Raw genomic sequence first — 56,236 nt, 5'->3', positions numbered from 1 at the left:
AGGCGGCGGCGCTCCGCCGGCACGGCCAGCAGATCGAGGAGCTTTGCGCCCGAGCCCGGCATGAACGGCTGCACCAGGATGGCGATGGCCCGCAGGGTCTCGGCCACCACGTAGAGGGAGGCGGCCATGCGGGCCGGGTCGGTCTTGCGCAGGACCCAGGGCTTCTGGGCGTCGAAGTAGCGGTCGGAGGCCGTCACCACGGCCCAGATCTCGGCCAGCGCCGTGTGGGGCGCGAGCCGGTCCATGGCGTCGCGCACGGCCCCCGGCAGGGCGTCGGCCAGGGCCAGAAGCGCCCGGTCGTCCTCCGTGAGATCGCCGTGCTCGGGGACCAATCCCGAAAGATTCTTGGCGATCATCGAGAGCGAGCGCTGGGCGAGGTTGCCGAGGCCGTTGGAGAGGTCCGCCGTGGTGCGGGTGACGATGGCCTCGTGGCTGTAATTGCCGTCGCCGCCGAAGGGCACCTCGCGCAACACGAAGTGGCGCAGGGCGTCGACGCCGTAGGTACTGATCAGGTCCATCGGGTCGACGACGTTGCCCAGCGATTTGGACATCTTCTCGCCCTTGGACAGCAGGAAGCCGTGGCCGAAGACGCGCTTGGGCAGGGGCAGTCCGGCCGACATGAGGAAGGCCGGCCAGTACACCGCGTGGAAGCGGACGATGTCCTTGCCGATGACGTGCAGATCCATCGGCCAGAACTTTTTTCGCGCGTCCGCCTCGTCCGGGAAACCCGTGACGGTGAGGTAGTTCGTCAGCGCATCGACCCAGACATACATGACGTGGTCGGGATGCCCCGGCACCGGCACGCCCCAGTCGAAGTTGGTGCGGCTCACCGAAAAGTCCTTGAGGCCGGAGCGCACGAAGCTCGCCACCTCGTTGCGCCGCGTCTCCGGGCCGATGAAGTCGGGCTGGGAGTCGTAGAGGGCGAGCAGCCGGTCCCCATAGGCCGAGAGGCGGAAGAGAAAATTCTCCTCCTCCATCCAGGTCACGGGCGTGCCGGTCTCGCGCGAACGGCGCGCCCCGTCGGGGCCGAGCTCGGTCTCGTCCTCGGCATAGTAGGCCTCGTCGCGCACGGAGTACCAGCCGGTGTATTTCGAGAGGTAGATGTCGCCGTTGGCCTCCATCCGGCGCCAGAGTTCCTGGGCGGCGGCGTAGTGCACCGGCTCGGTGGTGCGGATGAAGCGGTCGTGCGAGCAGTTCAGGGCCTTGACCATGGTCTCGAACAGGCCGGCCATGCTGTCCGCGAGGGCCCGCGGCGACAGCCCGGCCTTGGCGGCGGCCTGCTGGATCTTGAGGCCGTGCTCGTCGGTGCCGGTGGAGAACAGCACCTCGTAGCCGTCGAGGCGCTTGAAGCGCGCGATGGCATCCGTGGCGATCGCCTCGTAGGCGTGGCCGATATGCGGCGCGCCGTTGGGGTAGGAGATCGCGGTGGTGATCCCGAAGGTCTTTTGGGAAGCCGGGTCGGTCACGTCGAAGGTTCCCCGGAGACAGGGTTCAAAAGGATCACAGGACGAAGAATCGTAAAAAATCCGTCCGGCTCAGGCCGCGGCGCGCAGGGCGCCGGCGAGGTCTCCGAACAGGGACAGGACCAGCGGCCGGCGGTCGAGATTGTAGATCGCGGCCTCCCGCGCAGCGCGGGCGATCTTGTCACACACCTCGACCAGGGCCGCAAGGCGGGCCGGGTCCTCGTGGGCGCGCCGGTCGAGCTCGGCCGAGACGAAGCGGAACACCGTGTCGAGACCCGTGGCGAACAGCTCGTCCGAGTCGCGCCCCGAGAGCTTCTCGGCGAGCGCCAGGATGCGGCGCCAGTCCGGGTGGTCGAGGCGGGCGAGCAGGGTCTCGACGTCCGTGACCAGATTGGCGGTCGCCGGATCGAGCATCGCCATCCCCTGCGCCACCGAGCCCTCGGACAGGGCGGCGGCGCGGGCGAGCGCGTCCGCGTCGGGCTGGACGAAGGGCGGGGGAAAGCCCGCCACCACGCGGGCGACCTCGGCCTCGGCGAGCGGCCGCAGGGTCAGCGCCCGGCAGCGCGAGCGGATGGTCGGCAGGAGCCGCCCCGGCGCGTGGCTGACGATGAGGAACAGGCAGCGGGGCGGCGGCTCCTCCACCATCTTCAGGAGGGCGTTGGCGCTGTTGGCGTTGAGGTCCTCGGCGCTGTCGACGATGCAGATGCGGTAGCCGGCCGCCCCCCCGGTGGAGCCGAAGAGCTCCAGGGCGCCCCGCGCCGCATCGACGGAGATCTTCGTCGCCAGGGTTTTCGCCGTCGGCGGCCGGGTCCGCCGCAGGGCCACGAGGTTGGGGTGGGACAGGGCCGCGACCTGCCGCGCCGCCGGATGCCCCGGATCGACGTCGAGGGTTTCGGGGATCGCGTCGAGGCCCGGGTTGGCGATGAGCCAGCGCGCCATGCGGTAGGCCAGCGTCGCCTTGCCGATGCCGCGCGGGCCGCCGATGAGCCAGGCGTGATGCAGGCGCCCGGAGGCGATGCCGCCGATGAGGGCGGCCTCGGCCTCCGCGTGGCCGACGAGGCCGGTCTGCTCGCGGGGGCGGGGGATGTGGGGCAGGTCGCCCGGCTCGACATCCTCGGGCAGGCGTTCAGGCCGCATCATGATCCGCCTCGCCGAGAAGGGTCGGCAACCGCGCGGCGACGATCGCCCGGATCTCCGCCTCCACGGCGTCCGGCGCGGCGCCCGCGTCGACGAGGGCGCAGCGCGCCGGCTCGGCCTCGGCGATGGCCCGGAACGCCGCGCGCAGGCGCGCGTGGAAATCGAGGGTCTCGGCCTCGAAGCGGTCGGGCGCCGCGTCCGAGCGCTTGGCGGCACGGGCGAGGCCGAGCGCCGGGTCGAGGTCGAGGATCAGGGTGAGGGTGGGCCGCGTCGGGCCGACGACGACGCGCTCCAGGCTGGTCAGGAGTTCGGGTTCGAGGCCGCCGGCGGCGCCCTGGTAGGCCCGGGTCGAATCGGCGAAGCGGTCGCACAAAACCGTCTCGCCCCGGGCGAGCGCCGGGCGGATCAGGGTATCGAGGTGGTCGATGCGCGCGGCGGAGAACAGCAAAGCCTCGGCGAAGGCGCCGTACGGTTTGGCGATGCCGGCGAGCAGGGCGGCGCGGATCGCCTCGGCCTTCGGCGACCCGCCGGGCTCGCGCGTCGTCACCACCGGGCGGCCGGTGCGGACGCGCAGGTGCGCGGCGAGGCGCTGGACCTGGGTGGATTTCCCCGCCCCCTCCCCGCCCTCGAAGGTGATGAACGCCCCGGCCGCGATCCCCGTCACGATTGGCCCGTCACGATTTGGCGCCGGCCTTGTCGAAGGCGCGGCGGAACAGGCCGGTGCCGACCTCCAGGGCCGCGTCGAGGGCGCGCTGCGGGATCGAGCCGGCCGGCACGGCGGTCCCGGCATAGAGCGGCTGGTCGAGGGCCTGGGTGTCGCCGCGCATGATCCGCAGGCGGCCCACGGCCCGGCCCTCCTCCACGGGCGCCACGAGGGGGCCGTCATAGACCGCCCTGGCGGTGATCTTGTCGCCGGTGCCGCGCGGCAGCAGCACCCGCACGGGCTTCTTCGCCACCAGGGGCACGCTCCCCTGCGCACCGCCGAAGACCGAGGCCTCGGCCACGGTCTCGCCCGCGGCGAAGACCTGGCGCGGCTCGAAGGCGCGGAACCCCCATTCCACGAGTTTTCGCGATTCGGCGGCCCGGTCGCGGGCGGTCTTCAGGCCGCTCACCACCATGATCAGGCGCTGGCCGTTCTGCACCGCCGAGCCGGTGAGGCCGTAGCCGGATTCCTCGAGGTAGCCGGTTTTCAGCCCGTCGGCGCCGATGTCCAGCGCCAGCAGCGGGTTGCGGTTCTGCTGCTTGATCTTGTTCCAGGTGAATTCGCGCTCGGCGAACATCTTGTAGAGGTCGGGATAGGTCTCGATGATGTGGAGTGCCAGCTTGGCGAGATCGCGCGCGGTCACCTTCTGGTCGGGCGCCGCGTAGCCGGTGGCGTTGCGGAAGGTCGAGCGCTGCAGGCCGATCTCCTTCGCCCGCGCGGTCATCATCCGCCCGAAATTCTCCTCCGAGCCGGCGATGCCCTCGCCGATGGCGATGGCCGCGTCGTTGCCCGACTGCACGATGAGCCCGCGCAGGAGGTCGGAGAGCTTGATCCGGCTGTTGAGCTGCGCGAACATCGACGAGCCGCCGCCCCCGGCCCCGCCCCGGCGCCACGCGTCCTCGGTGATCTGGAACTCCGAGTCCATGGTGAGCCGGCCCTGCCGGATCTCGTTGAACACGATCTCGGTGGTCATCAGCTTGGCCATGCTGGCCGGGGAGAAGAGCTCGTCGGCGCCCTTCTCGAACAGGACCGAGCCGGAATCGGCATCGATGAGGATCGCGTGGGGGGCCGCCGTCTGGAAGGTCTGGGCGCGGGCGCCCCAGGCGGAGGCGGCGAGCATCCCGCAGACCAGGGCCGTCCGGCTCGCGTGGAGAATCGTCGCGCGCATCACTCGCCTCACACCATGCGGTCGGGGATCACCGGTTCCCGCCACCGTACAAGCGTGACGATACAAGGTATTCGGGGGGAGATCGAACCAAAATCCACGCCCCGCCAGCGCATTTCGCACCGCACAAGGACGCAGCGATATCCCCGTCAGCGGGCCTCGGCCACCCGCGCGCGGGCAGGCCCGGGCTTGGCCGCGGCGACGGCGGCCTTGCCGGCGGCGCCCTTCCCCGCCGGAGCCGGTGCGGCCTTGGCGGCCAGCTTCACCGGCGGTGCCGGCACGGGCCCCCTGGAAGCGGCCAGGGCCATCACCGGCGCGATGCCCTTGGCGGGCATCGTCGGTTTGACGAACGCGACGGCGGCGGCGGGCGCGACGGCCTTGGCGGACCCCGACGCGACGGTCCTGGTGGGCGCGCCGGTCCTGGTCGGCGCGCCGGTCCTGGTGGGCGCGCCGGTCTTGGCCGGGATCGCGGCCTGACCCGAAGCGCCAGCGTGTCCGCCGGCCTTCGCTGGCGCCGCCGGGGCGGGCCAGGCGGCGGCAGTCCGCGTCAGGGGCTGCGGCACGGCCGCGACCCGGGTCCGCCCTCCCGCCGTCTGGATTCCCGCCTTTTGGCCTCCTTCGGCCCCGTGCGCCGCCAGCCGCACGGGCGGCGGCGTCAGGGCGAGGGGGGCCGGCGCGAGACGCACGGGCGCGGTGGCCACGGGCCGGAACGCGGTCTCGCGCAAGGCGGTGGGCTGGAGGGCGGCGGGCACGGCGACGCCGGCCGCACTCGCCAGGATGATGGGTGCCGCGCGCGCCGGCCGGGGCGCCTCGCGCGGGGCCTCGTTCGGAATCTCTCGCGACGTCTCTTGCGAAGCCTCCTGCACGGTTTCCTGCGGCGCTTCCTCGGCGGCCGAGCGGAACGCCAGGGCCGAGCGGCCCCTTGCCAGGGGCTCGTCGGGGCCGAGATCGGCCAGCATCACCGGCGACGGGCCCCGGATGGCGGCGGGCACGCCGTCCGTGCGCAGGGTCGCGAGCAGCTTGCGGTCGTCGCTGCCGGAGGTGGAGGCCTTGCCGACATACTCGACCCGCACGCGGGACGTGCCGCTGCGGTGGAATTCCAGGGCCTGGGCCACCTCCTCCGACACGTCCATGACGCGGTCGGCGTGGTACGGCCCGCGATCGTTCACCCGCACGATCATGGAACGGTGGTTGGTGAGGTTGGTGACGCGGGCGTAGCTCGGCAGGGGCAGGGTCGGGTGTGCGGCCGCGATGGAGTGGCGGTCGAACACCTCGCCGTTGGCGGTCATCCGGCCGTGGAAGGCGGCGCCGTACCACGAGGCCAGGCCCTCGCGGACGTAGCCCTTGGCGTCCTCGCGCGGCACGTAGGTGCGGCCCGCCACCACGTAGGGCTTGCCGGAGAAGCGCCGGCCGCCGCCCTTCGGGATCACGTCGCCCTCCTTGTAGAGGCGCGGGCTCGCCTTGACCCCGTATTTCGGATCGAGGGTGGAGCCGGAGGACCCGGCGAGCTTCTGCTGCGGATTCTGGGCGCAGTTGGCCGTGGCGAGCGCCACGGCGCAGGCGCCCAGCAGCCGCCACAGGGGCAGCCCGGCCGGCACACCGAACGACAGGCCGGCCTTCGTCGAACGCGTCATCCCGATGATCCGCCCCGCCGCCTCGTGACGCAACACACACCCGCGACCGAGGACGACGAGGTCCGCCGGGTGCCCGGGGCGACGCACACGAACGCGTCGTCCCGGGATGCCCAGGTTTGTCGCTTCGACGTAAACGAAGGCTGAATGCGGCGGCCGGGATTTTTCGGGAATGGGGCGTGGACCGGCCTTCGCGGCTCGTGCGCCGCATCCGCACCCGGACCGAAGCCCTTGCGGGATCAGGCGAAAGCCGGATCGATCGGGCCAGCCCGGTCGTCGGCCCGGGGCATCGGGCGGCCGCGGCGGGGGTCAGGTTGCGACGCGAGGTCGGGATCGCGCCGCAAGCTCTTCTCAATCCAGCGGTTTTCGCACTCGCGACGACCCGCCTGCCTCAGCGCGGGTCGGTCTCCGTCAGCTGCCGGATGGAGCGGGCGCCGCGCTGCCGGAACAGCAGGTCGAGGGCCTCCAGCATCAGGCCGTGCATCTTGGTCCGCTCGGCATGGGCGATGTCGCGCAGCTGATCGTAGACCGGCGGCTCGAGGTAGACCGACATCTGCCGCGCCCGCTCCTTGAGGGTGGCGGCGGGCCGGGGGCGGGGGGTGCCGACGTCGAGCGTGACGATCTCGGCGGTGGGCTGCGGGCGCCCCGACGAGGCCGCCACGATGGCGGCGAGGCTCGGTTTAGGCGGCTTTGACATGCTTGGAGACCTGCATCCGCTTCTCGATCCAGGTCCAGAGCCGGCGCACTTCGCCCGCCGCCTGCCCCTTCGGATTGAACTCGGTGACGCCCTGGCCGACGCCGATGGCGTCCTGGTGGTCCGTGCGGGCGACGATGTTGACGTCGGGCAGGATGCCCAGGACCGCGAGACCGTCGGCGGCGTCGCGGATGCGGTAGGAGCGCGGCGGGGTCTGGTTCAGGACGAAGGCGAACTTCTTCTCGAGGCGGTAGACGGCGGCCAGCGTCGGCTTGAAGGCGCGCAGGTCCGCCGGGGTCGGCCGGCACGGGATGATGCACAGGTCGGCCGCGCGGATGGCCGAGAGGGTCCCGGTGGAATCGACGCCCGGCGTATCGATGAAGACGTAGTCGTAGGAGGATTCGCGCAGCTGGGCCATGACCGCGTCGATCTGGGTCGCGTCGATCTGGGCGACCTCGGGGCCGTCCACGGTGCGGTGGTCGAGCCAGTCGGAGATCGTCGCCTGCCGGTCCATCTCCAGGATGCAGACGGAGAGGCCACGCTCCTGGGCGGCGACCGCCAGCGAGATGCACAGGGTGCTCTTGCCGCTGCCCCCCTTCTGCGTGACGAACGTGATGGCCTTCATCCTGACGCCCCTTTGCGGCTCTCGATTCGTCCCGGTCACGCAGGCCGGCGCCCGCGCCGGGGCCGTCCTGTGACGCAAGGATGACCTGATCCGGTCTCGCCGATCATGGTTAATCAATCGTTAAGCGTGCGCCTGGGGCCATGACGCGATCGTCAATCTGAGGTTGAGAGATTGCCATAAAAACGCAACCAACCCTCTTCTCGTCAGGCCGATTTCCCTCTAGCGTACGGGAATCGCATCCGGTGAGTCCTGCGATAAAACAAACCTCAGGTAAATCACACCGTCCGTCCGGCGACGGGCGCCACGGCACGGTCGCGGCCCGGTGTCCCCTCCAGGAGAATCATGTCTCGACCCCTGTTCGCGATGTCGGAGAGCGCGGAGGTGCAGGCCGCCCTGGTCGCGTCCGGGGTCGTCGGCCTGTGGACCTACGACATCTGGGCGGACCGGCTCGTGCTCTCGGGCACCCTGGGGGAGGTCCTGGGCCTCGAGCCGGGGCGCACCGCCTCCGGCGTGCCCCTGGGCAGCCTCCTCGACGGGACCCACGGCGAGGATCGCGAGCGGGTGGAGAACGTCGTCCATGCCGCCGTCGCCGGCGGAGCGCCGTTCGATGTCGCCTTCCGCACGGCGTCGGGCGAGCGCAGCCTGTCCCTGCGCGGGCGGATCGAGCGCGACGGGGCGGGCCAGCCCCGGCACGGGCGCGGCATCGCCCTCGACCTCACCCACGAGGGCGGCCTCGACCGGCCGGGCCAGCACGCGGTCAACCGCATGGCCGAGCACGCCATCGCCCTGCACGGCCTCGTCGGCCACCTGCACCACCCGTCCCTCGCCCGACTCCTCGACAGCCTGATGCGGGAGATCGGCCACGAACTCGCCCGCCACCTCCAGGGCAAGGCCGACGCGCGCCGACATTAGGGGGCGGCTATCCGACGCCCGGCACCTCGCCCTGGGGGCCGGTATCGATCCAAATAAGCCGTTCGGGCCGCCACGCGTGCACCTCCGAAGCAGACGAGCATGATCGTCCGAGCCCCCCGGACGGGCGTGATCGTTGACAGGTAACCGCGTGCTGCTTACCCCGACCATGGACGTGTAGAAGTCACAGCCCGGTCGGTAGTCCGGGTGGCTTAGCGCTCGTACATGGCGGCCGCCATAAGCGGTCGACTACCAGCGCGTCCTTTCCGATGAACAGGAGAGGTGTGTCCGATGAAGCTCAACCACATTAATCTCACAAGCATCGACGTCCCGGCTGACGTAGCGATGTTCGAGGTCTACTTCGGGCTGCACACGTCGGTGATGCGTGGGAAGGCACTTGCTGTCATGCACGACGACGACGGTATGCTGCTGGTCCTAAATGACTTCGCGAAAAAACGAGGCCCCTTCGCCTACCCCGAGGATAGTGACGTCCATCACATCGGTTTCATCCAAGACAGCCGGGAGCAGGTTGATGCGCTGAACGCGCGCCTGAAGATCGACGGTTGGGACGTGCCGGAGCCGCGCGATTACCACGGGGCTTGGACATTCTACTTCAAGGCCAAGGGGGGCTATTTCATTGAGGTCGCTACGCAGACCCAACTCCGGCGCGCAGAGCTCGCCATCGTCTGATAGGGCATCGCGGCTCGAACTCAACGACATGTAGCCCAAGGTCCGCTTCTGCCTCGTTGCCCGGTAGAAGCGGACCGTCTTCAAGCCACCCATCCCCGGTCGTTCCGCCCGGCCCCCAGCACCGGTCCCTCCCACGCGCTCACGGCAGGGCGGAGGCCTCGCGGACGGGGCGCCCGGCCCGCTGCATCAGGGCGCGCACCGCCGGGGCCGCCTCGGCCGGGGCTTTCGCCAGGGCGCGGGCGTAGGCGTGGATCTCGGTGGCGCAGGCGCGCGCCGGGACCCCGCTGTCGGGCAGGGGGGCGATCACCGCAACAATCCCCGCCCGCGCCACGAGGGCCGGCACCGCCGCCCCGTCGCCGAGCACCTCCCCGGCCTCGACGAGATCGGCCCCCGCGCCGATCCGCGCGCAGGCTTCGCGGTCCCCGTCGCGGGCCGCCAGCATGGCCCGCAGGAGGAGGCGCCCGGCGTCCAGGACCGTGGACGCGTCGGCCTGCGCGAGCCCGCGGGCGATCCCGGCGGCGGCGCGCCGGCGCAGGCCCGCGACGGATTCGGCCTCCGGCCGGCCGGTGCGGTAGGCCTCGGCGTACCAGGCGGCGAGGTCCGCGACGGCGCCCGGCGCCGAACCCAGGAGCGGCAGGGCGCGCAGGATGGCCGCCCGGGCGCCCGCCGGGCTCGGATCGTCGTCGAGGGTCGAATCGGGGAACCGCCCGGTGTCGACGGTCTCGGTGACGACGCGGGCGGAGAGAAGCCGGCCCGTGTCGGGCACCCACAGGTCGGCGGAGGCGGTGGCCAGGGCCTCGGTCACGAAGGCGGGGTCGAGGCCGGCGGCGAGGTAGGCCGTCCGCTCGGGCACGCCGTCGGCCTGCACGGCCTGCCCGAACAGGCCGGCCTCGTAGGGGGCGTGGAAGCCGAGGCGCCCGCCCTCGACGAGGAAGCGCCGGTGCCCGCGCACGAAGGCGAGGGTGCAGGCCGAGACGCAGTAATCGGGCACGTAGGTGGCGAGATTCCGCGCGGCGACGAGATCGCCGATGGCCTGCCCTTCCGCCACGAGGCCGCCCTCGCTGGTGAGGTGGAGGCGCTCCGCGTGGGGGTTGGCGTCGAGGATCGCGCGCAGGCGCTCCGCCGTCCCCTCCCCCAACTCGCCGGCGAGGCGGATGTCGCGGCCGTGGGGCCCGAGGCCGATGCGGGCCGGCCCGGCGGGCGTCTGGGTGCCGAGGCGCTCCTCCAGGCGCAGCGACAGGGCGGCGGCGGCCGCGCCCACGGCCGGCCGGTCGAGGCAGGCGAGGGCGGCGCCGAGCCCGAGGCAGGCGGCGCCCGCGCCGAGCACCCGTCCGAGGCGCGTCCCGCCCCATCCCGCCGTTCCCGCACGCACCGCCATGAGCCCAAGCCCTCCGGGCGCATCGAAGCGACGCGCCCGGCCGATGATCGCCCCTGGCGGGGCTCCGGCAAATCCCCCGCCGGGGCCCGAATCGGCCGCGCCGGGCGCTGCCACGGCCTGAAGAGACGGTTGCGCCTGCCGATGCCGGCGCGCGCGGATCGATCTCCCGCGCCGGGCGGACGGGTCGACGATTTCGTTCCGCGAAGGCGGTGAATATGTCGCAGATGCAAGGGGTTGAGGGGATCGCTCCGGGGCGGACGAACCCTCGGATCGTGGCTTTTCCGATGCCCGAATGCCGCGCGCGTCGAAGCAGGCCCGGGCTCTCCTCCCCCTTGCGGGGAGGAGTTGGAGGTGGGGGTGGCCGGACGACCCTGAAGGGTCGCGACGGGTTTGCCCGCGCGCGATTTCCATGGGCGGGAGCCTGGCGGAGCCACCCCCACCCCTGACCCCTCCCCGCAGGGGGGAGGGGAACGCGCGGTCGATCACCCCTCCCCGGGCGCACGCAGCAGGTACGTGTCCATGATCCAGCCGTGGCGGGCGCGGGCCTCCCGCCGGGTCCGCGCGATGGTGTCGGCGACGTCGCCGAGGCGGCCGGACAGGATGAGTTCGTCGGCGGTGCCGAGATAGGCGCCCCAGTAGATGGTCAGATCCGGGTCGAGGTGGTCGAAGCGGGGGTTCCCGTCGAGCATCACCACCGTGGTGTCGGCGCCGGGCGGCAGCCCGTCGGCCAGGAGCCGGCCGGTGGTGATGTGGATCGGCGCGCCGATGCGGTTGAGGGCGATGCGGTGGCTCGCCGCCAGGGCCTGGACGCTGCTGATCCCCGGGATCACGTCGTAGGCGAAGGGCACGCGCCCGCGCGCCACGATGCGCTCGATGATCCGCAGGGTGCTGTCGTAGAGGGACGGATCGCCCCAGACGAGGAAGGCGCCGCACTCGTCGGGCCGCAGCTCGCCCTCGATCATCGCCTCGTAGAGGACGGCGCGGGCGGCGTGCCAGGCCTCCACCGTCGCCCCGTAATCGGCGGGGTCGCGGTCGCGCTCGGGGTCCTGGGCCTCGACGAAGCGGTAGGGCCGCTCGGTGATGTAGCGGGCGCAGATCTCGCGCCGCACGGCGACGAGATCGGCCTTCTCGCGGCCCTTGTCGAGGACGAACACCACGTCGACGGTGTTGAGGGCGCGCACCGCCTGGACGGTGATGTGCTCGGGGTTGCCGGTCCCGATGCCGATGACACGGATGGTACGCAACATAGGATGTGCTCTCAGACCCGCCCCCTGGATTAGGCGAGAAAAACCCGTCTGTCGCGGGGGCGGCGCCCGTGCTATGTGGATTGCCAGCATGGCTCACGCACGCAACATGGTACTGTGGCTGGTGGCGGTGATCGTTCTGATCGCCGCTTTCGCCGTGCCGTCGGGCGCCGAGGCGCATGCGGGACACGCCCCTGCGGGCCCGGACCGGGCCGTCGCTTCCGTCACTCCCCTCCCCGCTTCCGTCGCGGCCAAGTCCATCGCGGCGACATCCGTCGCGGCCGTAACCACGTCCATCGCCACCGCCCCGGTGGTCCGGGCGAGCGCGGAGACGGGCCTCGCCCATCCCTGCGACGGGGCCTGCTGCCGGCCGGGCACATCCTGCTGCACCGGCACCGCCCTCGCGCCCGAGACCCATGCGGCCCTGCCCGCGCGGGGCCCCGAAGCGCGGGCCCATGCCCGCGCCCTCCCCGCCCGGACGGACGTCGTCCCGGAAGCGCTCCCCGAACCCCCCAGATCCTTCGCCTGACGCTGTCCCGCGTCCCGCGCGCCGTTGCCCCAGGGCCGGCGCCGGAACGCCGTTCCCTGCTCCGTCGGCGAAAGATGTCTTCATGCCCCTCGTTCCCGCGGCCGCCCTGCGCGCGCTCGCCCTCGCCTGTATGCTGCTCGCCCCCGGCCTCGCCTCGGCGCATGAGGGCCACGACCACGGCGCCGAGGCGCCCCCGGCGCCGGTGGCGGCGGCGCCCCGCGCCGAGGCCGTCTCCGAGCGGTTCGAACTCGTGGCCGTGGTCGCGGGCGACAGCCTCGTGCTCACCCTCGACCGCTTCGTCACCAACGCGCCGGTGCCGGGTGCCGGCATCGCCGTGTCCCTGGCCGGCCAGCCGCGCCGGAAGGCCGTCGAGACGGCGCCCGGCACCTACCGCCTCCCCCTCCCCTGGCCGGCGGGCCAGACCCATAGCGACCTCATGGTGGGGGTCAGCGAGGGCGGCCGAACCGACATCCTGACCCTCGACTTCGACCTGCCGGAAGCGCCCGCCGCCACGGCGAGCACCGGGGACGCGGCCCCGACGCTCGCCGAACGCTTCGCCCGCCAGAACCCCATGGCGACGGCCGCCGGCGGCTTCCTCCTCGGCCTCGCCGCCGTCGCGACCTTGCGCGGTCGCCGGACCGCCCCGGTCCTGGCCCTCCTCGTCCTCGCGACGACCCTTCTGCTCGGCGGCACCGCCTTCGCGCACGAAGGCCACGACGACGCCGGCAAGGCCGCCAACGTCACCCTTCCGGCGGCCCTCACGCCGGGCGCCCTGGAGCGAGCCCGGCGCCTGCCCGACGGCTCGGTGTTCGTGCCGAAAGCCCTGCAGCGCCTGCTGGCGCTCCGCACGGATCTCACCGCCACGGGCAGTGTCGCCCGCACCACGGAACTGCCCGGCCGGATCATCGCCGATCCGAACGCCAGCGGCGTGGTGCAATCCTCCGTCGGCGGCCGCCTCGCCCCGCCCGCCGGGGGCTTTCCCCGCCTCGGCACCCGGGTGCGGCGCGGCGACGTGCTGGCGACAGTGACGCCGCCGGTCCAGGCCGTCGACGTCTCCGACATGCGCCAGCGCCAGGGCGAGCTCGACCAGCAGATCGCCATCCTGGTCCGCCGGGTCACCCGGTTCGAGCGCCTGTCGACCACGGGCGCCGTGGCCCAGACCCAGCTCGACGACGCCCGCTCGGAGCTCGACGGCTTGCGAGACCGCCGCGCCGCCCTCGACGCCATCCGGCGCGAGCCCGAGGCCCTGGTCGCCCCCGTGGACGGCGTCATCGCGGAGACCGCGGCGGTGGCCGGGGCCATGGCGGCCCCCGGCACGGTGGTCTACCGCATCGTCGATCCGGCCAAGCTCTGGGTCGAGGCCCTGAGTTTCGCCGCCCTCGCCGACGGCAGCGCCGCCACGGCGCGGCTCGGCGACGGCACGAGCCTCGCGCTGTCCTATCGCGGCGCGGGTCTCGCCGACCGCAACCAGGCGGTGCCGGTCCAGTTCGCCGTCGTCGGCGACGCCGGCGCCCTGCGGCTCGGCCAGTTCGTGACCGTGCTCGCCCCCACGGGCGGCGAGCGCCAGGGCCTGCCCCTGCCGCGCGGCGGCCTCGTGCGCACGGAGGGCGGCCACCTCGTCTACGAGCACGTCAGCGCCGAGCGCTTCGTCGCCCACGCCGTGCGGGCCGACGCCCTCGACGCCGACCGGGTGCTGGTGGCCGACGGCCTCGCGCCCGGCCGCCGCATCGTCGTCCAGGGCGCCGAACTCCTGGACCAGATCCGCTAGCCCGACCGCGACGGTCGCGACGGGATGCGGTCCAGCGCGGGTCCCCTCTCCTGGAAGGAGAGGGACAGGGTGAGGTGTGGGACCTTTCCGGAGAGCCCACACACCTCACCCCAGCCCTCTCCTTTCAGGAGAGGGAGCCCGTCGAGACCAGCCTGCACCGGCGATCGAACGAAATTCCCCGATCGAACCCATGCCCCGGGAGGCGCTGAAAAAATGTTCGAGACCATCGTCGCGCAGTCCCTGCGCAACCGCCTCCTCGTGCTGGCGCTCGCCGCCGCCCTCGTCCTCACCGGCGTGCTGGCCCTGACCCGCCTGCCCGTGGACGTGCTGCCCGACCTCAACCGCCCCACCGTCACGGTGATGACGGAGGCCGAGGGGCTCGCCCCCACGGAGGTGGAGCAGCGCGTCACCTACCCCATCGAGACCCGGATGAACGGCCTGCCCGGCGTCACCCGCGTGCGCTCGGTCTCGGGGATCGGCCTCTCCATCGTCACCGTCGAGTTCGAGTGGTCGGCCGACCTGTTCCGCGCCCGCCAGTTCGTGGCCGAGCGCCTCGCGCTGGCCCGCTCGGAACTGCCCCTGAACGTCATGCCCCAGATGGGGCCGGTCTCCTCGATCATGGGCGGCATCCTGCTCGTCGCCGTGACGGGCGAGACGGCCACCGCCATGCAGCTGCGCGAGACCGCCGACTTCACCATCCGGCCGCGCCTGCTGTCGATCCCCGGCGTCGCCCAGGTGATCCCCATCGGCGGCGAGGTCCGCCAGTTCCGCGTCGCCCCGAACCCCGCCGCCATGCGGGCGCTCGGCGTCACCAACGACGCCCTGGGAAAAGCGCTGGAAGGCTTCGGCTCCAATGCCGGCGGCGGCTTCACCGATGCGGGCGCCCGCGAAGTGCTGATCCGCGCGGTCGGCCGCACCACCCGCCTGGAGGATCTGAGCAACCTCGTGGTGCCGACGCCCGGCGGCCCGGTCTACCTGCGGCAGGTGGCGGACGTCGCCTTCGCGCCCCGGCCGAAGCGCGGCGACGGCGGCTACATGGGGAAACCCGCAATCATCGTCTCCGTGGAGAAGCAGCCCGGCATCGACACCGTCCGGCTGACGAAGACCGTGGAGGCGGCGCTCGCCGAGATCGCCCCGGCCCTGCCGAAGGGCATCGAGGCCCAAAAGATCCTGTTCCGGCAGGCGGACTTCATCGAGACCTCGCTCCGCAACGTCGTGACGGTGCTCCTCGAGGCCGTGGCGGTGGTGGCCGTGGTGCTGTTCGCCTTCCTGATGAACGCCCGCACGACGCTCATCTCGCTCACCGCGATCCCGGTCTCGATCCTCGCCACGGCGGCGATCTTTTCGGCGCTCGGTCTCTCCATCAACACCATGACGCTGGGCGGCCTCGCCATCGCCATCGGCGAACTCGTGGACGACGCGGTCGTCGACGTGGAGAACATCCTGCGGCGCCTGCGCGAGAACCGGCACGCGGGCGCGCCCCGCTCGGCCTTCGCGGTGATCGTCGCGGCGTCGAACGAGGTCCGGTCGGGCATCGTCTACGCCACCGCCATCATCTGCCTCGTCTTCGTGCCGCTCTTCGCGCTCACGGGCATCGAGGGGCGGTTGTTCGCCCCCCTCGGTCAGGCCTACATCATCGCCATCCTGTCGAGCCTCGTCGTCTCTCTCACGTTGACCCCCGCCCTCGCCTCCTGGCTGCTCCCCGGCTTACACAGCCTGGAGGCGCCGGAGGGCCGGCTGATCCGTTGGCTCAAGGCCGGCAACGCCCGCCTCGTCGGCTTCGCGTTCGGGCATCAGCGGCTCGTGATGATGGGCGCCGTCCTGGGCGTCGGCGCGGCGGTCTACGTCGCCGCCGGCCTGCCGCGCGCGTTCCTGCCGCCGTTCAACGAGGGCTCGTTCACCGTCAACCTCGCCTTCACGCCGGGGATCTCGCTCACCGAGTCGAGCCGCATCGGCGCCATCGCGGAGGGGCTCGTCGCCGACATCCCGGAGGTGGACCGCGTCGGGCGCCGCACGGGCCGGGCCGAGCTCGACGAGCACGCCGAGGGCGTCCACTCCTCGGACCTCGAAATCGGCTTGCGGCCCGGCGGCCGGCCGCGCGAAAGCATCGCCGCCGACATCCGGGCGCGGCTCGGCGTGCTGCCGGTCTCGGTCAATGTCGGCCAGCCGATCTCGCACCGCCTCGACCACATGCTGTCGGGCGTGCGCGCCGAGATCGCCGTAAAACTGTTCGGCGAGGACCTCGACGGTCTGCGTCGCACCGCCGAGGCCCTCAAGGCGGAGTTCGAGAAAATTCCCGGGCTCGCCGACCTCGCCATCGAGAAGCAGGTGCGGATTCCGCAGCTCGACGTCCGCGTCGACGGCGGCCGGGCCGCCCTCTACGGCATCGCCCCCAACGCCGTGGTCGATGCGGTGAGCCGGCTCGCCAACGGCCGCGTGGTCTCGACCCTGGTGGACGGCCTGCGCCGGTTCGACGTGACCCTGCGGCTGCCCGAATCCGGCCGCTCGGTCACGGCGCTCCGCGACCTCCTCATCGAGACCCCCACGGGCTGGGTCCCGGCCCATGCGCTCGCCGACATCACCGAGCGCGACGGCCCCAACCAGATCCTTCGCGAGAACGGGCGGCGGCGGCTCGTCGTCCAGGCCAACACCGAGCCGGGGGCGGACGGCTCGGCCGTGGCCGGCGCCATCGGCAAAGCCCTGGCGCAGGCGAAGCTGCCCGAGGGCGTCAGCGCGAGTCTGGAGGGCGCGTACCAGGCGCAAGGCGAGGCGACGCGGACCATCGGCCTGCTCAGCCTCGTGTCGCTTTCCCTGGTCTTCGCCCTCCTGGCGAGCCGCTACCGCTCGGGCGTCCTCGCCCTCATCGTCATGGGCAACGTGCCGCTCGCCCTCATCGGCAGCGTCGTGGCGCTCACCGTCGCGGGACTGCCCCTGTCGGTGGCCTCGATGATCGGCTTCGTGACGCTCACCGGCATCGTCGCCCGCAACGGCATCCTCAAGATCAGCCACGCCCTCAACCTCGGGCTGACCGAGGGCCTCCCCTTCGGGCCGGCCCTGGTGCTGCGCGCGAGCCAGGAGCGCCTCGTGCCCGTGCTGATGACGGCGCTCGCCGCCGGCATCGCCCTGGTGCCGCTCCTCGTCGACGGCACCGCGCCCGGCAAGGAGATCCTCCACCCCGTCGCCGTGACGATCTTCGGCGGCCTGTTCAGCGCGACGCTGCTGGACGCCGTGCTGACCCCGATCCTGCTCCTGCGCTTCGGCGGCCCGGCCTTCGCCCGGCTGGCCGCCGCCCGAAGCGAGGTTGAACCGGCCCCCGCCGACCATCCCATCGGGGCCGCGCGCCCCGCCCTGTTCTGACCCCGGAGTTCTTCTGATGATCCTCAAGACCACCCTCGCCGCCGCCCTCGTCGTCTTCGCCCTGGGCGCGGTCGCCGCCCCCGACCACGACCACGATCACCCCGGCCACGACCATGCCGGCCACGACCACCCGGCGCCCAAGGCCAAGGCGGGCGCCGAGGCCCCCTCCACCCGCGCCTTCCGCGAGGCCGGCATGCGCATGCACGGCGACATGGACATCGCCTATTCGGGCGACGTCGACCGCGACTTCGCCGCCGGCATGATCCCGCACCACCAGGGCGCCATCGCCATGGCGAAGGTCGCCCTGCAATACTCGAAGGACCCGGAGGTGCGCGCGCTCGCCGAGAGCATCGTCAAGGCGCAGGACGCGGAGATCGCCCAGATGCAGGCGATCCTGAAGCGCACGGGGGCGGCGAAGTAGGCGATTCGGCCCGCCACGCAACAGCCATCCTGCAGGGCGCCATCGCCCTTCGGCGTGAGGCGCTACGCGCTCCCTCTCCTGGAAGGAGAGGGTTGGGGTGAGGTGTGTGAACTCTCAGGAAAGGTCCCACACCTCACCCTGTCCCTCTCCTTTCAGGAGAGGGGACCCCCGCCAAATCCGAAAATTCTTCGGCATCGCAGTCAGCTCAAGACGAACCATCGGACCGCGACCGCCCCGCCCCCCCCCGCTGGTCGGCCCCGGCGATGGCCCTATCTGGACAAGTTCCAGACAAGCCACGCGGAGCCGTCCCGGCATGAGCTTTCCCGAAACCGGCTTTCCCATCACGCTGACCGTGAACGGCGTGTCCCGCAGCCTCGTCCTCGAGGATGCGCGGGTCACGCTCCTCGACGCCTTGCGCGAGCGCCTCGACCTCACCGGCTCGAAGAAGGGCTGCGACCGGGGCCAGTGCGGCGCCTGCACCGTTCTCCTCGACGGGGTGCGGATCAATGCCTGCCTGGCGCTGGCCGTGAGCCACGACGGGGCGTCCATCACCACCATCGAGGGGCTGGCGGACGGGGACGTGCTGCACCCGGTCCAGGCCGCCTTCGTCGATCACGACGGGTACCAGTGCGGCTTCTGCACGCCGGGCCAGATCATGAGCGCGGTGGGCCTGATCCGGGAGGGCCAGGCCGGCGACGATCCCGAGCGGGTGCGCGAGGGCATGAGCGGCAACCTGTGCCGCTGCGGCGCCTATGCGGGGATCACCGAGGCCGTGCTCGCCGCCCACGCGGCGATGAACGCCCCCGATGTCCTGCCCGGCGGCAACCTCAGCGAGGACGCGGCATGAAAAACTTTGACTATGTCCGCGCCGGCAGCGTCGCCGAGGCCGTGGCGGCCCACGGGGCGGGGGCCGCGTATCTGGCGTCGGGCACCAACCTCCTCGACCTGATGAAGGGCGGGATCACCCGGCCCGAACGCCTCGTCGACATTTCGCGTGTGTCCGGCCTCGATGCCGTCGAGACCCTGCCGGATGGCGCGGTCCGCATCGGCGCCCTCGTGCGCAACGCGACCCTCGCCCACGATCCGGCCTTCGCCAAGAGCTATCCGGCCGTGGCCGAGGCCCTGCTGTCGGGCGCCTCGGCGCAGCTGCGCAACGCCGCCACCACCGCCGGCAACGTCCTCCAGCGCACCCGCTGCCAGTATTTCTACGACACCGCGAGCGCCTGCAACAAACGCGACCCCGGCGCCGGCTGCGAGGCCCTCGGCGGGGCGACGCGCACTCACGCCGTGCTGGGCTGGAGCGAGCACTGCATCGCCACCCACCCGTCGGATTTCTGCGTGCCGCTCGCCGCCCTCGACGCGATCGTGGAGATCGAGGGACCGGCCGGGCGCCGCGCAATCCCGCTCGCGGATTTCCACCGCCTGCCCGGCGACACGCCGGAGCGCGAGACCGAGCTGGCGCCGGGCGAGTTGATCGTCGCCGTCCGGCTCCCGCCCGACGCGAAAAAGTTCGCCGCCCATTCGCGCTACCTCAAGGTCCGCGAGCGCACCTCCTACGCCTTCGCGCTGGTCTCGGCCGCCGTCGGCCTCACCCTCGACGGGGATCGCATCGGGCAGGCCCGCATCGCCCTCGGCAGCGTCGCCCTGAAGCCCTGGCGGGCGCGGGAGGCCGAAAGCCTTCTCGCCGATCAGGTGCCGAGCCCGGCGCTGTTCGCGAAGGCCGCCGACGCGGCGCTCGCCGGAGCGACGCCGTCCGGCGACAACGCCGCCAAGATCGAGCTCGCCCGCCGCATCGTCGTGCGGGCCCTGACCCTCGCGCAGGCCGGCACGCCGGCGCGCATCCCCGCCTTGCCCGCCAGCCCCTTCGCCGCCGCCCCTTCCGGAGCCCGACCATGACCGAGCGCATGCGCCACGGCGCCTCCATCGGCCAGCCCCTGACCCGGCGCGACGGCCCCGCCAAGGTCACGGGCGCGGCCCGCTACAGCGCCGACTTCCACCCCGGGGGGATGCTCCACGCCGTCATGGCGGTGAGCGCCATCGCCCGCGGCCGGGTGACCCACCTCGACGTCGCGGCGGCCAAGGCCCATCCGGGCGTCGTCGACGTGATGAGTCCGGAGAACGCGCCGGCACTCGCCAAATCCCCGGACGAGAAGGACAACCCCTTCGCCTTCCGCCTCGACCTCCTGCAGAACGGAAACGTCCGCTACGCCAACCAGCCCATCGCGGTGGTGATCGCCGAGACCCTGGAGGCGGCAACCGAGGGCGCGGCCCTGCTGAATCCCCGCTACGAGGCCGAAACCCCGAGCGTGGAACTCGGCGGCGAGACAATCTTCACGCCCGACAGCGTCGGCGCCGGCTCGCCGACGCAGGAGGGCTCGGGCGACATCGAAGCCGGGTTCGCGTCGGCCGGGACCCGGATGGAGGCCACCTACGAGACGGCGGCGCAGTATCACAACGCGCTCGAACCCCACACCAGCGTGGCGCAGTGGGACGGCGACCGCCTCACCCTCCACACGCCGACCCAGGCCCTGTGGATCGCCAAGGGCCGCCTCGCCGGCCTGTTCGGCATCCCGCAAGAGAACATCCACATCGTCAGCCACTATCTCGGCGGCGGCTTCGGCTCGAAGGGCTTCATCTCATCCCCGCAGATCCTGGGGATCATGGCGGCGAAGCTCGTCGGCCGGCCGGTGAAGCTGGTGACGCGGCGCGAGCAGATGTTCGGCTCCGTCGGCCACCGCGCCGCGACCCGCCAGACCCTCAAGCTCGGCGCGAAAGCCGACGGCACCCTCACGGCCCTGGACCATCACACCCTGACCCTGACGAGCCGCCACGACGACTTCGTCGAGGCCTGCGGCCTCATCGCCCGCCACCTCTACGCCTCCGAGGCCATCGCCACGACCCACGCGGTCTCGCGGGCCGATATCGGCACGCCGATCTTCATGCGCGCGCCCGGCGAGGCCTCGGGCAGCGTCGCGGTGGAATCGGCCCTCGACGAACTCGCCCTCCAGCTCGACATGGACCCCCTGGAGCTGCGGCTGAAGAACTACGCCGAGGTCGAGCCCATCACCCACCGGCCGTTCTCGTCGAAGGCCCTGCGCGAATGCTACGCACAGGGGGCCGAGCGCTTCGGCTGGTCCAAGCGCCCACGCCAACCGCGCCAGATGCGCGACGAGAACGGCCTCCGCGTCGGCTGGGGCATGGGCACCGCCACCTATCCGGCCGGGATGATGCAGGGCGAGGCCCGCGCCACGATCCGGGCCGACGGCACGGCCCTCGTCGAGACCGCCGCCCAGGACATGGGCCAGGGCGCCTGGACCGTGCTCGCCCAGATCGCCGCCGACGGAATCGGCCTCGACGGAGACCGGGTCGAGCTGCGCATCGGCGATTCGGACCTGCCCAACGGCGGGCTGGCCGGCGGCTCCACCGGCACGGCCACGTCGGGCAGCGCCGTGCACGCGGCGACGCAGGGCGCCCTGGCGGCCCTCGAAGACCTCGCGGTGAACGACCGCGCCTCGCCCCTCTACGGCGCCGGCAATGCCGGCACGGTGGCGGAGGGCGGACGTCTGGCGCGGCGCGACGATCCGACCCGCTCGGAAAGCTTTTCGGACATCCTCGCGCGGGCCGGAAAAGACTCCGTCGAGGCCAAGGGCACCGGGGCGGGCGACCCCGCCTCGCGAAAGACCTACGCCATGCACGCGCACGGGGCGGTCTACGCCGAGGTGAAGGTCGATCCCGATCTCGGGCAGATCCGGGTGACGCGGCTGGTGGGCGCCTTCGCCGCCGGGCGCATCGTCAACCCGCGCCTCGTGCGGAGCCAGTATTACGGCGGCATGATCTGGGGCGTGTCCCTGGCGCTGCACGAGCACGCGGTGCTCGACACGCGCTCGGGCCGGGTGATGAACCCCAATCTCGCCGAGTACCACGTGCCGGTGAACGCCGACGTGCCGTCCCTGGAGGCGATCCTGGTGGAGGAGCACGACCCGCACGTGAACCCGCTCGGCATCAAGGGGGTGGGCGAGATCGGCATCACCGGCACGGCGGGCGCCATCGCCAACGCCGTGTGGCACGCCACGGGCACCCGCGTGCGCGACTTCCCCATCACCCTCGACAAACTGCTGGGCTGAGGGCAGCCTCGGGCGGTGTCCCCGTGAGGAAGACGCCGCCCCAGCCTGTCGAAAGGGGGGCCGGCGACCTATCTCCCGGTCTCGCGGAACGACGACGGCAGGAAAGACCCCCCATGGCCACGCCCGGAGACTGGAAGATCCCCACATCCGTGCAGCCCAGGGCCGCCGACTACGCCTTCGACCTCGCGCAGACCCTGACCGCCATCGTCGCCCTCTCGACCCGGGTGCCGGATGAGGCCTTCACGGCGGAGACGCTGGGTACCGAGCGGGCCGGCAACGGCGTCGTCATCGGCGACGACGGCCTCGTGGTCACCATCGGCTACCTCGTCACCGAGGCCGACACCGTCTGGCTCACCACCCATGACGGGCGCTCCGTGCCGGGCCACGTCGTCGGCTACGATGCGGTGACGGGCTTCGGCCTCGTCCAGGCGCTCGGCAGCCTCGGCCTGCCCTCCATGCCGCTCGGGCGTTCGGGCGGCGTGAAGATCGGCGACCGGGCCATCGTCGCCGGCGTCGGCGGGCGCCAGCGCAGCGTCGCCGTGGAGATCGTCGCCCGGCAGGAATTCGCCGGCTACTGGGAATACGTCCTCGACGAGGCCCTGTTCACCGCCCCGGCCCACCCGCATTGGGGCGGCGCCGCCCTCATCGGCGGCAAGGGCGAGCTGCTGGGCATCGGCTCGCTCCAGCTCCAGCAGGGCACGGCGGAGGGCCCGAAGACCATCAACATGATCGTGCCCATCGACCTCCTGACCCCGATCCTCGACGACCTCGTGACGCGGGGCCGGGCCGACCGGGCGCCCCGGCCGTGGCTCGGCCTCTACGCCAGCGACGGCGACGACGCCGTCGTGGTCATGGGGCTCGCCGACGACGGACCGGCGGAGGCGGCGGATCTGCGCCCCGGCGACGTGGTCGCGGCCGTGGCGGGCGAGCCGGTGGCGGACCTTGCCGGCTTCTTCCGGCAGGTCTGGGCGCTGGGCGAGGCCGGCGTGCGGGTGCCCCTCACCATCCGGCGCGACGGCCAGACCATCAAGCTCGCGGTGACCTCGGCCAACCGCGAGCGCTTCCTGGTCTCCCCGCCCCTGCATTGATCCGGCCGGCGCGCGGGTCTATCCCGAGGCGATGACGGACACAGCAATCCACATCGTCGGCGGCGGCCTCGCGGGCTCGGAGGCCGCCTGGCAGATCGCCGAGGCCGGCCATCCGGTGGTGCTCCACGAGATGCGCCCGGTGCGCGGCACCGAGGCCCATCACGGCCAGGATCTGGCCGAGCTCGTCTGCTCGAACTCGTTCCGCTCCGACGACGCCAACGGCAACGCCGTCGGGCTGCTGCACCAGGAGATGCGCACCCTCGGCTCGCTCATTCTCAGAGCCGCCGACGCCCATCAGGTGCCGGCCGGCGGGGCGCTGGCCGTCGACCGCAACGGCTTCGCCGCCGCCGTCACCGCCGCCCTCGAAGCCCATCCGCTGGTGACCATCGTTCGCGAGGAGGTCGAAGGCCTGCCGCCGGAGGCGTGGGGCCGGACCATCGTCGCCACCGGGCCGCTCACCGCCCCGTCCCTGGCGCAAGCCATCCGCGACCTCACGGGTGCGGACGCCCTCGCGTTCTTCGACGCCATCGCGCCCATCGTCCACCGCGACTCCATCGACATGGACAAGGCGTGGTTCCAGTCGCGCTACGACAAGGTCGGCCCCGGCGGCACCGGCGCCGACTACATCAACTGTCCGATGGACCGCGACCAGTACGACGCGTTCATCCAGGCGCTGATCGACGGCGACAAGATCGGGTTCAAGGAGTGGGAGGCCTCGACCCCCTACTTCGACGGCTGCCTGCCCATCGAGGTGATGGCGACACGCGGCCCCGAGACCCTGCGCCACGGACCGATGAAGCCCGTGGGGCTCACGAACCCGCACAACCCGACGGTGAAGGCCTGCGCCATCGTCCAGCTGCGCCAGGACAACGCGCTCGGCACCCTCTACAACATGGTCGGGTTCCAGACGAAGCTGACCTATTCCGAGCAGGTTCGGGTGTTCCGCTCGATTCCGGGCCTCGAGAACGCCGAGTTCGCGCGCCTCGGCGGCCTGCACCGCAACACCTACCTCGACAGCCCCCGCCTCCTCGACGCGACCCTGCGCCTCAAGGCGCGGCCGTCCCTGCGTTTCGCCGGCCAGATCACCGGCTGCGAGGGCTACGTCGAGAGCGCCGCCATCGGCCTCATGGCCGGGCGCTTCGCCGTGGCCGAGGCGCAGGGGCGGACCCTGGCGCCGCTCCCCGCCACCACGGCGCTCGGGGCCCTCATCGGCCACATCACCGGCGGCCACATCGCGGCCGAGGATGCCGGCGCCCCGCGCTCGTTCCAGCCGATGAACGTCAATTTCGGCCTGTTTCCGCCCCTCGAGCACGCGCCGAAGGGCGAGGCCGGCCAGCGCCTGCGCGGGCCGGAAAAGGCGGTCGCCAAGAAGAAGGCCCTGACGGATCGCGGCCGGGCGGATCTGGCGGCGTGGATCGGGGCGGACGGGGCGCGGATGGCGGCGGAATAGGCGGGCGCTTACGCTGCCCTGTCGCGCCAGACTTGTACGATAGGGCGAACATACGCCCAGGGCGCATAACTTCCTTGCATCTTATGAGCCCTGGGCGTAGAAAAACCCATGGACTTCGACTGGCACGACGAGAAGTCGAACCGAAACCTCGTGGAGCGCGGGTTCGGCTTCGACTTCGCCGCCCTGATCTTCCTGGGGCGCACCCTCGTGAAGTCCGACGACCGGCGCGATTACGGCGAGGTTCGCCAGAACGCCCTCGGGGAGATCGACGGCGATCTCTATCACGTCACCTTCACGGATCGCGGCTCCGTGCGGTGGATCATCTCGGCCCGCCGCGCCAACCGCAGGGAGCGCCAAGTATGGCACGCATCGGCCTCGATCAGCTTCGGATGAACCGTCCGCAGGTCAACCGCGAAACGATCGAAGCCACGACCGAGGCCGACATCAGACGCCACACCCGCGAGGACGGGGGCGACCCGGACGCCACGCCGACCGGGTACGTCCTCGCGCTCGCACCGGCCGACATCCGGAAAAAGCTCGGCGTCACGCAGCAGCGTTTCGCCGATGCGCTCGGTGTCCCGGTGACGACCTACCGGAATTGGGAGCAGGGCCGGAAGGTGCCAGACCCGGCCGCGCGCTCGCTCCTCACCATCTTCGACCGGGAGCCGGAAGCCGCCATGCGCGCCTTGGGCATCGATTGGACGAGCCTTGGGAAAGCGGCGGCCGAGACCGATTGATCTCTCCAGATCGAGGGCGCGCGACGGGCTCCTCGATCTCCCAAGATCAATCGGGTTTCGGCTCATACGTAAAAATCCGCCGCCCCGGCCGGTGGCCCTCGTCGCCCGTATCGCGAAAGCCGACCTTGAGGAGCAGGCCGCGCGAGGCGGCGTTCTCCGGGCGGCACTCGGCGACGACGAAGCGGTGGGGAAAGCGCTGGCGCAGGAGGCCGATGGCGGCGGTCACGGCCTCGGCGCCGTAGCCCTGGCCCCGGGCCGCCCCCCCGACCCAGTAGCCGAGCTCGACGGCGTGGTCGCCGCGCAGGTGCAGGCCGACGATGGCCACGAGGTCGCCATCCCGCAGCCCGTCCCCCGCCCCTCCCCGCGCGCGGGCACCGAGGAAGCAGTCGTTTTTGATCTTCGCCGGGCCGATGAGCTGACGCGCCGCCGCCAGGGTGAAGGGGTTAGGCAGGAAATCGATGGCGCCGGTGATGGCCGGATCGTCGGTGAGCGCCCGCACGGCCTCGGCGTCCCCCGGCGCCAGGGGGCCGAGGCGCAGGCGGGCGGACTCCACCGGGGGGAGCTTGGCGAGGGAGTAGCGTGCGGCGAGGTTGAACATGGCGGCGCCATCCTACCAGATCGCGCCGCGCTTACGCGAACCGTTTCGCCCCCGCCACGCACAGGACGACGAGGCCGGCCGCCGCCAGCATGGTCCAGGCGACGGGCTCGTGCAGGAGGAGCCCGGCCAGCGCCAGGCCGAAGAACGGCTGGAGCAGCTGCAGCTGCCCGACGCCCGCGATTCCCCCGAGCGCCAGCCCGCGATACCAGAACACGAAGCCGACGAGCATGCTGAACACCGAGACGTAGGCGAGCCCGGTCCAGGCCGGCCAGCCGATCCCGCGCCACGACGTCGGCAGGGTCGCGAGCGCCAGGGCCGCCATCACCGGCAGGGCGAGGACGAGGGCCCACGAGATGACCTGCCAGCCGCCCAGCCGCCGCGACAGGGTCGCCCCCTCGGCGTAGCCGAGGCCGCAGAGCAGGATGGCGGCGAGCATCAGGAGGTCGCCCACGGACGCATCGCCGCCTTCGAAGGCACCATTCTGGGTGAGGGCGAAGCCCGCCACCGTGGCCGCACCGGCGGCGGAGAACAGCCAGAAGGCCGGGCGCGGCCGCTCGCCGCCGCGCAGGACGCCGAACCCGGCGGTGGCGAGCGGCAGCAGGCCGACGAACACCACCGAATGGGCGGCGGTGACGTGCTGGAGCGCCAGCGCCGTGAACAGCGGGAAGCCGACCACGACCCCGACGGCCACGAGCGCCAGGGCGGCGAGGTCGCTCCGCCCCGGCCGCGTCTGGCGCAGGGCCAGGAGCAGCCCCGCACCGAGGGTCGCGGCGATCACCGCCCGCGCCGCAGTGAGGAACAGGGGCGAAAACCCCCCGACGGCGGCCCGGGTCGCTGGCAGGGAGGCGCTGAAGATGAGGATGCCGAGGAGCCCGCTGCCCCATCCTCGCGTCGTCCGTGGCATCGGGGTCCCTTTCGCATGGAACCCCGGCGATAGCCGCCGCCCCGCCCCCGCGACAGCGACGGCGCCGGACGATCCGGCCACACTGTCCGGGAGCCCGGCCGGACACCGTCCAGGAAAAGACCCGCTCATGAGAAGGCCCGCTCACGAAAAAACCCGCCCCGGCGAACCGGAGCGGGCTGTTTCCCGAGCGCCGGGGCTTCCTTAGGGGTGAATCACCATGGCGGTGAACGGGTAGACGTAGGCCTGGAGCATCACGAGGCAGCCGACGAGGCAGGCGAGCACGATGGAGTGCCAGAACACGAAGCGCAGGATCTTGCCCTCCTGGCCGAAATACCCCGTGGCCGTGGAGGCGACGACGATGGACTGGGCGTCGATCATCTTGCCCATGACGCCGCCCGACGAGTTCGCCGAGGCCATGAGGATGCCCGACAGGCCGAGCTGCTCCGACGTGATTTTTTGGAGTCCGCCGAACAGGACGTTCGACGCGGTGTCGGAGCCCGTCAGGGCCACGCCCAACCAGCCGAGCAGCGTGCCGAAGAACGGGTAGAGGATGCCGGTGCCGGCGAACGCCAGACCGAGCGTCGCGTCGACGCCGGCGTAGCGGGTGAGGACGCCGAGGGCGAGCATCGCCGAGATGGTGATGAGCGAGTAGCGCAGGACCCAGATGGTCTCGATGTAGGCGGTCACGAGGCGCCACGGCGAGAACCGCATGAGCAGGCCCGACAGGATGGCGGCGAACAGCACGCCGGTGCCGGTGTAGGACATGTAGGTGAAGGCGAAGACGGCGGCTTCCGGGTGGGCGGTCGCCACCACCGGCGGCACCTTCATGATGACGTTGTGGAGGCCCGGAACCTCGTATTTCCAGGTGAAGATCGGGTTGACGATGGCCTTGAACCAGCCCGTGCCCCAGATCGCCACGATCACCGAGAGGATGATCCACGGCACCCAGGCCATCAGGATTTCGGAGGACGAGGCGGTGCGCACGCCGGCGCCCGTCGGGGCCACCTTGGCGCCGCCGGCGGCGGTGACGAAGCCGATGGAGGGATCGTTGCCGCGCAGGGCCGGCGAGGTCCAGATGGTGGCCGGGCGCCAGAAGCGCAGGAACAGCACCAGGGCGCCCATGGAGATCAGGGCCGCGCCGATATCGACGATCCACGGATTGACGTAGTTCGAGATGCCGAACTGGGCGAGGGCGAACGAGCCGCCGCAGACGAGGATCGCCGGCCAGATCTGGAGCATGCCGCGAAAGCCCGCGAACACCCAGATGAGCCAGAACGGCACCAGCACCGAGAAGAACGGCAATTGCCGGCCGATCATCGCGCCGAGGATGTAGGGGTCGTAGCCCGTCACCGAGGCGAGGCCCTGGATGGGCGCGCCCAGCGCGCCGTAGGCCACGGGGGCGGTGTTGGCGATGAGCGAGAGGCCGGACGCCGCGAGCGGCGAGAAGCCCAGCCCGATGAGGATGGCGCCGGTCACCGCCACCGGGGTGCCGAAGCCGCCGGCGCCCTCGAAGAACGCCCCGAAGGCGAAGGCGACGAGCAGGAGCTGCAGGCGCCGGTCGGTGGTGATGCCCGCCACCGATTGCTGCAGGGTGGCGAACCACCCCTTCTCCACCGTCAGGCGGTAGAGAAAGATGACGTTGAGGATGATCCAGCCGATGGGGAACAGGCCGAGCGCCACGCCGTAGGCGGAGGCGCGGGTGGCGAGGCCGGCGGGCATGCCGAACAGGAAGACGGCGACGCAGAACGCCAGCACGAGGGAGAGCACGGCGGCGATGTGAGCCTGGACCTTGCCGCTGGCGATCATGCCGAGCAGGGCGATGACCGGCAGCGAGGCAGCCAGCGTCGAGAGCCAGGGGCTCCCGAACGGGTCGTAGACCTGATTCCAGGTGGTGACGGTGTTCACGGCCTGCGTCCTCCCAAGGTGACCCCGATCTCCCGCCGGGGCCTTGGTCCCGTTGCTAGCAGACGCCCGGACCCGGCTCAACGCGGGTTCATTCAGTATTCAGAGGCAGTTGCGGGCGGGACACCACCGGCCGGCCCCGGGGACGCAACGGGCGCCCCCGATCCTCCGGCCGAAGGTTCCAAGCGTGGCCGATCCTGCGTGATCATGGCGCAACGGCGGAACATGCCCGACGCGGCCCGGTTCCCCCGGGACATGTCCCAACCCGGGACCGGAGATCACCTCATGTTCATGCGCGTCGACAAGCTACAGGCCGAGCTTCCCGCGCCGAAGCGGAAAGATCCCAACGCGGCGGCCGCCCTGCAGGAACTGCTCGGCGGCAAGTACGGCGAGATGTCGACACTGGGCAACTACATGTTCCAGAGCTTCAACTTCCGCAGCAAGTCGAAGCTGCGGCCGTTCTATAGCCTGGTGGCTGCCATCACGGCCGAGGAACTCGGCCATGTCGAGCTCGTGAGCAACGGCGTCGCCATGCTCGCCAACGGCCCCGACAACGACGGCGACAAGGGCGACGGCGGCGACATCTCGGGCGCGCCGTTCGAGGACATGAAGGACATCCGGCTGGCGGCGGCGTTCCTGTCGAACGGCGGCGGCGTGACCCCGGTCAATTCCAACGGCGCCTCCTGGAACAATGATTTCATCACGACGACCGGCAACGTGGTGGTCGATCTCCTGCACAACTTCCACCTCGAATGCGGCGCCCGTCTGCACAAGCTGCGGGTCTACGAGACCCTCACCGACCCGACGGGCCGCGAGGTCTGCGGCTACCTGCTCGTGCGCGGCTCGGTCCACGCCCACGCCTACGCCCTGGCGCTCAAGAAGATCACCGGCGTCGAGCTGGAGAAGTTCCTGCCGACCCCGAACATCAACCTCGACAAGATCCCCGAGTGTCAGAAGTACCTGCAGGAGGGCTCGCACCGCCGGCTCTATACCTTCAGCCCGAACGACTACAAGGAGATGGCCGGCATCTGGGGCAACGGCGAAGTGGCGCTGCCGGGCGACCCGCCGGGCGAGCTCACCGTGGTCGAGGGCATGCCCGACGGCGGCAAGATCCATCAGCTCACGGGCGTGCCCTCCGCCTTCACCCCGGATTACGCCCCCGAGGAGATGTTCGAGATCGCCGCGAAGCTGACCAAGAAGGCGCGCTGAGGCCGCATCGAACGGGTGACGAATGACAAGGGCGGCTCCTTCGGGGGCCGCCCTTTTCGCGTTCGCGGGCCGGGTCGTTACGGGGGTCGGACGGGTTTCGACGAGACGGCTCGCGCAACCTGGCGTGGAACCACGGCCGCCTCGGACGGGCGGCGAAGATTCGCCATGACGTGTGAAATTCAGATCCTCGCGAATGCTGCCGCAGAGTAACCGCCGGATCGCGCCTCGCTCATCGCATGCAACGCGAATTCCAGCGCTGTCGATCCGAAATCTCACCCTCCGAAAATCTGTTCTTGTCATGATCCGACAAGACAAACGTCCTTTCTCGAATTTCTTACTTTACGGTTCTTTAAAATGTTTCTCAGTATGAGGTGATCCATACAGTATATCGCATTTCTGATCGTTCCATCGGAAGTCTCATGCAAGGACCCGGCATGTCGTTGGTGAAGAAAGCCGTGTCGTTCACGGCCGGCGTCCTTTCGCTCGGAATCCTCCACGCCAGCGCGAACGACATCGACGCCCTGAAGGCACAGTATCGCCGGCCGACGGCGATTCCGTTCCCCGAGACCGCGCCGTTCTCACCGCAGGTGGCGACGCTCGGCAAGATGCTGTTCTTCGATCCGCGCCTGAGCGGCAAGCAGAACCTGAGCTGCGCGAGCTGCCACAACCCGTCCTTCGGCTTCGAGGTCCCGGTTCCGGGCGCCATCGGGGCGACGAACAAGCCCCTCGCGCGCAAGGCCCCGACGGTGCTGAACGCGGCCTGGATTCCGATCCTGTTCTGGGACGGGCGCGCCCCCGACCTCGAGACCCAGGCCATGGGGCCGATCACCGCCGATGCCGAGATGGACGGCAAGTTCCCCGAGATCATCGCCCGCCTGAAGGGCACGCCGGAATACGCGGCCTGGTTCGGCCGGCTGTTTCCTCGGGACGGCGTCACGCAGGACAGCATCCTGACGGCCATCGCCACCTACGAGCGGACGGTGGTGTCGGGCTGGGCGCCGTTCGATCGCTGGGTCGAGGGCGACGCGGCGGCGATCTCGCCCGCCGCCCAGCGGGGTTTCGCGGTGTTCACCGGCAAGGGCGGCTGCGCGGCCTGCCACACGGGGTGGAACTTCACCGACAACAGGTTCCACGACCTCGGCATCCCGACGAAGGATCCCGGCCGCGCCGCCTTCGAGCCCGATGCGCCCCTGGCCCGGCACGCCTTCAAGACGCCCGGTCTGCGCAACCTGACCTACCGGGCGCCCTTCGGCCATGCGGGCCAGTTCGCCAACCTCGAGGAGATCGTCGCCTTCTACGAGAACGGCGGCCTCGCGCGGCCCTCGAAGTCGCCGCTGATGCGGCCGGTCAGCCTCGACGCGGGGGAGCGCGCGGACCTGATCGCCTTCCTGCGGGCGCTCACGGCCGAGCAGACCCAGACCGCCCTGCCGAACCTGCCGAACTGACCTCGCCGAACCGAGCCTTGAGACGGGACCGCGCCCTCATGTCGATCCGCTACACGATCCTGCTTCCGCTCCTCGGCTTCATGGTCCTGGCGGGCCTCCTGTCCGGCGTGACCGGCCTCATCGGCCTCGGCGCCGTGGGCGACCTGGCGAACCTCGCCGAGCGCACCACCGAGGCGAACGAGGCGAGCCGGGCGGCCCGCGACCGGTTCCGCCGGATGGAGGAGCTGGTGGCCCGGGTGAGCGCCATGACCGACCTCCTCGACATGGCGCCCATCGCCACCGAGTTCCGCGCGGCGGGCGACGGGCTCACGGCCCTGCTCGGGCGCCTGACGGACGCCGCCCTGTCCGAGCGGATGCGGGCCCTGTCGCGCGAGGCGGAGGGGGAGGCGGCGCGGTGGCGCGGGGACGCGGAAATCCTGCTCGGGCTCCGTCCGGCCCGGGAGATCCCGACCCTGGAGCGCATGACCCGGCAGGGCCAGCGCTTGCGGAGCCGCTTCGACGAGGCCGTGGCCCTCTCCGCCGAGGATGCCCGGGCCGGGATCGCGGCGACCCGCGCGGCGACGGCCTGGAAGATCTGGGCGATGCTCGGCCTCGGGGCCGGCATGGTCCTCGCCGGCTCGGGCATGGCCTGGTGGCTCGCCGGAACCCTGGCGCGGCCCCTGGTCCGGCTGACCGCCGACGCCACGCGCCTCGCCGACGGGGACACGAACGTGGATCTGGCCGCCGCCGCCCGCCGCGACGAGATCGGCGCCATCGCCCGGGCCGTGGTGGCGATCCGCGACATGTCCCTGGCGGAGGCCGCGCGCCAGCTCGAGACCACCGAGGCCGTTCGCCTGCGGGAAGAGCAGGCGCGGCGCGCCCTGCTGCGCGACCTCGCCGACCGGTTCGAGCGCTCGGTCGGCGGGATCGTCGCCCACGTGGCCGACGCGGTGACCGGCCTGCAGGCCGCGTCCGGCACCATGCGGCAGGCCGTGGCGGGCACGGCGCAGCGCTCCGCCAGCGCGGCGCAGGCCGCGCAGCTGACGGCCGGCAACGTCAACGCCGTGGCGGCGGCGGCCGACGAGCTCGGCGCGACGGTGGGGGAGATCGGCCGGCAGGTGGCGCAGGCGTCCGGGATGTCGTCGACGGCCGTCGGCGCCGCCGCCCGCACGGGGGAGACCATGGCGGCCCTGTCCCAGGCCGCGACGCGGATCGGCGACGTGGTCGGCCTCGTCTCGACCATCGCGGGCCAGACCAACCTCCTGGCGCTCAACGCCACCATCGAGGCGGCGCGGGCCGGCGAGGCCGGCAGGGGTTTTGCCGTCGTGGCCACCGAGGTCAAGGAACTGGCCTCGCAGACGGCGCGGGCCACCGAGGAGATCGGCCGGCAGATCGGTGCGATCCAGGCGGCGACCGGCGGGGCGGCCCAGGCGATCGCGGACATCACGGGGCAGATCCACGCCATGAGCGGGGTGACGACGGGCATCGCCGGCGCCATCGAGGAGCAGGGCGCCACGACGCGGGAGATCGTGCGCCGGATGTCCGAGGCCTCGGCCGGGACCGACCGGGTCACCGCCGACATCGCCCAGGTCGCGGAATCGGCGGAGGGCGCCGGCGACGTCGCCGCGGCCGTCGCCACGGCCGCCGACGCCCTGGCCGGCCAGTCGCACACCCTGCATGCGGAGATCGAGCAGTTCCTCAGCCACGTCCGCGCCGCCTGAGCGCGGCGAGCGGACTGGGCGGCTCACTCGGGGGCCGCCCTTGTGTGCGGGCGAGCGTTCGGGACCGCCGCCGAACTCGGTCGACATGCATGGCCGGACGCGCGAACCTGACGCCATACGGGACGCCATGCGGGAAGAAACGAACACGTCGCGTTACGGATTCCGCTCCAGGAACGCGCGCATCAGCCGCGCGATCTCGGCAGCGTGCGTCTCCAGCGCGAAGTGCCCGGTGTCGAGGAAGTGGATCTCCGCCTGGGGCAGGTCGCGCCGATAGGCCTCGGCGCCGGGGGGGATGAAGAAGGGATCGTTCCGCCCCCAGACCGCGAGCAGCGGCGGCTGGTGCCGACGAAAGTAGGCCTGAAACGCCGGGTAGAGCGCCACGTTCGTGCGGTAGCTCAGGATCAGATCGAGCTGGATCTCCTGGGCCTCGGGCCGGCGCATGAAGTGCATGTCCAGCGTGAGACCGTCGGGTGATACGAGGCCGGCCGGCGCGCCGTGCTCGTACTGGACGTGGATGGCCGCATCGGTGAGTGCCGCGCGGCAGGCCTCGCGGTTCGCGGGGCTGGGCTCGCGCCAATAGGCCTGCCACGGCTCCCATTCCGTGCTGAGGCCCTCGGTGTAGGCGTTGCCGTTCTGCGAGATGATGGCGCTGACCCGCTCGGGATGGCGCATCGCCAGCCGAAGGCCGGTCGGCGCGCCGTAGTCGAAGATGTAGAGGGCGTAGCGCTTGAGCCCCATCGCATCGACGAAGCCCTCGATCACCTCGGCGAGACGGTCGAAGCTGTACTCGAACGTGCCACGCCCGGGGGCCGTCGTGTTGCCGAAGCCCGGAAGGTCGGGCGCGATGACGCGGTAGCGGTCCGCCAGGCGCGGGATCAGGTCGCGGAACATGTGCGACGCGGTCGGGAAGCCGTGCAGGAGGAGCAGCACCGGCGCATCGCGCGGACCCGCTTCCCGGTAGAACACCCCGACCTCGCCGACCTGCTTGGTGCCGTAACTGACCGTCATGGAGCCGTTCTCCTTCGGGGAATGAGGGGGCGGAGCGCCCGCGGGCGGAGCGGCGTGCACGGGCGAAGCGGCCTGCACGGGCGATGTCGTGAGCGGCATCGCGGCCACGCTCACGCCGAGCGCCGCGAGGAGCGTGCGCCGCGTCGCGCCGACCTGGGTCGCCGTCATGGTCACCGCTCCTCCACGCTCTTGCACGCTCTTGCGCGCTCTTGCGCGCTCTTGCCGAGGCAGAAGCTAGCGCTTCGCGCGTTGCGCAATAAGATGGGCCAATTGAAAACCGGAATTGCAGGATCTGAAACGATGGATCGCCTCGATGCCATGGCCGTGTTCGTGGCGGTCGTCGAGGCGGGCTCGCTCGCCGCAGCCGGACGCAGGCTCGGTCACTCACCGGCGACCGTGACCCGCGCGGTGGCGATGCTGGAGGAGCGCCTGGGCGAACGCTTGCTGCATCGCTCGACCCGCGCCCTGCGGCTGACGGAGCGTGGCGAGCATCAGGCGTCCGTGTACCGCAGCATCCTGGCCGAACTCGCCGACGCGGATGGAGGCGATGCGGACACCCGGATCACGGGTCGGATCGTCCTGACCGCACCGGAACTGTTCGGTCGGGCCATCCTGATGCCCGTGCTCGAGACCTTCCTCGATGAGCACGCCGGGGTCAGCGTGCGCGTGATCCTGCTCAACCGTCTGGTGAGTCTCGTCGAGGAGGGCGTGGACGTCGCGGTCCGGCTCGGACCGCTGCCAGCCTCGGGCTTTATCGCCGTCAGGCTCGGAGAGATGCGCCGGCTGGTCTGCGCCGCACCGGGCTATCTCGCGCGCGCGGGCATGCCGAGCAAGCCCGGCACCCTTCACCAGCACCAGTGCATCGGCACGGAGGAAGGCACCGAACGCGAGCAATGGCATTTCATCGATCGTGCGTCGGATCGCCACCGGCCGTTCTCGACGGCCATACGGCCCCGCATGGCCCTCAACAGTGCGGGCGCGGCGATCGACGCCGCACTCCGTGGCCATGGCATCTGCCGCGTGATGGCCTACCAGGTGGTCGAACACATCGAGGCCGGTCGCCTCTTACCGCTCCTTCGCAGCTTCGAACCGGCGCCCCTGCCGATCCATCTGATCTTCCATCCGATCCCGCGGCGGAACGCGGCCCTGCGCGCGTTCGTGGATCACGCGACGCCACGCTTGAGAGCGGCCGTCGCGGCCGTCTCGGACAGCGCGGCCCGTTCCGCTGGCGCGGGATCGACCGTCCGCTCCGGGGCGGGCGCGAGCGATACGGCTTCCGGGTGATGAAGTCGGTCGAAACGGCCGATCGTTCGAAGACGCGGTGCGGCGCGGGTCCCCCCACCTTCCAGGAGAGGGCGATCGCGGCCCTCCGGCTTCCCTTCGAGACGCGCCCGCGTCCCCGAAGCGGACGCGCGATGGCACGCCAACGCGTCACCCTGCGTCGCGCCTTGGCCTGTCGCAGGTTTTCGACGGGGAACCCGTGACCCCTTTTCGCGAACCCTTGGGCTTAGAGCATGATGCGGGAAAGTGGAGGCCGGTTTTCCGAAAACATCATGCGAAAACAAGAGCTTAGAGCATGCTGCCGGTTCTGCGAAAAAGCGGCATGCTCTAGAACGCCCCCCGGGACGCCCGCCACAACCGCCACAGCCTTCGCCAGCGCGGAACCTCGATCAGGGTGTTGAGCGGGTCGTAGCCCGGGCGCTCCATGGCGGCGAGGTAGGGCTCGACCAGGGCGACGGGCAGGAAGGCGGCCCGTGCCGCGGGGGCGATGGTGCCGCGGGCGGCCGCGTAGGCCGCGAGGTGGCGGCGCGCCAGGGCCCGGAGGTCGGCGCAGGCGCGCACGAGGCCGGGGCCGCCGCGGCCCGTCACCACGTCCTCGCGGGTGACGCCGTAGGTCTTCAGGATGTCGGCCGGGAGATAGACCTGTCCGCCGCGCGCGTGCCACGGCAGGGACCGCAGCAGGCCGGTGATGCCGTAGGCCACGCCCGCATGGCCGGCGGCGGCCGCACCCCCGGGCTCGGCGCCGTCGCACAGGACGAGGCCGCCGAGGCGGATGAGGGCGGAGGCGGTCTCGCCGCAATAGCCCTCGAGGTCGTTCACCCGGGGCATCGGGTCGTCGTAGAGGTCGAAGACGCGGGCGTCGATGAGGTCGACGAAGGGCTGGCGCCCGAGCTTGCGCTTGACGATGGCGTCGTCCAGCGCCGCCGCCACGGGGTTGGCCTTCACGTCGCCGCGCGCCTCGCCCTGGAGGGCGTCGCGCCACCATTGCAGGCGGAGCTCGCCCGCCATGGGGTTCGAGGCGGCCTCGCGGGTGCGGGCGATGGTGAGGCTGAAGGCGATGAGGGCGAACAGGTGCGGCCGGAACGCCGCCGGGGCGAACAGGGTGGCGAAGTAGCGGTCGGGGTCGCCCGCCCTCACCAGGGCCTCGCAATGCCCGAACGCGAAGGCGAGGCCGCCCGCCGTCCCGGCCCGGGTGTCCGTGTCCGTCATGGCACCGCGATCAGGGCGGCGGCGACCTTGCGGTTCTCCGCCATGAGGATGTTGTAGGTCCGCGCCGCCGCGCCGGTCTGCATCACGTCGAGGCCGATGCCGGCCTCCTTCAGCCAGCGCCGCAGGCTGTCGGGGAAGGGCGCGATGTCGAGGCCGGTGCCGATGAGGAGGAGGTCGATCCCCGCCCCCTCCGCCGCGACGGGCCGGAGGGCGTTGCGGTCGATGGCCTTCGCCTCCGTCGGGTCCCAGGCCCGGACGCCGGACGGCAGCACCAGGATCGAGCCGCGATGGGACATCTCGGCGAAGCGGAAGCCGCCATTGCCGTAGGCGTCGATGATGTGGCGGCCGGGAACGTAGCCGTCGTGGAGGCTGCCGGCGGCCATCGCTACTCCGCCGCCTGCGGCACGCGCCCGCCCGACCGGGCGGCCTGCGCCTTCACCCCCGAGAGCATGAGGCCGAGATAGATCAGCACCGGCGTCGAGACGAAGATCGCCGAGTAGGTGCAGATGACGACGCCGGCCAGCATCACGACGGCGAAGCCCTTGATCGCCTCGCCGCCGAACAGCACCAGGGCGAGCAGCGACAGGAAGGCGGAGGTCGCCGTCATCACCGTGCGCGACATGGTGGAGTTGATGGAGAGGTTGAGGAGCTCGACGGTGGGAATCGTCTTGTAGCGGCGCATCAGCTCGCGGGTCCGGTCGAACACCACCACGGTCTCGTTGAGCGAGTAGCCCACGATGGTCAGGATCGCGGCGATCGAGGTCATGTTGAACTCGATGCGGGTGATGACGAAGATGCCGATGGTGAGCACGATGTCGTGGAGCGTGCCGACGATGGCCCCGAGCGCCAGTTCGCGCTCGAACCGGAACCACAGGTAGAACAGCACGGCGAGCACCGAGAGCACCACGCCGATGGTGCCGGACTGGACGAGCTCGCCCGAGACGCGCGGCCCCACGGTCTCGGTGCGGCGGAACTCGTACTCGGTGTCGAAGGCGCCGTGGGCCTTCTGCATCACCGCCGTCTGGCCCTGCTCGCCGGGCTGGAGCGGGAAGCGCACCAGGATGGTGCCCTGGCCGCCGAGTTCCTGCACCTCGGTCTCGCCGAAGCCGAAGCCGTTGGCCGTATGGCGCACCGCCCCGACATCGGCCGTGCCGGATTTCGCCTGGAGCTCGACGAGGGTGCCGCCCTTGAAGTCGATGCCGAAGTTGAGGCCCACCGTGAGGAACAGGATCACGGTGGCGACCGACATGAACGCCGAGAGCGGGAAGGTGAACCGCCGGAAGCGCATGAAGTCGAAATGCGATTCGTCGGGCCAGAGGCGGAGCAGACGCATGATCGGTCTCGGATTGGTGTCAGGGCCGAACGGAGGTTCTCTTCAGAACGGCAAAGCTTCTCAGAACGGCAAGGCCTTCGGCCGGGCGAGATTGTACCACAGGGCGATCATCATGCGGGTCAGGGTCACGGCGGTGATGACCGTGGTGAGGATGCCGAGGATGAACACGACGGCGAAGCCCTTCACCGGGCCGGAGCCGAGGAAGAACAGGATCAGGGCGGCGATCGCCATGGTCGAGTTCGAATCGATGATGGTGGCGAACGCCTTGTCGAAGCCGGCCTGAAGCGCCGAGACGATGGAGCGCCCGGCATGGACCTCCTCGCGCACGCGCTCGTAGATCAGCACGTTGGAATCCACCGCCGTGCCGATGGTGAGCACGATGCCGGCGATGCCCGGCAGGGTCATGGTCGCCTCCAGCACCGACATCAGGCCGAGGATGAGGCCGACATGGACGATGAGGGCGATGTTGGCGAAGAAGCCGAACACCCCGTAGGTGGCGAACATGAACACGATGACCAGCGCGCCGGCGACCAGGGTCGCGAGCTTGCCGGCCTGGATCGAATCGCGACCGAGGCCCGGGCCGACGACGCGGCGCTCGACGACCGTGAACTTCGCCGGGAGCGCGCCGGCGCGCAGCAGCACCGAGAGGTCGTTGGCCTGGGCCACGGTGAAGTTGCCGGTGATCTGCCCGGAGCCGCCGGTGATCGGCGTGTTGATGCGGGGCGCCGAGACCACCTCGTTGTCGAGCACGATGGCCATGCGGCGGCCGACATTCTCGGCGGTGGCCTGCCCGAAGCGCTGGGCGCCCTTCAGGTTGAACTTGAAGCTGACCATCGGCTCCTGGGTCTGATGGTCGAAGGCGGGCTGCGCGTCCGTGAGGTCGCCGCCATCGGCCATGACCCGGCGCTCGACGGGGACCTTGGCGCCCTTCTCGTCCTTGGACGGCAGCAGGTCGACGTCGCCGCTGGGCGAGTCGGCCAGCATGCGGAACTCGAGCTTGGCGGTGGAGCCCAGGAGCTTCTCCAGCCGCTCGGGGTTCTGTTCGCCCGGCACCTGGATCAGGATGCGGTCGGCGCCCTGCTGCTGGATCGACGGCTCGGTGGTGCCCGTCGAATCGAGGCGGCGGCGGATGACCTCGATGCCCTGGCTCACGGCGCGGCGGGTGCGCTCGGTGATGCCGGCATCGGTCAGGGTCAGGCGGACGAGGCCGTCGGGCTGCTCGGTGATGTCGAGGGTGCGGCCGGCGCCCTGGCCGACCAGCGGATTGGCGATGGGCTGGGCGAGCTCGCGCAGCTTCGGCAGCAACTTTCCGCGCGAAGCCGCGTCCGGGATGCGGATCTGGACGCCGCGCGGCAAGAGCTGGATGCCGCCCTCGGCGCGGGCCGATTCCTGCTGGAGGATGCGGCGGACGTCGTCGCGGAGCGCCTTGGCCTGCGAGGCCACGAGCTCGTTCTGGTCGACCTCGAGGAGGAGCTGCGAGCCACCCTGCAGGTCGAGGCCGAGCACGATGGCGCGGGTCGGCACGATCCAGCTCGGGAACCAGCCCGGCAGGGACGCCATGAAGCCCCGGCGCTGCTCGGGCGAGAAGAAGCTCGGCACGGCGAGGCTCAGGCCGATGAGGATGACGGCCAGCGTCGTGACGATCTTGGTTCGCGAGAAGCGCAGCATCCGCCCGTTCCATGTTCTTGTTGCGATGCCGGCGGTTCCGCCGGCATCCTCAGGCGTGGTGTCAGGCGGCCTTGACCGGAGCGCCCTTGACCCGGACCTCCGAGATCATGGTGCGGACGACCTTGACGCGGACGTTGGGCGCGATCTCGACCTCGATCTCCGAGGCGTCGTCGGCGACCTTGGTGACGCGGCCGACGATGCCGCCGGTGGTGACGATGGTGTCGTCGCGGCGCACGTTCTTGACCATGCTCTGATGCTCCTTCACGCGGCGCTGCTGCGGGCGGAGGATCAGGAAGTACATGATGACGAAGATGAGGACGAACGGCACCACCTGCAAGGCGATGTCCGCTCCGCCAGCGGCCGCGGCGGCCCCTTGCGCGAAGGCGGGGGTGATCAAGCGCGTGACTCCTCAAGGATACGGCCCCGAACCCCTCGGGCGAGGGGGCGTGCGGGCCTGTCGAAAAAGCGCGCGGACTATAGCCACGGCCTAAGTGAAAGCAACGGCGTGGGCCTGGGGCGAAACGGAGCGCGGCGCAACCCCCCTCCCCTCAGGCACGCTGATCTTTCGGACGATTTGGTCTCCTGAAGCGCTCGGCAAAACGATGTTTGCCTTCGAAGAGACGCGACCGGCTCCCTCTCCTTCCAGGAGAGGGGACCCGCGCCGCCTCTAGAATTCCTCCGACGAAAAGCGTTTCGGACGGCGATCCGCCCGCACCGACTGGTGTAAGAAGTCGCGCCCGCCCGGAGACACTCCATGACCACGACGCCCACCGACCCGGCCCCGCACGAAACCCTTCACCCCGATCTGCTGCCCGTGCTGGAGCGTATCGCCGCCGCCCTGGAGCGCGCCGCGCCCCCCGCCCGCCCGGCGGTGGACGTGACGGCGGCCGACGCCTTCCTGTGGGGGCCCGAGCGCCGGCTGATCCCGGTGGAACGCGTCAACCGCGTCGCCATCGGCCTGCTCACCGGCATCGACCGGGCCCGCGACACGCTGTCCGAGAACACCGGGCGCTTCGCCGCCGGCCTGCCGGCCAACAACGCCCTGCTGTGGGGCGCGCGCGGCATGGGCAAGTCGTCCCTGGTGAAGGCCGTGCACGCCGAGATCAACGCCGCCCGGGGCGACGCCCGCCCGCTGAAGCTCGTCGAGATTCATCGCGAGGACATCGAGGCCCTGCCCGACCTCATGGCGACCCTGCGGGGCGACGCGCATCGCTGGATCGTGTTCTGCGACGACCTGTCGTTCGACGGCGACGACACCTCGTACAAGTCCCTGAAGACGGCGCTGGACGGCGGCATCGAGGGCCGGCCCGACAACGTGCTGTTCTACGCCACCTCCAACCGCCGGCACCTGCTCGCCCGCGACATGGTCGAGAACGAGCGCTCCACGGCCATCAACCCCGGCGAGGCCGTGGAGGAGAAGGTGTCGCTGTCCGACCGCTTCGGTCTGTGGCTCGGCTTCCACAAGTGCAGCCAGGACGAGTACCTCGCCATGGTCCGCGCCTACGTCGCCCGGCACGACCTGACGGCCGACCCCGACACCGTGCGGGCCGAGGCGCTGGAATGGGCGACCACCCGGGGCTCGCGCTCGGGGCGCACGGCGTTCCAGTACATTCAGGATCTGGCGGGGCGGCTGGGACAGCGGCTGGAGTGAGAGGCGCCGGCCAAAGCGCCGGGATCAAGGGGCACGGACATGGCGCAGGGCCGACGCACGCGTTCCCGCTCCGCTCAGAAGGCCGGAGGTGTGCCCTCCTCGATCGTGCCGCCCATGGCAAGGGCATCCACGACGGCCTCGGGGTGGCGATGGATCGTCCAAATCAGGGTCATGGCCGTGGCGTTCGGCTTCGACTTGCCCTGCTCCCAGTTCTTGACCGTCGCTTCCTCCAGCCCGAACCGCAGGGCGAACTGGGCCTGCGACAGATGCAGGGCGTCAAGGGCTGGGCTGGGCTGGGCTGTCGGCTTGAAGCCTCACGCCTCCACCAAGCTCGGGACCCATGAGTTCGACTTGAGTTCGGCTTGGCGGGAGTGTCTGTGGTTCCTCCCTGGTTGAGGAGAAACCTTGGTGGAGGAGGATCCGTGCGAGGAAAAAAATTCCTCGCATCGTCATCCGAGGGCTGTTCGCTATTACCGACTGCTTTGATCCATACTATGAATAGAAAATATGATCCACGAATTTCTGATTTAGACTGAAATTCAACACCCATCCATGCTCAAAAAGCACAATCAAGAAGCGCATTAGGAATTTTTTATTATGCGCCACGTCCGCAACGGAGCACCATCGACTTCATTGGCCTGTTTTTGGACTGTTTTTGGACTTGATCCGCGCTGCCGATCTTATTATCGTAGTGATCGATTGAGCTTTCGCTATGGAGTGGTCGCATGGGTAGCGCATCCGCGATTCAAAAAAAGGCAGATGACTGGCAAGTCGTTTGCACAGGTATAGGAGCATTGGGAATAATAATTTCGGCAGGTATAGCGCGATTTGTTTTCTTCAGTAAATCAGCAGATGTTGCAGCCAGATTTCAATTGGCAGGTACTGGAAAAGGGCTAGGAGGAAATGCCACGGGCGCCCCTCTCGACGACGATGACTGGTCGAGCATCGATTGTAGTGGCTGGCAGGGGCTGAGCCAGCCGTTTAGTGTTCTGGACCTACATGGAACAGGTGGTTTTCTAGCAACTATGGGCGTCGGCGCGGCAGTTGGCTGGGGACCAATGTATATATCGGCGGGTCCAAAACTTCCGGAAACGAACAAGCCATTTTTTTCGGTGCAAAATGTAGGCGGATTCAGCTTAGGCGTTGGAGCATCGGCGTTGAGTCTGAACGGCTCTTGGAAGTATCTTGGAGTATCTGGCCATCGTCCACTTGCCTGATACTCAAAATCTAGAGGTTGTTATGGACCAGCCGCGAGTTGAGCGGCCTGTTTGAGCATGAGGCAGACGAAGGCGACGATGGGGAGGTCTGCGAGGGTGGTGGGATATCGGCTGGATTGAGCCGGCGCTTGTCCCGAGGGGCGCGGGGGTCGCGGCGCGCTTTCCCGGGCGGGCCCAGGACCGCCGGCCTCCGCTCCCGTTTCCGCGCCCGGTCGGGCATCCCCCGGATCGTCATCGAAACGGCCGGTCGGACCGGGGAAATCGGTACGCCACCGGATCGGACCCTCCGACCGGCGTGCGATACCGTGCGGATTGAGATCCATCAGCCTCCGCGTCCACGCGATCGACGCCGCGCCGGAGACCACCGGGTCCGCGCTGATCGCGGCGGTGGATGCCGCCCCGGCGCGCGGGGGACTTCGGACGGCGGTGCTTGCGCGGGGACGGGGAGCCCCGGACGTCGGACAGACCCTTCGGGCGATCGTGCGGGCCCATCACCGATCGGAGGCGTACCGGCTCGTCCGGCCGGCCGGGACGCGCCTGAACGGCCGGACAGCGCCATCATCCAACACTTGGGGGCTGCGACAATGTTCGCCGTGATCGATGGCGTGCCGTCGGAGCCTCCGAGGGCGCCTCAGGAATTTGCGATAGAAATCCCCCTGTTTTCGCACGATCATCATGATCGAATGCGCGTTATTTCATCATTTGATCGGATGATTTCATACCAAATATCAACGCTCCATGTTAATTTATCTCGGATTAAAGTGGTATCGAGATGTTCTGCTTTCGTTAGAGGGCTGGAAAATATGGGCGACGACAAGAAATTCGGCGCAATGGTCGATGCCTGTCTCAGGGCGAATACCGCGGTTGTCGAGACCGGTACGCCCGCCATGATCGCCATGACGCGCGCACTTCTTTGGCAACTTGGACAGGAAGCCGCTCAACGTGAAGCGCGTGCCGAACAAGAAGAGCGACACTCTCCGAGAGCCGGATATGCGAGGCGGGGTCGCGCGATCGGCAAGGTCGGGGATCGGGCCTAGGCGGCGCGCGACGCATGCGCGTGCGGCGTTTCGCGGAAGCGTCGTTTCCGCATCGGCCTTTTTTTCGAAAGCCGAGGCCTCCTATCGGGCCGAGGCCCTAGGCCGCTTTCGAGGGCGGAATGTGCGTCGCAATCGTCCGCGCATACGTCAAGACTTTCGCGCGGTCTTGAATATTACCGATGGAAAGCCATAATCTCAGCAATTCAGAGGTTTGATCCAGATCGTCCATCGTTTCTTCTAAAAACTTGTCCGTCGAGCAGCCGAGCGCTGCCGCAATACGGCTCATGATTTCTTGACTCTTTTTGTTATCGTTGTCAGTTTCCGCAATATGTTTCATGTGCTGAAACCAGATTTATCGCTGAAGTTTCCAAATCAGGGCGATCGACACCTTCGCCATACGCCCAATATTTACAGCACGCAATGCATTGCCGAAGACAGAATGAACGCGGCGAAGTTTTCCAATAGAGATCCGAATCGTACGTTTTCGTACGCGCGATGATGCTTGATCCGACAGGCGCGTCCCACCCTCGGCGGACGAGCGGCAGGGGCATCGGGCGCCGGACCGGTCGGGCGTCCGATCATCGTCCGCTCCGCACCGGAGGCTCGGAATGTCGTTCGGCTGCGAAGCGAACGACATGTCTTGTCCTCTGTTCTCCAAAAGCAGAAGGCCCGGCCGCCGCAGGGGCAACCGGGCCTTCTCACACGGCTCGGGCGCAAACGCGCCCGAGCGCTTGAAAAATCAATCCTTCAGATCGGCCGGGACCTTGCCGCCGTTCTCTTCGAGCTTCTTGATCACCTGCTTGTGCAGCCAGACGTTCATGGAGGCGGAATCCTCTTTGTCGCCGGTGTAGTGCAGCTCGTCGGCGAGCTGCTTGCGGGCGGTGAGGCTCGAATCGAGGTCGAGGAGCTTCATCAGGTCGACGATGGAGGTGCGCCAGTTGAGGGTCTGGCCGTTCTTGGCCGCCATGCCGTTCAGCACCTCCTCGACGTCGACGGAGCCGGGCGCGACGGCGCCGCCGCCCGTGGCGGTCGAGGCCGGCGCGTCGGAGCCGCCGGTCGAGGCCGGGGCGTCGGCGGGCTTGGCCTGGGCGTCGCCGCCTCCGAAGGGATGGAGGATCTTGCTGACGATGCTGCCGAGGAGGCTCATGGTAGGATATCCCGATTCTGGTGCCGCCGCCGGCCCGGTGGCCGCAGCGGAGGGTTAACGGGGGGCGACCGCTCGCGTTCCCGTGACCGGCACCCGGGACCGCGCGGCCTGCGGCAGAACCGCCCTCTCCCCGCCCCGGCCGGCGGAGAGGGATTTTTTCAAATCGCGCGGCGGCGCAGGGCAAGGGCGAGCAAATTCTTGCGCGCCCCGGCGCACCGTGCCAAGGCCCGGACCATAAGGCCCGACCGATCCCGTGCGGCGACGCTTCTGGCGCCCCGTGCGATCGGCCGCCCTCCTCGACGCCCCTGACCGGATCTGCCCGATGCGCCGCTTGCCTGTTTTCGCGATCCTGCCTGTTTTCGCGATCCTGCCCGTTCTCGGGATGCTGCTGTCCCTCACGGGCGTCGCCTCGGCGCAGAGTCCCGCCCCCGTGCCCGTGCGGATCGGCGTGATCCCGGTCATCGGCGCCGCCCCGATCTTCGTCGCCAACGGCGAGGGCTGGCTCAAGGAGGCCGGCCTCACCCCCACCTTCACCACCTTCGAATCCGGCCCCAACATGATCCAGGCGCTCGCGTCCGGCACCATTGACGTCTACGTCGCCGGCGTCGCGCCGCTCGCCGTCGCCCGCACCAAGGGCATCGATGTCCGCGTGGTGGCCGCCACCGCCATCGAGGAGATGGTGTTCGTGGCGGGCCCCAAGCTCGCCCCCTACTTCGCGAACGGCGCCAGCAAGGCCGAGGCCTTCGCCCGGTTCAAGGCCAAGGAGGGTCGCTCGGCGCGCCTCGCCACCCAGCCGCCGGGCTCGGTGCCCAACACCACCCTGCAGCACTGGCTCTGGCAGGTCGCCAAGGCCGACAAGGCCAACGCCGAGGTCGTCTCCATGGGCATCGACGCGACCCAGCAGGCGGTGCTGGCCGGCGCCGTCGACGGCGCCTCCATCCGCGAGCCGGCGCTCACCATCGTACAGCAGCGCAACCCGGCGATCACGCTCATCGCCACGGGGGGCGAGATGTTTCCGAACCAGCCCGGCACCGTGGTCGGCGTGTTCGGCGCCTTCGCCGACAGGAACCCGGCCGCCGTCGAGGGGCTGGTGAAGGCCGTGGTCAAGGCGACCGAGCTCCTGAAATCCGATCCGGCCCGGGCAGCCAAGCCCGTCGAGGCGGCGCTCGGCAAGGGCATCACCGATCTCGCCACCATCCAGAAGGCCCTGACCTCGCCGGCGGCGAAGTTCACCGCCGACCCCCGCGCCATCGTCGAGGCCACCAAGGCGATGCAGGCCTATCAGGTCTCCATCGGGACGCTGGACAAGGACGTGCCCCTCGACGGCCTGTTCGACCCGCGCCCCTACGAGAAGGCGACCGCGCGCTAAGCAGGTTCGCGTTGACAAGCCAACGCTTCACCCTGCTTAGGTCCTTGGTATGTCGCAGGTTTTAGACGCAAAACCGGCGACCACTTTTGCGAAGCCTGCTTAGCACACGATGCCCCCATTCCGCGCCACGGCGCTCTCCGCCCTCGGGCTCGCCGCCTTCCTGGTGTTCTGGGAAGCGATGCCGCGCCTCGGCCTCATCAACCCGGCCTTCCTGCCGCCGCCGAGCACGATTCCGGCCGCCTTCCTGAAGGAGATCGCGCTCGGGGTCTGGGGCGAGGCCGTGTGGTCGAGCCTGAGCCACTACGTCGTCGGCCTCGCCGTCGGCGCCGGGGCCGGCATCGGCCTCGGCCTCCTCAGCGGCATGTTTTCGGGGTTCGAGGCCGTCACCGCCTGGATCGTGCGCCTGCTGCGGCCGATTCCCGGCCTCGCCTGGGTGCCCTTCGCCATCATCTGGTTCGGGGTCCAGCCCTCGGCCGCCGTGTTCATCATCGCCATCGGCGTGTTCTGGATCGTGTTCTTCGCGACGCAAGGCGCCGTGCGCGGGGTCGACCGCGACCTCGTCGAGGTCGCCCAGGCCTTCGGCTTCCGCTCGCCGTGGTCGCGGCTGACCAAGATCCTGCTGCCGGCCGCCACCCCGGGCATCCTCGTGGGGCTGCGCACCGCCCTGGGTCAGGCCTGGATGGCCGTCGTCGCCGCCGAGATCTTCGGCGTGCCGGGCGTCGGCGCCCGGATGATGCAGGCCTCCAGCCTCCTCTCCACCGACATCGTGGTCGTCTACATGCTCACCATGGCCGGCCTCTACGGCCTGTTCGACACCGGCTTCGTCGCCCTCCAGGGCTGGCTCCTGCGGTGGCGCGCGTGAGCATTCCAGTCCCCTCGCCGATCATCACGATCGATGGCCTCAGCCTCGCCTACGAGCGGGAGGGGGTGCGCAACACGATTCTCGCCGACCTCGACCTCACCATCGCGCGCGGCGAGTTCCTGGTCATCGTCGGCGAGTCCGGGGTCGGCAAGTCGACGGTGCTGCGGGTGCTCATCGGGCTCGCCAAACCCAGTGCCGGCACCGTGCGCCTCGACACCCGCCCCGGCTGCCGCACGCCCATGGCCCTGGTGTTCCAGGACGCCCGCCTGCTGCCGTGGCGCCGGGTCGTCGCCAACGTGGCCTTCGGCCTCGAGGGCAGCGGCCTGTCCAAGGCCCAGCGCCTCGCCAAGGCGGCCGAGATGCTGGCCCTCGTCGGCCTCGCCGACCTCGGCCAGCGCTGGCCGCACCAGCTCTCGGGCGGCCAGCGCCAGCGCGTCGCCATCGCCCGGGCGCTCGCCGTCGACCCCGACGTGCTGCTCATGGACGAACCGTTCTCGGCGCTCGACAGCTTCACCCGCGAAGGCCTCCAGGACGAGCTCCAGCGCATCCAGGCCGCCACCGGCAAGACCATCCTGTTCGTCACCCACGACATCGACGAGGCCGTCACCCTGGCCGACCGGGTCGTGGTCCTGGCCGGCGCCCCCGGCCGGGTCGCGGCGGAGGTCACCGTCACGGTGCCCCGGCCCCGCCGCCGCCGCGACGGGGCGTTGCTGGAGGCGGCCCGCCAGCTCCGGGCCGAACTCTCGGGACGCTCCGCCGAGCTGTGACGGCGCGCCCGGCCGAACCGTGACGGCGCCTCCGGCCGAACCGTGACGGCGCCTCCGGCGCGGGGGGGACGTGCGCCGTTCCGTTTCAGTGACGGACCGGCGCATTGCGCCGCGCGCGCGCCGGGCTTACCCCCGCCCCGGGGCGGCTGGTTTTTCGCGAGACCGCCCGAGGAGAAGGCCGATGCGCCGCCGCACCCGCTCCCTGATCGGCACCATCACGATGCTGGCCTTCGTCATCGTCTACGCGCCGCTGGCCATGGCGCTGGCCGACAGCCGCATCTCGCAGACCCCCGCTCCGGTGCAGGCGGTGCTCTACTGTATCCTGGGCATCGCCTGGATCGTCCCCCTGATGCCCCTGATCCGCTGGATGCAGCGCCCCGATCCCGAGACCTGAGCCTCGGCCCGGACAGCCGGACGCCGGCGCGTCGGACGAAGCCGATGCGGTCACGACGCCCGGCACGCCGGGATTTCGCCGCACTCCGGAGGCACAGACGGTCCCGCTCCCCGAACAGCCCGTGCCGAAGGTCGATCCCCCGCACCATGCTCATTCGTCCGACCCTCGTCCTCCTGACCCTCCTCGTCCCAACCCTCGCCGCGGCCCAGGGCGCCCCGCGCTCGGTGGGCGAGTGCGAGCGCCTGAAGAACGATCTCGCCTACAATCAGTGCCTGGCGATGTTCGGCCCGGCGGCCAAGAACGTCGCCGGGGGCTTCGCCGAGGGCGCGGCCTCCGCCTCGGCCTCCGTGGCGACGGCGCTGGCCGCCATCCCGCCCGGCATCGCCGCCGCCCTGCCGCCCCTGGCGGAGACCGGCCGGCGCGGACGGCGCGGGCGCTACACTCGCCACGGCCGCCAGAGCGCCAGCTTCGACACCGGCGGCGGGTCGCGCTCCTATCGCCGCCGCCACCGGCGCTGAGCGCGCAACGCCCTGATACGGAAGAGAAATCCGCTCAACCCACGTTGAGCCGCCGCCCCCGGTTCCAGGCGAGGAACGGGACCCCCGAGAGCAGGGCGGCGAGGGCGGCCGGGCTCTGGTGGCAGCCGTTCACCGAGACCCGCGGCAGGGCGTGCAGGTGGTCGACATGGCCCGCGAAGAGGTGGCCCGGGCGCGTCGTCACCGCCGTGGCGAAGCCGAGTTCCCGCGCCAGGGCGAATTCCCGGGGCCCGGCGGAGGTGGGGTCGCCCACGGGATAGGACAGGTGCCGCACGGGGCGGCCGAGCTCGCCGGCGAGGCGGTTGCGGCCCGCCTCCACCTCCCGGCGCAGGGTCGCGGCATCGTGCTTGGCGAGCATCGGGTGGCTCACCGTATGGGCCCCGAAGGTGACCATCGGGTCGCGGGCCAGATCCCTCAACTCGTCCCAGCCGAGGCAGAGCTCCGCCGCCAGATCGCCGGGTCGCAGGCCCGCCTGTCCGCACAAATCGGCGATGGCCGCGAGGAGGGCCTCCTCCGGCCCGGCCCGCAGATGGCGATAGACGGTCTCGAACGCGTGCGATTTCTCGGCATCGCTACCCGCCGGCAGGTCGATCGCCGTTCCGGGCAGGCGCACCCGCCCCAGGCGCGCGATGGCCCGTTCCAGTTCGAGCCACCACAGGCGCCCGCCCCCCCCGGCGAAATCGCTCGTTACGAACAGGGTCCAGGGCACGCCGTGGCGCCGCAGGATCGGGGCGGCATGCTCGACATTGTCGCGGTAGCCGTCGTCGAAGGTGAGGACGGCGAACGGCGCGCCCGCTGTCTCGGCGAGCCGGTCCGGCACCGCGTCGAGACCGATCACCGCGAACCCGCGCCGCGCAAGGGTGGTGAGAACGTGATCGAGGAAGGTCGGCGTGATGGCGAGCAGCCGGTTCGGGGCGTAGGCGCCCGGCGGCTCGGGGCGGACGTGATGGAAGGTGAGGATCACGCCCCGACCCCGCGCCAGGGGCGCGAGCCAGCGGTCGGCGCCCGTCGCCGCGATGGTCCGGAATCCGGCCTCGAACAGGCGGTGGCGGCGGGCTGTGGACATCGGACCTCCGGGCGTGCGCCGGCGATCCTGCCGCGCGGATCGGCAAGGTTTCGTTACCCACACCGACAGGACGGCGCGGGCGCTTCACCCGTCGTTTAAGGGACGCGGCGCCCAGTGACCCGTCGGATGAGCGGGAGCGACGGCGGTGACGGGTGGCGTACACGATCTGAGCGGAGTGGAGATGGTCCGGGATACCGCAGGCGGCAGCCTGACGACGGAGATCTTTTCCGACCTGGCGAGCGTCGAGGTCCTGTGGCGTGGTCTGGAGGCCGATCCGGCCGTCCTCGCCACCCCTTACCAGCGCTTCGACTGGGTCTCCGCCTACGCGCGCGGGGAACCGGGTGCCGAGGTGCGGGTCCTCGTGGTGCGCAACGCCTCCGGGCGCCCCCAGGTTCTGATCCCCTGTCATGTGACGCGCGAGCACGGCCTGCGCGTCGCCCGCGTCGTCGGGGCCAAGCACGCCAACTATCACATGCCGGTGTTCGCCTCGCGCGCGGCGGCATCCCTGCAGCCGGCGGATCTGGCCGAGCAGCTGCGCGCGGCGGCCCGGGCCGGCGGCATCGACGTCTATGCCTTCTCGCACCAGCCCCGGTTCTGGGAGGGGGCGGCCAATCCCCTGTGCTTCCGCTCCGATCCCTCGCCCAGCGACGCCTACGGCCTCCTGCTGGGTCCCGATGCCGAATCGACGGTCAAGCGGGTGTTCAGCGGGGACGCCCGCAAGAAGCTGCGATCCAAGGAGAAGAAGCTCGTCGAGACCTTCGGCCCGGTGGCCTACCGGGTGGCCCGGACGGACGCGGAGGTCACGGCCTACCTCGATGCGTTCTACGCCCAGAAGGCATCGCGCTTTGCCGCCATGGGCATCCCCAACCCCTATGCCGACCCGGCCGTGCGCGCGTTCATCGCCGCAGGCGCGGGCCGGGACGCGCGATCCGACGCGCCGGCCATCGAGGTCGCGGCCCTGGTGGCCACCGAGAGCGGGCGGGTGTTCGCGGTCTTCGCCGGCGCCGTCGACCCCGCCCGCTACAGCGGCATGATGACGTCGTTCGACCAGGACCCTTCGGTGGGCCGGTCGAGCCCCGGCGACATTCTGCTCCAGTATCTCGTTCGGGATCAGGCGGAGCGCGGACGGCGCGCCCTCGACCTCGGCGTCGGCGAGGCGCGCTACAAGGCCAACACCTGCGATGAGACCATCGAGCTCGGCGAGGTCACGATCCCGGTGACCCTGCGGGGCCGGATCTTCGCCCTCAAGGCCGTGGGCACCGCCCGACTCAAGCGCCGGATCAAGCGCGACCCCCGCCTGTCGGTCCTCGTGACCCGCCTGCGCCGCTGGCGCGCGGCGCCGTAGGGCCACAAGCGGGACACGTCGCGCGCCGGCATTCGCAACGAAGCCGGCGCGGCGAAGGATGATCGGCTCCCGGCGTGCTGTGCGAGCCTCTCAGGCAGCGGAGCGGCGCAGTTCGAGATCGGAACCGAAATCCTGGGCGGCCATGTCCGCGACGGCCCGGTCCCGGGCGACGAGGACCCGGCTGGCCCCGGACGCTTCGGCCAGGGCGTAGAGCGCGACGAGTTCGGGATCGTCCGCATCCCGGTTCGAGGCGATCACCACCGTATCCATGGCGCCGCCCACCGCAGACAGGAGCGCCCGGGCGGTCTCGCCATCCGCCTCGCGCAGGCGGCACAGCACCCAGTCGTAGGCCTGCGCCAGGGCGTCGAGGGTGATCTCCAGGGCTTCGGGTTCTTCGCTCAGAACGTCGATGTCGAGGAAGCCGCGCGGAACCATGTCCAGGCGCGAGCCCGGGACGCGCTGGATCACATCGAGGAAGGGCGCCTCGCCCGCGACGAGGTCCGTCAGGCCGACATCCTCGGCTCCGCAGGCGGGGCCATTCAGATCGAGGATGACGGTGCGGGCGCCCGGAGCCAGGATCTCGGCGAGGGCGCCCGACAAGGTGCCGGAGAGGCCATCGATGTCCGCTTGATCCTCGGTCTCCGCCAACAGGATTCGCCGTCCGGTTCCGGCGCGCACGTCCTCGCCGAGACGGACCACGAGGCCATCGAGCGCGAACCGATCGGGCACCGGGGCACCGGGGCGGGCGGGTGCTCGGACCGGAGCGATCGACGCGGCGGCCGCGGCGGCCATGGGTTCGAAGCGGGTCGTGGCCGTGACGCCGTAGCGGGCCAGGGCCGGCGAGGCCTCCGGGAAGGCGAAGCGCGCGGAGGCGGACGGCTGGACCGCCTCGGCCTCGGCGCCGGCTTCCTCGTCCTCGCGCCGGCGCCGACCATCGTCGGGATCGACGAGAAGGTGGCGCGCGATGACACCGCCCGTGGAGAACAGCAGGGCCATGACCACCGCCAGGGTGATGATCGGCGACTTCTTGGGAAAGGACGGGACCTCCGGCACCACGGCGCGCGAGACGATGCGGGCATCGGCCGGCGTCGCACTCTCGGCGTCGCGGGCCGAGGCCTCGCGGTAGCGGGAGAGGTAGGATTCGAGCTGCTCGCGCTGGGCCTTGGCCTCGCGCTCGAGGGCCCTGAGCTGGACTTCGCTCGAATTGCCCTTCGAGACGACGTCGCGCTGGGAATCGACGGCCGCGCCCAGGCTCTCGACGCGGGCCTCAGCGATCCGGGCGTCGTTCTCCATGGTCCGCACCACGCGCTCGGCGGTGGCCTTGATCTGGGAATCGAGGTCGGAGATCTGCGCCGTCAGCTCCTTGATGCGGGGATGGGCCGGCAGGAGCGTGCGGGATTCCAGAGCGAGCTGTCCGCGCAGGGTGATGCGCTGCTCCACCGTGCGGCGGATGATCTCGTTGTTGGCCACATCCGGAATCTCGAAGGCGCGGCCGTCCTTGATCATCTCCTTGATCAGCTTGGCCCGGCCGGCGAGGTCCGCCTTGACGGTCCGGGCCTGCGAGAGCTGCGTCGAGAGTTCGCCGAGCTGCTGGGCGCTCAGGGGCTGGCTGGCCGTGCCGCCGCCGATGAGGCCGTTACGGGCGCGATACGCCTCCACCTTCGCCTCGGCCTCGGCCACGCGGGTGCGCAGGGCCTCGATGTTGCCGCCGAGCCAGGTCGAAGCGTAGCGGGCGGTGTCGGTCTTGGCCGCCTCCAGGGAGGCGATGTAGAGTTCGGCGATGGTGTTGGCCGCCTGCGCGGCCAGTTCCGGATCCTTCGCACGGAACTCCACCGTGAGGATGCGCGACTTGCCCGCCGGGTAGACCAGGAGTCGGTCGAAATAGGCTTCGAGCACCCGGTCCTCCGGTGCCCGTTCCAGGGGATTCTTGGCGAGGCCGATCATCATGAGAAGGCGCTGCACCGGACCGATGCCGGCGACATCGGGGTCGAACTCGGCATTGCCCACGAGCTTGAGCCGGCGGATCGCCTCGCGGGCGAGATCGCGGGACATCACGACCTGGACCTGGCTCGCCACGGCCTGCTCGTCGATCGGGACCGCCTGCTCCCCACGCTCCTGGCTCGAGCGGGTGAAGGCGGCCTCACGGCTCTCGAGAAGGATCTTCGCCTCGCCGGTGTAGCGCGGCGGCACCACCTGCACGAAGGCGACGGCACCCAGACCCGCCACCACCGTCGGGACGGCGATCCAACGCCAGGACCGGCGCAGGAGACGGGAGAGCTGGCTGAGCCCGAGGCCTTCCCCCGCCCTCGATGCGATCGGGTTGGACGATGGGGACGGACCGGGGCGGATCAGCGAGGAGCGGGGCATGGTTCGGATCTCTACCCTCGGACGAGGCATCGGCCGTGGGAGGCCGTCGTTGTGCCATTCGAGGCCGTTAAGGTTGATTCCAGGTTAAGACACACCGAGATCGCCCGAGGTCGAAACAACCCGGGATCGAAATCATTTCAGCGTCGGCTGCGACGTCCGATCGCTGCGTCCGAGTTCGACACCAGCGATCCGAGGACCGGATCAACATTCATTAACCATATGGCCCTAGGAATCGGGACCAGAACTTACGGTCCAGAACTCTCGGTCATGGCGGCATTGGTGATGAACCGGCGCACACTTCTTCTCGCTCTGTCGTCCAGCCTCGCGCTGGGCGGCTGCCTGCGTCCCGACTTCAGGACCGACCAGCTCGACGCCACCGCAACGGGTTCGATCGGTGCGCGCTACACCCTGTCGGCGGGCGACCGGCTGCGGGTCATCGTCTTCGGTCAGGACAACCTCTCCAACATCTACGCCGTCGATGGGGACGGCAGCATCGCGATGCCCCTCATCGGCCTCGTCAAGGTCGGCGGACAGTCCACCGCGCAGGCCGCTCGCACCGTCGAGGCCAAGCTCGCCTCGGGTTTCGTGCGCGAGCCCCACGTCACCGTGGAGGTCGATGCCTACCGGCCGTTCTACATCCTCGGCGAAGTCACCACGTCGGGCCAGTACCCCTACGTCAACGGTATGGCCGTCGAGACGGCGGTCGCGATCGCGGCGGGATTCGGTCCACGGGCGGCGCGCGACTACGCGGTCCTGACCCGCGAAGGCAAAGGCGGCCTCGTCTCCGGCATCGTGCCGATGACCTATCCGGTCCGGCCCGGCGACACGATCGTGATCAAGGAGCGCTTCTTCTAAAATCTTTCCGCCGAAGGGGATGCTAGTTCGGCGAAGGAGAATGCGGCATGGCCGAGAGATAGAACTCTTTGAAGACTTGGCCGCGCGCCGTTAGGCATTGCCTAACTCAATTCCACGATGTGTCACGCGAAAGCAGGGGCTTTAACGCTCCTCCCACCACGCCGGGACAGGATCACGCGCAGCCGGGCGTCGCCGCTCGCGCCCGTCCGCCTGGAGACCCCGCCGTGAGCGCGTCCGCAACTCTCTCGATCGCCTCCCGCCCCGATGCCACGACCGGTGGCGTCTCCCCCACCTCGCATCGGATCCTCCACGTCTTCCGGGCGCCCGTTGGCGGTCTTTTCCGCCACGTCGTCGATCTCGCCCGGCTTCAGGCGGCCGCCGGGCATGAGGTCGGAATCGTCTGTGACGCGAGCACCGGCGGCGAGCGCGCGGCTCAGGCGCTCGCGGACCTCGCATCCAGCCTGTCCCTCGGGGTCGTGCGCGTCCCGATGCATCGCAATCCGCACCACTCGGATCTCACCGCCCTTCGGACGCTCGGCGAGCGGGCGCGTGTCACGGGCGCCACGGTGCTGCACGGTCATGGAGCCAAGGGCGGCGTCTACGCCCGAACGGCGCGGGTGACCGGAGCCGTTCCCATCCGCGCCTACACACCCCATGGCGGCAGCTACAACTACAAGCCCGGCACCCTCCGGCACCGGTTCTACATGGGCGTCGAGCGGCTCCTGGCCCTGCGTACGGACGTGTTCCTGTTCGAGAGCGAGTACGTCGCCGGGCGTCACCGCGCCCATGCGGGGCGGCCCCGCCTGGCCCGCATCGTCCACAACGGTATCTGCGAAGCCGAATTCCTGCCCGTGGCGCCGACGGCCGACGCCTACGATCTGCTCTATATCGGTGAACTGCGCGACGCCAAAGGCGTGCCCTTCCTCCTCGAAGCCCTGGCGAACCTGCGCCGAAAGGGTCGGAGCCTGCGCCTGCTGATGGTGGGGTCCGGTCCCGATGCCGACCTCCTGGCCGCCCGTGTCCGAGCCATGGGGCTCGGACACGCCGTGGCGTTCGAGCCGCCCCAGCCCATCCGCGCGGTGCTCGCCCGCGGCCGGATCATGGTGGTGCCGTCCCTGGCCGAATCCCTGCCTTATGTGGTGCTCGAAGCGGCCGCAGCCCAGCATCCCCTGGTGGCGACGAATGTCGGCGGGATCCCCGAGATCTTCGGGACGGCGGCGTCCCACCTCGTTCCCCCCCGGGATGCGGACGCCCTCGAGGACGCCATCGTTCGGGTGATCGACGAAGCCCCTGATGCACGCGCGGCCTGGTTTGCCGATCTCGGCGCTTCGGTGCAGGCGCGCTTCTCCATGAAACGCATGGGCGCCGATGTGTTGTCGGGCTACGCCGCGGCGTTCCGGGCCCGTGCGGACGCGCGTGCCGTTGCTGTGGGAGTAGACCAGGCGCTGTGATCCGAACAAGAGCGGTCGCCGTGGACGTCCGTTAAGCGTTCCGTGAGGCCTCCGCGACAGAATACGTCCGTTGTCGCCGCCGCAGCGACGCTGATTGAAGTCCGGAAGCCTTGACGATGAGTGCCTTCGACGTCCGCGACCTCCTGGAAGCCGCCGCACGACCGCTCCCGACCACCGGTCAGGAACCGACTGCACTCGGCGGCATGATGGCCATCCCCCCGGCCGAGGCCACGGCCCGGCCGGCACCGGCTTCGGCCTTCTCGCCCGTGGTCCTGGCGGGCTGCGTGCGGGTGGCCGAGTTCGCCCTCATCGGCGTCACGGGGCTTGCCACGCAGTGGCTGCAGCTGTCGGGACTCGTGCCCCTCGGTCCGCGCTACGTCACGGCGATCCTCGGCATCGCCGCCATTGCGGTGATCCTGTTCCAGGTCACCGGGCTCTACCGCATCGGCGCCTTGCGCGGTTTCGTCAAACCGGCCTTGCGCCTCCTGGCGGCCTGGACCCTCGTCTTCCTCGTCGTGGCGACCGTGATGGTCTTCGCCAAGGTCGCCGACCACTACTCGCGGGTCTGGCTCGGCACCGTCTTCGTCGCGGGCCTCGGCCTCCTCGTGGCCGGGCGGTTCACCCTGTCCCGGATCATCGGTGCCCAGATGCGAGAGGGCCGCTTCGACCGTCGCACGGCGATCGTCGGCGGCGGGCCCGTGGCCGAGGACCTCATCCGGGCCCTCGACGCCCAGGCCGAGTCCGGCATCCGCATCGTCGGCGTGTTCGACGACCGCGGCGACCAGCGCTCCGACACGGTGGT

50 protein-coding genes and 2 pseudogenes (1 of these 52 cut by a window edge) are annotated in these 56,236 nt (G+C 70.6%); 29 read left to right on the top strand and 23 right to left on the bottom strand.

What is annotated here, in order from left to right; genetic code table 11:
- From metG to MKK49_RS19265, 7 genes are all read right to left on the bottom strand, one after another.
- A protein-coding gene (gene metG, locus MKK49_RS19295) for a methionine--tRNA ligase (RefSeq protein WP_244031350.1) crosses the window boundary here: on the bottom strand, positions 1-1,466 show its 5' portion. 103 nt of this gene lie to the left of the window's left edge; the window shows 1,466 of its 1,569 coding nt (coding positions 1-1,466); the start codon lies at positions 1,464-1,466; its stop codon lies off the left edge, out of view.
- Positions 1,467-1,535: 69 nt separating this feature from the next.
- Positions 1,536-2,600: a DNA polymerase III subunit delta' gene (locus MKK49_RS19290; protein ID WP_244031425.1), complete on the bottom strand. Its 1,065-nt coding sequence runs from the start codon at positions 2,598-2,600 to the stop codon at positions 1,536-1,538.
- A complete protein-coding gene (gene tmk, locus MKK49_RS19285) occupies positions 2,590-3,264 on the bottom strand; it encodes a dTMP kinase (RefSeq protein WP_244031348.1) in 675 nt (224 codons plus the stop codon). Before tmk ends, MKK49_RS19290 begins: the two co-directional genes overlap by 11 nt.
- A gap of 10 nt (positions 3,265-3,274) precedes the next feature.
- Positions 3,275-4,423, bottom strand: coding sequence for a D-alanyl-D-alanine carboxypeptidase family protein (locus tag MKK49_RS19280; protein ID WP_244031423.1), 1,149 nt, complete (start codon positions 4,421-4,423; stop codon positions 3,275-3,277).
- Between the two features lie 194 nt (positions 4,424-4,617).
- Positions 4,618-6,102 carry a septal ring lytic transglycosylase RlpA family protein gene (locus MKK49_RS19275; protein ID WP_244031346.1) on the bottom strand — a complete coding sequence of 495 codons (1,485 nt, stop codon included), beginning with the start codon at positions 6,100-6,102 and terminating at the stop codon, positions 4,618-4,620.
- Between the two features lie 388 nt (positions 6,103-6,490).
- Positions 6,491-6,796, bottom strand: coding sequence for a ribbon-helix-helix domain-containing protein (locus MKK49_RS19270; RefSeq protein WP_244031345.1), 306 nt, complete (start codon positions 6,794-6,796; stop codon positions 6,491-6,493).
- A complete protein-coding gene (locus MKK49_RS19265; RefSeq protein ID WP_244031344.1) occupies positions 6,780-7,418 on the bottom strand; it encodes a ParA family protein in 639 nt (212 codons plus the stop codon). The genes MKK49_RS19270 and MKK49_RS19265 overlap by 17 nt, the downstream gene beginning before the upstream one ends.
- A 342-nt stretch (positions 7,419-7,760) precedes the next feature.
- On the opposite strand from MKK49_RS19265, the gene MKK49_RS19260 reads away from it, so the two are divergent.
- Both MKK49_RS19260 and MKK49_RS19255 read left to right on the top strand, forming a co-directional pair.
- The gene (locus MKK49_RS19260; protein ID WP_244031343.1) at positions 7,761-8,330 is read left to right on the top strand and encodes a PAS domain-containing protein; all 570 of its coding nucleotides are present in this window, start codon (positions 7,761-7,763) and stop codon (positions 8,328-8,330) included.
- 288 nt (positions 8,331-8,618) lie between these two features.
- On the top strand, positions 8,619-9,017 hold the full coding sequence (locus MKK49_RS19255) for a VOC family protein (RefSeq protein WP_244031342.1): 399 nt from the start codon (positions 8,619-8,621) through the stop codon (positions 9,015-9,017).
- 139 nt (positions 9,018-9,156) lie between these two features.
- Here MKK49_RS19255 and MKK49_RS19250 read toward each other — a convergent pair whose 3' ends face one another.
- Both MKK49_RS19250 and cobF read right to left on the bottom strand, forming a co-directional pair.
- Positions 9,157-10,395 carry a hypothetical protein gene (locus MKK49_RS19250; protein ID WP_244031341.1) on the bottom strand — a complete coding sequence of 413 codons (1,239 nt, stop codon included), beginning with the start codon at positions 10,393-10,395 and terminating at the stop codon, positions 9,157-9,159.
- A 482-nt stretch (positions 10,396-10,877) separates the two neighbouring features.
- The gene (gene cobF / locus MKK49_RS19245) at positions 10,878-11,639 is read right to left on the bottom strand and encodes a precorrin-6A synthase (deacetylating) (RefSeq protein WP_244031421.1); all 762 of its coding nucleotides are present in this window, start codon (positions 11,637-11,639) and stop codon (positions 10,878-10,880) included.
- A gap of 91 nt (positions 11,640-11,730) precedes the next feature.
- On the opposite strand from cobF, the gene MKK49_RS19240 reads away from it, so the two are divergent.
- From MKK49_RS19240 to MKK49_RS19190, 11 genes are all read left to right on the top strand, one after another.
- Positions 11,731-12,168 (top strand): hypothetical protein, encoded by a 438-nt coding sequence (locus MKK49_RS19240; protein ID WP_244031340.1) that lies wholly within the window; start codon positions 11,731-11,733, stop codon positions 12,166-12,168.
- Positions 12,169-12,250: 82 nt separating this feature from the next.
- Positions 12,251-13,936 (top strand): efflux RND transporter periplasmic adaptor subunit, encoded by a 1,686-nt coding sequence (locus tag MKK49_RS19235; RefSeq protein ID WP_244031339.1) that lies wholly within the window; start codon positions 12,251-12,253, stop codon positions 13,934-13,936.
- Positions 13,937-14,149: 213 nt separating this feature from the next.
- The gene (locus MKK49_RS19230; protein ID WP_244031337.1) at positions 14,150-17,293 is read left to right on the top strand and encodes an efflux RND transporter permease subunit; all 3,144 of its coding nucleotides are present in this window, start codon (positions 14,150-14,152) and stop codon (positions 17,291-17,293) included.
- A 16-nt stretch (positions 17,294-17,309) separates the two neighbouring features.
- Entirely contained in the window at positions 17,310-17,714 is a 405-nt protein-coding gene (locus MKK49_RS19225) for a DUF305 domain-containing protein (protein WP_244031336.1), read from the top strand.
- 313 nt (positions 17,715-18,027) lie between these two features.
- A complete protein-coding gene (locus tag MKK49_RS19220; protein WP_244031335.1) occupies positions 18,028-18,561 on the top strand; it encodes a (2Fe-2S)-binding protein in 534 nt (177 codons plus the stop codon).
- On the top strand, positions 18,558-19,610 hold the full coding sequence (locus MKK49_RS19215; protein WP_244031334.1) for an FAD binding domain-containing protein: 1,053 nt from the start codon (positions 18,558-18,560) through the stop codon (positions 19,608-19,610). The genes MKK49_RS19220 and MKK49_RS19215 overlap by 4 nt, the downstream gene beginning before the upstream one ends.
- Entirely contained in the window at positions 19,607-21,838 is a 2,232-nt protein-coding gene (locus tag MKK49_RS19210; RefSeq protein WP_244031333.1) for a xanthine dehydrogenase family protein molybdopterin-binding subunit, read from the top strand. Before MKK49_RS19215 ends, MKK49_RS19210 begins: the two co-directional genes overlap by 4 nt.
- Positions 21,839-21,951: 113 nt before the next feature.
- Positions 21,952-22,926 (top strand): S1C family serine protease, encoded by a 975-nt coding sequence (locus MKK49_RS19205; RefSeq protein ID WP_244031332.1) that lies wholly within the window; start codon positions 21,952-21,954, stop codon positions 22,924-22,926.
- Positions 22,927-22,957: 31 nt separating this feature from the next.
- Entirely contained in the window at positions 22,958-24,376 is a 1,419-nt protein-coding gene (gene trmFO, locus MKK49_RS19200) for a methylenetetrahydrofolate--tRNA-(uracil(54)-C(5))-methyltransferase (FADH(2)-oxidizing) TrmFO (RefSeq protein ID WP_244031331.1), read from the top strand.
- A 108-nt stretch (positions 24,377-24,484) separates the two neighbouring features.
- Positions 24,485-24,769: a BrnT family toxin gene (locus tag MKK49_RS19195; protein ID WP_244031330.1), complete on the top strand. Its 285-nt coding sequence runs from the start codon at positions 24,485-24,487 to the stop codon at positions 24,767-24,769.
- The gene (locus MKK49_RS19190) at positions 24,736-25,113 is read left to right on the top strand and encodes a helix-turn-helix domain-containing protein (protein ID WP_244031329.1); all 378 of its coding nucleotides are present in this window, start codon (positions 24,736-24,738) and stop codon (positions 25,111-25,113) included. Before MKK49_RS19195 ends, MKK49_RS19190 begins: the two co-directional genes overlap by 34 nt.
- Positions 25,114-25,159: 46 nt before the next feature.
- On the opposite strand, the gene MKK49_RS19185 is transcribed toward MKK49_RS19190, so the two are convergent.
- The 3 genes from MKK49_RS19185 to MKK49_RS19175 form a co-directional block, all read right to left on the bottom strand.
- On the bottom strand, positions 25,160-25,711 hold the full coding sequence (locus tag MKK49_RS19185; protein WP_244031328.1) for a GNAT family N-acetyltransferase: 552 nt from the start codon (positions 25,709-25,711) through the stop codon (positions 25,160-25,162).
- Positions 25,712-25,742: 31 nt separating this feature from the next.
- A complete protein-coding gene (locus MKK49_RS19180) occupies positions 25,743-26,615 on the bottom strand; it encodes a DMT family transporter (RefSeq protein WP_244031327.1) in 873 nt (290 codons plus the stop codon).
- A 201-nt stretch (positions 26,616-26,816) separates the two neighbouring features.
- Positions 26,817-28,520, bottom strand: coding sequence for an L-lactate permease (locus MKK49_RS19175; RefSeq protein WP_244031326.1), 1,704 nt, complete (start codon positions 28,518-28,520; stop codon positions 26,817-26,819).
- Positions 28,521-28,802: 282 nt separating this feature from the next.
- Between MKK49_RS19175 and MKK49_RS19170 the strand changes: the two genes are divergently transcribed.
- The 3 genes from MKK49_RS19170 (at position 28,803) to MKK49_RS19160 (ending at position 32,871) form a co-directional block, all read left to right on the top strand.
- The gene (locus MKK49_RS19170; protein ID WP_244031325.1) at positions 28,803-29,726 is read left to right on the top strand and encodes a manganese catalase family protein; all 924 of its coding nucleotides are present in this window, start codon (positions 28,803-28,805) and stop codon (positions 29,724-29,726) included.
- A gap of 434 nt (positions 29,727-30,160) precedes the next feature.
- Positions 30,161-31,171 carry a cytochrome-c peroxidase gene (locus MKK49_RS19165; RefSeq protein ID WP_244031324.1) on the top strand — a complete coding sequence of 337 codons (1,011 nt, stop codon included), beginning with the start codon at positions 30,161-30,163 and terminating at the stop codon, positions 31,169-31,171.
- A gap of 38 nt (positions 31,172-31,209) precedes the next feature.
- Positions 31,210-32,871 carry a methyl-accepting chemotaxis protein gene (locus MKK49_RS19160; RefSeq protein WP_244031419.1) on the top strand — a complete coding sequence of 554 codons (1,662 nt, stop codon included), beginning with the start codon at positions 31,210-31,212 and terminating at the stop codon, positions 32,869-32,871.
- Positions 32,872-33,024: 153 nt separating this feature from the next.
- Here the strand turns inward: MKK49_RS19160 and MKK49_RS19155 are convergent, their stop codons facing one another.
- Positions 33,025-33,879, bottom strand: coding sequence for an alpha/beta fold hydrolase (locus MKK49_RS19155; protein WP_244031418.1), 855 nt, complete (start codon positions 33,877-33,879; stop codon positions 33,025-33,027).
- A 300-nt stretch (positions 33,880-34,179) separates the two neighbouring features.
- On the opposite strand from MKK49_RS19155, the gene MKK49_RS19150 reads away from it, so the two are divergent.
- Positions 34,180-35,163 carry a LysR family transcriptional regulator gene (locus MKK49_RS19150; protein WP_244031323.1) on the top strand — a complete coding sequence of 328 codons (984 nt, stop codon included), beginning with the start codon at positions 34,180-34,182 and terminating at the stop codon, positions 35,161-35,163.
- 324 nt (positions 35,164-35,487) lie between these two features.
- On the opposite strand, the gene MKK49_RS19145 is transcribed toward MKK49_RS19150, so the two are convergent.
- The 5 genes from MKK49_RS19145 to yajC form a co-directional block, all read right to left on the bottom strand.
- Positions 35,488-36,369: a phytoene/squalene synthase family protein gene (locus tag MKK49_RS19145; protein ID WP_244031322.1), complete on the bottom strand. Its 882-nt coding sequence runs from the start codon at positions 36,367-36,369 to the stop codon at positions 35,488-35,490.
- Positions 36,366-36,752 carry an Mth938-like domain-containing protein gene (locus MKK49_RS19140; RefSeq protein ID WP_244031321.1) on the bottom strand — a complete coding sequence of 129 codons (387 nt, stop codon included), beginning with the start codon at positions 36,750-36,752 and terminating at the stop codon, positions 36,366-36,368. The genes MKK49_RS19145 and MKK49_RS19140 overlap by 4 nt, the downstream gene beginning before the upstream one ends.
- A gap of 2 nt (positions 36,753-36,754) precedes the next feature.
- Positions 36,755-37,702, bottom strand: a complete 948-nt coding sequence (gene secF, locus MKK49_RS19135) for a protein translocase subunit SecF (RefSeq protein ID WP_244031320.1) — start codon at positions 37,700-37,702, stop codon at positions 36,755-36,757.
- Between the two features lie 60 nt (positions 37,703-37,762).
- Positions 37,763-39,370 carry a protein translocase subunit SecD gene (gene secD, locus MKK49_RS19130; RefSeq protein ID WP_244031319.1) on the bottom strand — a complete coding sequence of 536 codons (1,608 nt, stop codon included), beginning with the start codon at positions 39,368-39,370 and terminating at the stop codon, positions 37,763-37,765.
- A 61-nt stretch (positions 39,371-39,431) separates the two neighbouring features.
- Complete coding sequence (gene yajC / locus MKK49_RS19125) at positions 39,432-39,767, bottom strand: preprotein translocase subunit YajC (protein ID WP_244031318.1); 336 nt, start codon at positions 39,765-39,767, stop codon at positions 39,432-39,434.
- 357 nt (positions 39,768-40,124) lie between these two features.
- Here yajC and MKK49_RS19120 point away from each other — a divergent pair, with 357 nt between their 5' ends.
- Positions 40,125-41,021 carry an ATP-binding protein gene (locus tag MKK49_RS19120; protein ID WP_244031317.1) on the top strand — a complete coding sequence of 299 codons (897 nt, stop codon included), beginning with the start codon at positions 40,125-40,127 and terminating at the stop codon, positions 41,019-41,021.
- A 182-nt stretch (positions 41,022-41,203) separates the two neighbouring features.
- Here the strand turns inward: MKK49_RS19120 and MKK49_RS24850 are convergent.
- Positions 41,204-41,287: pseudogene (locus MKK49_RS24850) on the bottom strand (helix-turn-helix domain-containing protein); the annotation flags it as partial.
- Positions 41,288-41,746: 459 nt separating this feature from the next.
- Between MKK49_RS24850 and MKK49_RS19115 the strand changes: the two are divergent.
- Together MKK49_RS19115 and MKK49_RS19110 are read left to right on the top strand one after the other, a co-directional pair.
- Positions 41,747-42,238 (top strand): hypothetical protein, encoded by a 492-nt coding sequence (locus MKK49_RS19115; protein ID WP_244031315.1) that lies wholly within the window; start codon positions 41,747-41,749, stop codon positions 42,236-42,238.
- A 584-nt stretch (positions 42,239-42,822) separates the two neighbouring features.
- The gene (locus tag MKK49_RS19110) at positions 42,823-43,275 is read left to right on the top strand and encodes a hypothetical protein (RefSeq protein WP_244031313.1); all 453 of its coding nucleotides are present in this window, start codon (positions 42,823-42,825) and stop codon (positions 43,273-43,275) included.
- Between the two features lie 97 nt (positions 43,276-43,372).
- On the opposite strand, the gene MKK49_RS19105 is transcribed toward MKK49_RS19110, so the two are convergent.
- Complete coding sequence (locus tag MKK49_RS19105; RefSeq protein WP_244031312.1) at positions 43,373-43,612, bottom strand: hypothetical protein; 240 nt, start codon at positions 43,610-43,612, stop codon at positions 43,373-43,375.
- 402 nt (positions 43,613-44,014) lie between these two features.
- On the bottom strand, positions 44,015-44,422 hold the full coding sequence (locus MKK49_RS19100; protein ID WP_244031311.1) for a DUF3597 domain-containing protein: 408 nt from the start codon (positions 44,420-44,422) through the stop codon (positions 44,015-44,017).
- A 382-nt stretch (positions 44,423-44,804) separates the two neighbouring features.
- On the opposite strand from MKK49_RS19100, the gene MKK49_RS19095 reads away from it, so the two are divergent.
- The 5 genes from MKK49_RS19095 (at position 44,805) to MKK49_RS19075 (ending at position 48,332) form a co-directional block, all read left to right on the top strand.
- Entirely contained in the window at positions 44,805-45,791 is a 987-nt protein-coding gene (locus MKK49_RS19095; RefSeq protein WP_244031416.1) for an ABC transporter substrate-binding protein, read from the top strand.
- Between the two features lie 109 nt (positions 45,792-45,900).
- Positions 45,901-46,653 carry an ABC transporter permease gene (locus MKK49_RS19090; RefSeq protein WP_244031310.1) on the top strand — a complete coding sequence of 251 codons (753 nt, stop codon included), beginning with the start codon at positions 45,901-45,903 and terminating at the stop codon, positions 46,651-46,653.
- Positions 46,641-47,420 carry an ABC transporter ATP-binding protein gene (locus tag MKK49_RS19085; RefSeq protein WP_409565106.1) on the top strand — a complete coding sequence of 260 codons (780 nt, stop codon included), beginning with the start codon at positions 46,641-46,643 and terminating at the stop codon, positions 47,418-47,420. The genes MKK49_RS19090 and MKK49_RS19085 overlap by 13 nt, the downstream gene beginning before the upstream one ends.
- A 181-nt stretch (positions 47,421-47,601) precedes the next feature.
- The gene (locus MKK49_RS19080) at positions 47,602-47,814 is read left to right on the top strand and encodes a DUF2842 domain-containing protein (RefSeq protein ID WP_244031308.1); all 213 of its coding nucleotides are present in this window, start codon (positions 47,602-47,604) and stop codon (positions 47,812-47,814) included.
- Positions 47,815-47,960: 146 nt separating this feature from the next.
- Entirely contained in the window at positions 47,961-48,332 is a 372-nt protein-coding gene (locus MKK49_RS19075) for a hypothetical protein (protein WP_244031307.1), read from the top strand.
- Positions 48,333-48,366: 34 nt separating this feature from the next.
- Here the strand turns inward: MKK49_RS19075 and MKK49_RS19070 are convergent, their stop codons facing one another.
- Positions 48,367-49,416, bottom strand: coding sequence for a polysaccharide deacetylase family protein (locus MKK49_RS19070; protein WP_244031306.1), 1,050 nt, complete (start codon positions 49,414-49,416; stop codon positions 48,367-48,369).
- A 181-nt stretch (positions 49,417-49,597) separates the two neighbouring features.
- Between MKK49_RS19070 and MKK49_RS19065 the strand changes: the two genes are divergently transcribed.
- The gene (locus tag MKK49_RS19065; protein WP_244031304.1) at positions 49,598-50,761 is read left to right on the top strand and encodes a GNAT family N-acetyltransferase; all 1,164 of its coding nucleotides are present in this window, start codon (positions 49,598-49,600) and stop codon (positions 50,759-50,761) included.
- A gap of 90 nt (positions 50,762-50,851) precedes the next feature.
- On the opposite strand, the gene MKK49_RS19060 is transcribed toward MKK49_RS19065, so the two are convergent.
- Positions 50,852-53,128, bottom strand: coding sequence for a GumC family protein (locus tag MKK49_RS19060; protein WP_244031301.1), 2,277 nt, complete (start codon positions 53,126-53,128; stop codon positions 50,852-50,854).
- A gap of 267 nt (positions 53,129-53,395) precedes the next feature.
- On the opposite strand from MKK49_RS19060, the gene MKK49_RS19055 reads away from it, so the two are divergent.
- The 3 genes and pseudogenes from MKK49_RS19055 to MKK49_RS19045 all read left to right on the top strand — a co-directional run.
- Positions 53,396-53,983 (top strand): polysaccharide biosynthesis/export family protein, encoded by a 588-nt coding sequence (locus MKK49_RS19055; protein ID WP_082476657.1) that lies wholly within the window; start codon positions 53,396-53,398, stop codon positions 53,981-53,983.
- A gap of 224 nt (positions 53,984-54,207) precedes the next feature.
- Positions 54,208-55,434 (top strand): glycosyltransferase family 4 protein, encoded by a 1,227-nt coding sequence (locus MKK49_RS19050; RefSeq protein ID WP_409565105.1) that lies wholly within the window; start codon positions 54,208-54,210, stop codon positions 55,432-55,434.
- Positions 55,435-55,550: 116 nt separating this feature from the next.
- Positions 55,551-56,236: pseudogene (locus tag MKK49_RS19045) on the top strand (undecaprenyl-phosphate glucose phosphotransferase); the annotation flags it as partial.

Source organism: Methylobacterium sp. J-090 (genome assembly GCF_022829345.1).
Lineage (GTDB): Bacteria > Pseudomonadota > Alphaproteobacteria > Rhizobiales > Beijerinckiaceae > Methylobacterium.
Note: the sequence above shows the minus strand (reverse complement) of the source record. Positions and strands in the feature narration are given on the sequence as shown.

Bases quoted from the DNA above. Each gene is read 5' to 3' on its own strand.
- MKK49_RS19205 (WP_244031332.1), top strand. From the start codon at position 21,952: ATGGCCACGCCCGGAGACTGGAAGATCCCCACATCCGTGCAGCCCAGG.
- MKK49_RS19240 (WP_244031340.1), top strand. From the start codon at position 11,731: ATGGCTCACGCACGCAACATGGTACTGTGGCTGGTGGCGGTGATCGTT.
- MKK49_RS19105 (WP_244031312.1), bottom strand. From the start codon at position 43,612: ATGAAACATATTGCGGAAACTGACAACGATAACAAAAAGAGTCAAGAA.
- MKK49_RS19185 (WP_244031328.1), bottom strand. From the start codon at position 25,711: ATGTTCAACCTCGCCGCACGCTACTCCCTCGCCAAGCTCCCCCCGGTG.
- MKK49_RS19195 (WP_244031330.1), top strand. From the start codon at position 24,485: ATGGACTTCGACTGGCACGACGAGAAGTCGAACCGAAACCTCGTGGAG.
- MKK49_RS19060 (WP_244031301.1), bottom strand. From the start codon at position 53,128: ATGCCCCGCTCCTCGCTGATCCGCCCCGGTCCGTCCCCATCGTCCAAC.
- MKK49_RS19215 (WP_244031334.1), top strand. From the start codon at position 18,558: ATGAAAAACTTTGACTATGTCCGCGCCGGCAGCGTCGCCGAGGCCGTG.
- MKK49_RS19170 (WP_244031325.1), top strand. From the start codon at position 28,803: ATGTTCATGCGCGTCGACAAGCTACAGGCCGAGCTTCCCGCGCCGAAG.
- MKK49_RS19075 (WP_244031307.1), top strand. From the start codon at position 47,961: ATGCTCATTCGTCCGACCCTCGTCCTCCTGACCCTCCTCGTCCCAACC.
- MKK49_RS19145 (WP_244031322.1), bottom strand. From the start codon at position 36,369: ATGACGGACACGGACACCCGGGCCGGGACGGCGGGCGGCCTCGCCTTC.
- MKK49_RS19150 (WP_244031323.1), top strand. From the start codon at position 34,180: ATGGATCGCCTCGATGCCATGGCCGTGTTCGTGGCGGTCGTCGAGGCG.
- MKK49_RS19280 (WP_244031423.1), bottom strand. From the start codon at position 4,423: ATGCTCGCCGCCTCCGCCTGGGGCGCCCGCGCCCAGACCTTCCAGACG.
- MKK49_RS19080 (WP_244031308.1), top strand. From the start codon at position 47,602: ATGCGCCGCCGCACCCGCTCCCTGATCGGCACCATCACGATGCTGGCC.
- secF (WP_244031320.1), bottom strand. From the start codon at position 37,702: ATGCGTCTGCTCCGCCTCTGGCCCGACGAATCGCATTTCGACTTCATG.
- MKK49_RS19225 (WP_244031336.1), top strand. From the start codon at position 17,310: ATGATCCTCAAGACCACCCTCGCCGCCGCCCTCGTCGTCTTCGCCCTG.
- MKK49_RS19260 (WP_244031343.1), top strand. From the start codon at position 7,761: ATGTCTCGACCCCTGTTCGCGATGTCGGAGAGCGCGGAGGTGCAGGCC.
- MKK49_RS19070 (WP_244031306.1), bottom strand. From the start codon at position 49,416: ATGTCCACAGCCCGCCGCCACCGCCTGTTCGAGGCCGGATTCCGGACC.
- MKK49_RS19290 (WP_244031425.1), bottom strand. From the start codon at position 2,600: ATGCGGCCTGAACGCCTGCCCGAGGATGTCGAGCCGGGCGACCTGCCC.
- MKK49_RS19255 (WP_244031342.1), top strand. From the start codon at position 8,619: ATGAAGCTCAACCACATTAATCTCACAAGCATCGACGTCCCGGCTGAC.
- MKK49_RS19235 (WP_244031339.1), top strand. From the start codon at position 12,251: ATGCCCCTCGTTCCCGCGGCCGCCCTGCGCGCGCTCGCCCTCGCCTGT.
- MKK49_RS19140 (WP_244031321.1), bottom strand. From the start codon at position 36,752: ATGGCCGCCGGCAGCCTCCACGACGGCTACGTTCCCGGCCGCCACATC.
- MKK49_RS19100 (WP_244031311.1), bottom strand. From the start codon at position 44,422: ATGAGCCTCCTCGGCAGCATCGTCAGCAAGATCCTCCATCCCTTCGGA.
- MKK49_RS19095 (WP_244031416.1), top strand. From the start codon at position 44,805: ATGCTGCTGTCCCTCACGGGCGTCGCCTCGGCGCAGAGTCCCGCCCCC.
- MKK49_RS19265 (WP_244031344.1), bottom strand. From the start codon at position 7,418: ATGAAGGCCATCACGTTCGTCACGCAGAAGGGGGGCAGCGGCAAGAGC.
- MKK49_RS19055 (WP_082476657.1), top strand. From the start codon at position 53,396: ATGGCGGCATTGGTGATGAACCGGCGCACACTTCTTCTCGCTCTGTCG.
- MKK49_RS19120 (WP_244031317.1), top strand. From the start codon at position 40,125: ATGACCACGACGCCCACCGACCCGGCCCCGCACGAAACCCTTCACCCC.
- trmFO (WP_244031331.1), top strand. From the start codon at position 22,958: ATGACGGACACAGCAATCCACATCGTCGGCGGCGGCCTCGCGGGCTCG.
- MKK49_RS19065 (WP_244031304.1), top strand. From the start codon at position 49,598: ATGGTCCGGGATACCGCAGGCGGCAGCCTGACGACGGAGATCTTTTCC.
- MKK49_RS19220 (WP_244031335.1), top strand. From the start codon at position 18,028: ATGAGCTTTCCCGAAACCGGCTTTCCCATCACGCTGACCGTGAACGGC.
- MKK49_RS19090 (WP_244031310.1), top strand. From the start codon at position 45,901: ATGCCCCCATTCCGCGCCACGGCGCTCTCCGCCCTCGGGCTCGCCGCC.
- MKK49_RS19160 (WP_244031419.1), top strand. From the start codon at position 31,210: ATGTCGATCCGCTACACGATCCTGCTTCCGCTCCTCGGCTTCATGGTC.
- MKK49_RS19190 (WP_244031329.1), top strand. From the start codon at position 24,736: ATGGCACGCATCGGCCTCGATCAGCTTCGGATGAACCGTCCGCAGGTC.
- MKK49_RS19155 (WP_244031418.1), bottom strand. From the start codon at position 33,879: ATGACGGTCAGTTACGGCACCAAGCAGGTCGGCGAGGTCGGGGTGTTC.
- MKK49_RS19115 (WP_244031315.1), top strand. From the start codon at position 41,747: ATGGGTAGCGCATCCGCGATTCAAAAAAAGGCAGATGACTGGCAAGTC.
- MKK49_RS19230 (WP_244031337.1), top strand. From the start codon at position 14,150: ATGTTCGAGACCATCGTCGCGCAGTCCCTGCGCAACCGCCTCCTCGTG.
- MKK49_RS19270 (WP_244031345.1), bottom strand. From the start codon at position 6,796: ATGTCAAAGCCGCCTAAACCGAGCCTCGCCGCCATCGTGGCGGCCTCG.
- MKK49_RS19165 (WP_244031324.1), top strand. From the start codon at position 30,161: ATGTCGTTGGTGAAGAAAGCCGTGTCGTTCACGGCCGGCGTCCTTTCG.
- MKK49_RS19250 (WP_244031341.1), bottom strand. From the start codon at position 10,395: ATGGCGGTGCGTGCGGGAACGGCGGGATGGGGCGGGACGCGCCTCGGA.
- MKK49_RS19210 (WP_244031333.1), top strand. From the start codon at position 19,607: ATGACCGAGCGCATGCGCCACGGCGCCTCCATCGGCCAGCCCCTGACC.
- secD (WP_244031319.1), bottom strand. From the start codon at position 39,370: ATGCTGCGCTTCTCGCGAACCAAGATCGTCACGACGCTGGCCGTCATC.
- MKK49_RS19110 (WP_244031313.1), top strand. From the start codon at position 42,823: ATGTTCGCCGTGATCGATGGCGTGCCGTCGGAGCCTCCGAGGGCGCCT.
- MKK49_RS19180 (WP_244031327.1), bottom strand. From the start codon at position 26,615: ATGCCACGGACGACGCGAGGATGGGGCAGCGGGCTCCTCGGCATCCTC.
- MKK49_RS19275 (WP_244031346.1), bottom strand. From the start codon at position 6,102: ATGACGCGTTCGACGAAGGCCGGCCTGTCGTTCGGTGTGCCGGCCGGG.